Consider the following 56094-nt stretch of genomic DNA (forward strand, 5'->3'; position numbering starts at 1 on the left):
CGGACCGATTCGCATCCCACTCGGCCACTTCGTGCTGCAGTGGAGGTCCAGGATCGCTCCTTCGGCGGTGTCGACCAGAAGCGTCGCCTGAATCGTGCGTATCGAGCGTCCTGTCCGTTTGAGGTAGTGGGTTGATGCTTGGTGACGGTCGAAGTAGGTGGCATCGATCGCGGCGTGACCATTCTGGTCGAGCAGCTCCGCCGAGCGGCGGAGCAGCTCTCGCCAGACGCTCATCGGAGCCCGCTTGAACGCCTTACACAGGGTCGAAGGCGCGGGAAACTTCCCGCGCCGAAGACCCAATAGAAACCGGATACGCTCCATTTCCTCGGCCCAATCGATGATCTCCTCGTACTCGGCGTCCATGTGCTCGCGCAGGTAGAGCAACACGGCGTGTTTCCAGCCGGCAAACCCGTTACCGGCTGGATCGCTGAGCTGAATCAGTGCCGCGTCAGTAAGCTTTTGAGCGAGTGAAGCCACCTGCTTCACGAAGCGGAAGAGTGTCTTCTCCACAACTGCACTCTCCCGCTTCAACGTCGTGATTCTGGCGACCTATCCTGCTGCCGTCTGCGGATTCAACTGAGCCGATCAGACACTACCTGCCTAGCTTCAGAGTCCACCTACCACCACCGACCGAAGCTCTTTAACCAACTAGACAGTTAGTTTGGCCAAGGACTGACTGGCCAGTCAGACACCAACGATCATGACCGACACCACGACCGACGAGACCATAGAAGAGATCATGGACGCGACGTATCGCGCGCTGTGCAAGCACGGCTACGCCGCGCTCCGGATGCAGGACATCGCCGACGAGACCACCAAGAGCAAGGCCGCCCTCCACTACCACTACGACAGCAAGCACGACCTGCTATTGTCGTTCCTGGATTACATAGCCCGTTGCACGGTTTCGAAATCAGTTCGGTAATGTCGTACAGTAGTCACTAATTGCAGGAATAGTCACATTCACTAGACTAGAAGTCGGAGTAGTGCTATGAGTACCAGCACCTCCGACGCTTGCGACAACACCGCCTATTCGCATAAGATCACCGTTCGTGAATACCTCCGAACCCACGGCGAGGTCGCCTCCAAGGACGATCTCCGCGCCGGCACCGACGTGCCGGCGTGGTACATCACTAACATCGCCTCCCAACCCCCCTTCTACACCTCCTTGAACCACAACAACGAGTACGTCGCCAGCAAGAACATCGTCGGCCACCGATCCACTCACGACGGGTTCTGGCGGCCCGAGGTGGATGACGGCGTCGCCGTCTTCCACCGCAAGGAAGACGCCAAGCCGACGCTCAAACACCTCGCGTTCCGCCGTCCATCCGGGCTGACCGCATCCGAAGCAAACGACCTTCTCGGTCGTCGCTCCTACCGCCCACTCCAGAAGCTCGCTGACCAACAGGAAGTACACGCCACGGAGTGGCTAGACACCACCGTCTACACCCACAGCTGGCCGTCCCGCAGGGACGACCAGCTGGCTCAGCGTGAAACCGACCAGCCAGCCGATGTCACTCCCGACGATCCTGCTGACGACGGCTACCTCTACCGTGACGAACTCGTTGCAACCTTCCTCTCGGTCGCTGTCTCGGAACTTCAGTCAATCTCTCCCGAACGAGCTGCCGCACTCGTTTTGCGGCAGTTCGAGGGCGACTCCTTCGACGCCCTCGAACGCCGTCTTCAGCGCAATCACTCATTTCGAGAGGCTCTCGACTACACCGAGCCAGAGGACGTCCCGGATGGGACGTCGCTCTGGCGGGCCTTCGACGAACTTCATCCCGATGAACTCCGAGACTGCCTCCAGTCGATGTGTGGCGAGTTGCTTGCCGATCACGAACATGGCGGTGAGTTCGTCGTGATCGATGGAACGCACATCGCGGCGTGGGCGAATACGCGTGATGAGATCGAAAATGGCGAAGTTGAAGGTGCGAGCTGGGGGAAACACGAAGGATCGTTCTACGGGTACAAGGTGTTTCTCGTGGTGGATGCGGCAACGGAGTTGCCGGTCGCCATCACGATGGAGACCGGCAAGAGGAACGACAGTGCGGCGTTCGAACCGCTCGTTGAGGAGTTCAACGAGCGGTACGACACTGACGATCTCCAGGCAGCCCTCGCCGATGCCGGGTTTGACAGTCAGGATAACCGCGACTTCTGTCAGGATCAGCTCGATTGTCCGTTGCTGACGGCGATCAATCCTCGCCGATCGTCGCCGTTAGCGACGATCAAGGACGAAATCAAGGAACTGTTCAAGGAACACGGTGAGGAGATCGACAGTCCATACGATGCCTTGGAACGGCTGCCACAGGAGCAACTTTCAGAGTACGGCGTTTCCGTCGGAAACGTCGAGGAGACGTACATTTTTCAGGCAATCAAAGAACGGATGCATCGACACCTGCGGGCAGGTGTCGAGCGTGTATTCTCGCGTCTGAAGTCCTTTACCGGCCTTGATCGCGTCCGCGCACGCAAGAAGAACAACGTTGAGACTCACGTCGTTCTCTCGGCAGTAGCGCTGGTTGCAGCGTCTCTCACTGCACAACGGCAGAACAAACCAGGGCTGATACGGTCACCGAGTCGGCTCATCTGACGGTCGCGCCATCTGTCCAAAAAACAGGTGTCGCCGCCTGAGAGGCATCGCTCTCAGGCGGCTGTTTTTTCTGAAAGAAGCTCGACCAATCAGGCTAATCTACCGGCCGATTCAGCCATTTCTATCAAAATCGTTCCATCGTTTCACCAACTCTACTGATGGAGTCCGGATTCAGGCCCGATCGTTCCGTCTGGCGATTTGATTTTGAACGTGCAACAAGGTATCACACTTTCCGCGGGAAGCAGTGGCTGATTCTTCGTCGGGGCTGAGTCCGCGACCGATACGTGCACGGTCAACACTCTGGTGGGCAGTGCGAAGGGTACCGATGAGACTGGTCGTGTCCGACACTACGGGATAGGTCACGGAGAGTGATCCGTACAGGTACTCGTTGAACTCGTGATCAGTACGATGGGTACTGGGAACGCGCTGTTCGCTGAGAGTGGCTTGTCGATCAGTGAGTAGCTGCTTGCACTCGTGTTTGCGCGAGCGCAGGCGTTCATTAGCACCAGCGAGTTCCCTGTCGGTCCAGTTCTCGAACGAGCACGTCCCCACGATCCCGTCGAGATCAGACCCCAAGCGCGTCAGCTTCTCATTGGCAGTCTCGAGAGCACTATATTCGCTTTTGAGACCTTGCAGCAGCAAGTGGCGGCTCTCACGCGCCTGTTGGCTGCATGCAACAAGCCGATCGCGGAGTTGTGGTGTGAGCTGGTCGCTGGTTAGCACGATAGTAGCAACCGCTGATCCGAACTCCTGAGCAAGGCTTTCCTCGAGCGTATCGTCGTAGATATCGGTGTAATGATCGACAGCCATGACCGTCTCGCGGTAGATGTCACACACTTCCTCAAGCGAGGTAGCTGCATTCGATGGGTGAGCCGATGGGACCAACAGCTGTGTCGATGGCTGCTGGAACTCGTCGGTTGGCGGGTCGACTGCCACTGCGTTGAGGTCGGTGATGCGATCGGTGAATGACGCGAATGCATCGCGCTCGTCGGTCGTCCATTCACGATCGCTCTTGACGACCTCTGTTGCGGACCGCGTCTTGGTCGGGACGAAACGAGTGGTCATTATTGGCAATACGGAACGGGCTACTATAGTTCTATTCGCCGAGTACAACACTAACGAAACCCGCATATATTGTCGATCAGTCTCGCTCTTAGCCGGAGTGTAGAACAGTTGGCCGAAGGTTTTCGCGGTGGGTACGGCTTAGAATTCTTCGGGTGACCAGTGCTGGTCGATCGGGTGGGGCGATGTCACATGAGATCGACGATATCGTCTCCGTCCGGCGGCTGATGGGAGTGGCTAATCAACTGCTTCCAACAACGTCTTCGAGACCGCTCGCATACGCGGTTGGAGACACCGTTTCGCTGAGCTGGTCGGTGTCGTCATTGTCCGTCTCAACATCAGTGAGTGCCTGCTTGAACCGAGATTGGTACTCGTGGCTGGCTTGTTCGGCTTCGGCTTCAGCGGCGAGTACGCGCGCGTAGGCGCGAACGGTGCTCTTGCTCGCCGAGAGAGTGTCAGCGATCTCTTCGTTCGATGCATCTTGATCGAGGAGTTCGCGCAGTTGCGACAGCTCGAACGGCGCGTCGAAATCAGTGTCTCGGAAGAGGTGGAGACTAACGCGGGCGCGAGTGATGGTCTTGTCGCGGTTGGGCGTGCCGAGTGTCCGAGCGATCTCTCTGCCTCCCTCTCCAGCGTGGTAGCGCTGGACGACCATGACGAGTTCGTCCTCGTCGAGGGAGGTCTGAATTCCGTACTCGTCGGTCATCTCACGGATAATGCTCCGGATCGTGTCGTTGCCGTCTGAGCTGTCCGCAGAGACTGATGCCCAGCGATCTTCGTGTTGGCGTTCGGTGGTGGAAGATTTGCCGGTGATATCGTGAAAAATGTCTGTGAGCTGTTCGACTTTCTTGCTATCAGTGTTCGTCCCGTCCATGAATCGTCTCGTCTTCAACTGTAGAGTTGTTCACTCTACTACTTGAATGTTTGTTCCAGTTGATGGAGCGGAGTGTTCCCGATTCGGAACCAGGCTGGACACACCACATTTCCGTTGTTATCTGACCTCGGCTAGGTTAATTCGTCATGCATCGGAGCTTGTGAAATTTAGGTTGTCGGTGAATTTCGTCACTTACTGTACATTAGAAATCCATCTGCCTTCAGTTATTACGTAGACCACTCCGGGCCGTGAGGTGGCCCTCAGTGGCCCGTAACCTCTAGCCCGACAACGCCAGCGATGATGAGGCCGATAAATCCGAATCGGGCAATGCTTGAAGTCTCGTCGAACAAGACGACGCCTAAGATGGCTGTTGAGGCCGCTCCAATTCCTGTCCAGACGGCGTAGGCTGTTCCAATCGGGAGCGATTGAACGGCTTTCGCCAGCAACAGGACACTGATAGCCATTGAAATAGCGGTAGCAACGCTGGGAGCGAGTTTCGTGAACCCATCTGACAATTCAAGGCCGATTGCCCAGCCGGTTTCAAAGATCGCTGCGACGATGAGATACAGCCATGCTGAGACCATCTAGAAACGAGCCAATCTGGGTGTATAGTGATTGCTGATTCAGTTGAATCATGGACCTACAAATCTAAGTGCCCTGTAGAGAAATCCCGGTATGGAAAACCGACCTTGCCGAAAGCGTGTGACATCCCGTGAACGGGTTCCACGGTGATTCGCCTATGACACGACACGGTGATCGGTTCCACGGAAACCGATTCGAGACACTCGCCGTCGGGGCAGCCGAGAACGCGACGCGTCCCGGTGAGAGAGGAACAAACGACGTCATTCCTCCGATTCACCTCTCAAGCACCTTCGAGTGGGCCGGCGGGGATGATGTCAACGAACACGACTACTCGCGCGAGAGCAACCCGACGCGGGCGGCCCTCGAAGAGCAGTTGGCCCGCCTCGAAGGCGGCGAACACGGGCTGGCGTTCGCCTCCGGGATGGCTGCCATCTCGACGACGATGCTATCGCTGGTCCCGCCGGGGGGCCACCTCGTCACCTCAGACTCCGTCTATAGTGGGACCGAGAGACTACTCACGGAGTTAGTTGCCGGTCACCTTGGCGTCGATGTCGAGTTCGTCGACGCCCGCGAGCCCGAAAACGTCGCCGCAGCAGTCGATTCGGAAACTACCCTGATCTGGGCAGAAACACCGACGAACCCGCTGATGCGCCTATGTGATATCCGCTCGATAGCCGACATCGCCCACGACCACGGCGTCCCATTCGGGGTTGACAGTACCTTCGCGAGCCCGTACTTCCAAGCGCCGCTCGAACTGGGTGCTGACATCGCCGTCCACAGCACCACCAAATACCTTAATGGGCACTCCGACTCAATCGGCGGTGCCGTCATCACCGACGACGATGAGATCTTCGAGAAACTGGCGTTTTCTCAGCGGATTGGGCTCGGCAACATGCTCTCGCCGTTCGACTGCTACCTCGTCGCGAGAGGCATCAAGACGCTGCCAGCACGGATGGACCATCATCAGGAGAACGCGATGGCGGTCGCTCGTCTCCTCGAGGCCCACGACCGGGCCGCTCACGTCCACTACCCGGGCCTTGAGAGTCACCCACAACACGATCTCGCGGCCGAACAGATGTCGGGGTACAGTGGGATGCTTTCCTTCGAGTTCGACGGCACGCCTGTCGAACTCGAGGCGTTCATCGATGGTCTCGAGCTGTTCACCCCAGGGGCCAGCCTCGGTGGCGTCGAGAGCCTCATCGAGGTGCCGTCGCTGATGATCCCCGACGAGGTCAGCCACGGGTCTGCCACCGCGGAGATTCCTGAGACGTTGGTCCGAATTTCGGTCGGCATCGAAGACGGTGACGACCTCTGCGAGGACCTCCGGATGGCGCTGCCGTAGGCGGGCGTTCCCCTTTTCTCCCAACCGACCCAATCGGCAAGCAGATCGACTGTCCACCAGTCGTAGCAGCCGCAAGCGGGAATACGAACGTTTCCAATCGAATGGGTGCGGATTATTCGAGCGGTTCGACAGCGTCTCCGGGGCGAATCATTCCATCTTCAAGAATGTCCGCTCGGAGGCCTCCTCGGTGAGTGAGTGCCTGCAATACACCATCGTGGGTGATGCGCTGAAGGTGACTACACGGTTCACACAGCCGATCTCCTCGGCAGATGGCGTCACCGACTCGGAATCGTTGTCCGACGAGATGGTTGAGTGCGACATCACGAGTTTCGATGTTCCGTCGGTGTTCTCCGGGTGCGAGTTCGATTCCCGCATCACGTTCGATTGCTGTAACAGCCTCCTGCTCGATCAACGTGAGGTCGTACCCATCGTGGCGTTGCTCATCTGATTCCCACTCAACGAAGGTCCCCGTCTCGATCTCGCTAAAGTACCGATCACCTCGTAACCCCTTTCCGGCGATCGCTTCAACGTCGGCCTGTTCCTCCATCTGAGCTTCGGCTTCATGTGCGATAAACGCCCGTTTGACGGTGCCAGACCCGGTCATGCGTGCTATACCATTTGACAGAGGTATAAACACTCGGAAGTCCTACCTTACGGGTGACCGATACGCGCCATGTAGTCAGCGCTGTCGTTCAGAACTGCTGTATCCTTGCCAGCTCTCGCCTGACCGATTCAGAGGCTATAATCAGCAATCATCGGGTGAATCCTTCGGCACCCATGCGGCCACACTGAATGATGAAATTCTAATGGTCGTCTATACTGTGTCACGTATGGAATTGCCCCCTTTTGAACTCGAACGGTGGCTCGACAAATACGAATCAGACGCTGATCTGATGCTCGCCGAAAGCGGCGTTCGAAGTCTCCCTGCCGACCGGTTCGATCTCGACGTAGATGAACTCGGATACGTCATTCCGACTGACGGAACTCCGGAATTTCGAACGGAAATCGCTGAGCGCTATGACCGTGATACTGAGGAAGTCGTTCTCACCTGTGGAACGCAAGAGGCAGATTTTCTCACGTTCATGTCGCTTCTGAGTGAAGGGGACCATACTGTCGTCGTCTCGCCGACCTACCAGTCGCTTGTGAGCGTCCCCGAGTCGGTTGGAGAGGTTAGTGAAGTTCGAACCGAACCGCCAGAATGGGACCTCTCTGTCGACGCTGTCGCAGAAGCGATGCAGCCGGAAACTCGACTCGTCGTCCTCACGAACCCGAGCAATCCGACGGGGAAGTATCTCGGCCCGGAGACGATGCAAGCACTCTACGATCTCGTCGACGAGAACGATGCGCATCTCCTCGTCGACGAGGTATACCGGATGCTGGCCGGCGATCCTCACACTCCAGCCGCTGCACTCGGTCCACGAGCGATTTCGACTGCTGGTGTCTCGAAGTCATATGGTCTGGCAGGGGCGCGGCTCGGGTGGGTCGTCGCAGACACAGAGATTGCGAACGCAGTACGGAAATGGAAGGATTACACGACGATTTCACCGCCGATTGTTGGGAACAACATCGCTCGACAAGCGCTTGGAGAGCAGGAGAATGACATTCTGAAGGCGAATCGCACTCACACGAAAGCGAACCGAAAACGTGTCGCCGAATTCCTCGAGCGCTATGACCTCGACTGGTTTGAGCCAACGGGTGTAAACGGGTTCCCGACGATTCCCGGTGGGTTCGAGAACGGCAAGGAATTCTGCCGGTCTGTGTTCGAGGCCGAGAGCGTCGTTCTCGCGCCCGGAGATGTCTTCGGGTATCCCAACCGATTCCGTATCGGTTTCGGCCTCCATACTGAGGAACTCGAAGAAGGCCTTGAGCGAATCGCTCGCCACATTGAGGACAACTGCTGATACTATCCACCAAATTTGCTGCTATCAGAAATCGGCTAGATGGATTCGTCATGCACAAAAGCCTGTGAAATTTATACTGGCGACGTTGATTTCGCGCCCAGTCGTGCATGAGCAATCCACCTTCCTGACTTCAGTGACGGACAAGGGCAAAGGTCAGGTGGCGAGAGCGGTAGCTATCGAGAAGATGCGAGTCAAGAGTTCGATCGGTTCGTCGATTTCCTTTCCAACCACGAGGACAGTCCGACATCATTCGGCGAGTTGGACTCGGGCCATCTCTGTGAGTACGCGCGCCGCCTTATCCGACAGAGATGGACCACAGGTACGGTACGCACGTACTACGCGTACGTCTCAGCACTCTGCGGCTGGGCCGTCCGTGAAGGTCACCTCGCCGAAAACGTCGTCCAGTCGCAACCGACGGCGAGGGGTTCCTGCAGTAATGGAGCCGTTCGTCCAATGAGGTTCGTCTTGGTCGCCGGCACCACTGAAACCGCACACATCGAGGGGATCAGCGCCGCCGGAGCGGACCCCGCTCTGATGGCACACACTCCGAGCGCGGACCTCGAAATCGTTGAATATGGGCAGCCAGTACAGGCACCAGTCATGCCAGTGAGTCCGACTGGCTGTCCGACCCCTGCGGTCATTACACGCGCCGTCCACGAACTGACCGAGTTCGAGATCCTGGCCCTCGATGCGGGTCTCGTTCGTCCAACCAGTGCACCGACTGTCGCCCTCGAAGCGATGCCCGGAAGAGATATCCGCCATCCTCGGCCCGTCGATTCCGCAGCGGACACGTTCGAGGCTGCCCGTCAACTCGGACGGAGCCTGCCGGACGACGAACTCGTGATCGGCGAGACGATTCCTGGCGGCACGACCACTGCACTCGGAGTCCTCACCGCGCTCGGCGAACGCGCCGTAGTGTCGTCCTCGCTCCCCGAGAACCCGCTCGCGCTCAAGCGAGAGGTAGTGGACGAGGCGTTGGCGGCGAGTAATCTCTCAGCAGGTGAGACCGCGGACGAGCCGGTGAAAACGGTACGCCACGTCGGCGACCCGGTACTCGCTGCCGTGGCCGGGATGACTATCGGAGCGACGACCACTGATACGTCAGTGACGCTCGCCGGAGGGACACAACTCGTCGCCGCTGCCGCCCTCGCTCGGCATGCAGGCGTGGACACGGCACTCTCGGTCGCGACGACCTCCTTCATTGCCGACGACGAGACGGTACGTATGAACGAACTGGCGAACGACCTCTCGTTGGACGTGACCGTCACCGACCCGGGCTTCCATCATCGTAACCATTCGGCGATGAACCCGTACATTGCCGGTGAGGCCAAGGAAGGCGTCGGGATGGGCGGCGCATTGGCGCTGGCCGACCGCGCTGGTATATCGATGGCGGACGTACGCGAGCAGGTCGTTGCCGTGTATGATCGACTTGTGGTCGACGAGTCCCTGTAGTGTCCGCCAAAGATTTCGTCGGCGCTATCTGCCTGACGATCAACTAGGTGAGATGAAACTTGCTCAGTGTAGCTTCAATCGTACTCTCACTAGTCCACCTCAAGCGGAACGGGATAGAGCTGGCGTAGTTTGATTCGGGCGTCATCAGTGGTGAACTGCCAGTCAATCAGCCCATCAGCAGCGTTACGACGATCTTGCCACGCAGCGACCTCCGACCGGAGGGTCGCTGCGTGATAGATTCGCCGGTCGAGACACTGGCGTTTGAGTGTGCCAATCTCGATTTCGGCCATATTCAGCCAGCTGCCGTGCTTTGGCGTGTAGTGAAACTCGAATCGATCGAGATAGGCGTGTGCTTCATCCGGTGGGAAGAACCGATAGAACGCTGCAGGATTGTGTGTATTGAGGTTATCGAGCACCACCCGGATGCAGTCCCCATCCGGGTAGTGCTCATCGGCGAGTTCGACCATTCGATCGATCCACTCGCAGGTTCGCCGTTTTTCGGTGATCTCGACGTTGACCCAGCCAGTTAGTGGTTCGGTGGCGAGATGGAGCTTTTTCTTGCCGTTGCGTTTGTAGTGAGTATCGACACGTGCGACCGCTCCCGGTTCTGCCGGGAGCGGGTCGCGTTTGTGGCCGCGAAGCGCCTTGCTGGTTTCGTCAAAGCAGACAACTGGCCGCTTCTCATCGTATGGCTCATGATAGATATCGAGAACGTCCTCCATGTGGTAAACGAACTGACCGTCGTCTTCAGCGGGAATCGCCCAGTAATCGTAGAGATGTGGTTTGAGGGTGTTTTTTTAGACGCCGTCTCACGGTTTCGTGAGAGATCGACTCAAAGTCGATCTCGTCGAGGGTAACGAGTTCGTCGGCGAGAAGGTGAAGCGTCCAACGAGCGCACCCTTCTGGTGGGTCGCTACAGGCGAGTTTGATGAGGCGTGCTTCAGCATCCCGTCGAGTTTGCGCTCGTATTCGCGATCGGGCTTGCGGCGATGAATCGCCGCAATCCCTCGTTCGGAGTAGTTTTTGCGCGCCTTGTATGGGGTTCCGATACTACAGCCGACGTGCTCACAGATCTCCGCATCTGTGAGCCCGTCGTCAGCTTTCAGAAGAATTCGCGCCCGCGTATTCTCCTCTGCCTTGCGTTCACCAGTCGAGATGAACCACTCGAGTGTTCTGCGTTCTTCGTCAGAGAGATCAACGACGTGCTTCTTTCTGCTCATTCCTCTACATACGCGGTCAGAGACGATAAACTAGCGAGTACAAATGTGAAGCTACACTGAGGCGTTCGAGCGGTTGGTGCCATCGCCAACGACGGGCGGTGGCGACCTGCTCGCAACCGAGGTGACCGTCGATGGATGACCGACGAAATCTTTACCGGACAGCACAGTAATCTCCCTTCACACATTCAGTCAAATAGACTGTCTCTCTGTCTCTATTGTCATCAGGTATCTGGGAAATCGTGGCGTTCGATCGGAAGGCCGAGTTCTTCGATAGCTGCTTCGAGGTGTTCTTCCTTGGCGTACTCTGCACCCGCCTCGACGCGCTTTTGCTGGGCGAGCGCGAGTGCTTCGCCACGCTTGTCCTCGGGGATCTCGAACTTATCGGCGGCGATTTCGATAGTAAGCCCGTTGTGGTCGTACGTGTATATCGATTTGAAGATGCCACGGTCGACCACACTGTATCGATGATCGTGTTCTTCGAGTGCCTCGCTGATCTCGGCGAGACGGTCAGGTTCGTACCGGAATGCGATGTGATGAACCGCACCGATGCCCGGTCGTTGCGGGCCTTGATGCGACTGGCGGCCTTCCTTGACGAAAAACGAGAGCATACGGCCGTCACCTGTATCGAAAAACAGGTGGGTCACCTCGGGCTGATCGAGGTTCGGCTGGCGTAGCACGAGCGGCATTCCGAGGACATCACGATAGAACCCGACCGTGTCCTCGATGTTGCTTCCGACGAGGGTGATGTGATCTACCCCGGCGAGTTGAGTCGCACTATGGGGAGGCTCGGCTGTCACGGGCACTTCGTCAGTAGTAGTCGATTGATCGTCCGTCATGATTGGGCTCTGTTAGTAGGTTCGTTCCCGAACCGCTAAAACTCTCGGCGACTCCGCTGTTATCAGATAACATTGGCGTCAGTACTGGATGGAGACACGGACGCAATACTTCCATCATCAGGACGGAGAGATGGTGGCAAAGTTGCGTACTTTGGCTCATTCTGACTCGTTTCGGGCGAGACTATCGAGAAGCTCGGACACCACTCGAAGTTCGTCCTCGTTGATGCCGTGACCCATTCCCTCGTAGATACGCGTCGTCACGTCGGCGTCCAACCGTTCGAAGACATCTGCGGTCTCGTGGATGCGTTCTTCGGGGATGTGTGGATCCACATCGCTACAACCGAGGAACACGGGTGCGTTCTCAAGATCACCATCGTAGTCATCTGGATCGATCTCTTCACCGATGAGACCACCGCTCAAAACTGCAAGCCCGCCGTAGCGTGTCGGGGTGCGCGCGACGAACTCGCTCGCCAGACACGCACCCTGTGAGAAGCCGAGGACCATCACGCGGTCCGTTGGAATATCTGCCTCGTTGGCCTTGTTCACGGCGTCAACGATGGCTTGCAACCCCGACGTACGCCCGGGTTCGTTTGATTCGACGGGTGCGGTAAACGCGCTCGGGTACCACGTGTTGCGGGCGGCTTGTGGTGCGAGATACGCGATTTCGTTTCGGTCGAATTCCTCGGTCATTTGGACGATACTCTGGGCGGTCGCTCCGCGGCCGTGAACGAGAACGACAGCGGCCTCCGCAGTATCAAACGAGGCACCAGCTGTTACAAGGGGTTGGTCTTGGTGAGGTCCAGACACGTTAGTTTGCCTCCGTTATGCTGGCGGGTTCGATCTCGGGAAGACGTTCTTCGAGCATCGCTCTATCGTTCTCCAACCATGGCGGCAACTTCAATTCCGTACCGAGCTCCGAGATGGACTCATCACGGGTGAAGCCCGGTCCGTCAGTCGCAATCTCGAACAGGGTGCCGCCGGGCTCTCGGAAGTACATCGACATGAAGTACTGGCGGTCCTTCTGAGCCGTCACCTGAAGTCCAGTTTCCGAAAGCGGCTCACGCCATTCCGCTTGGGTCTGCGTATTGGGCGTTCGGAATGCGACGTGATGAACAGTGCCGACACCCTGCTGGCCTCGTGGAGTGTCCGGCCGCGCGAGAACATCGATGAATGAGGCGCGATTACCGTTGCCGGATGCCCGATATCGCATCCGCTCTCCGTCCTGTGCAGTTGACTCATATCCCAACGTCTCAAGCACCGCTCTCGTCTTCTCGGGGTTGAGAGAATCCAGCGTCACACTATGGAACCCGCGGATAGCGTTGTCTGCGGGGACCGGCCCGTCAGCCCATGGTTCGATATCGCTCGTGCCAGTCACAAGCTCCAACGGCTGGACGTCGTGATCGCGGAACGGGACGACCGTCTCGCCGAACCGGGTATGCGGTGTGTCGACGTCGACATCTCTCGATTCGAGCCGGTCGATCCAGTAGTCGACTGACCCCTCGGGAATGACGAACGCGGTCGCGCTCGTCTGACCGCGGCCGACGCGACCTTGTCGACCGTCCTCGAACGGGAAGAACGTCAACACAGTTCCTGGGTTGCCAACTTCGTCGCCGTAGTAGAGGTGGTAGGTGTATTTGTCGTCGAAGTTGACAGTCCGTTTGACAAGGCGCAAACCGAGGACTTCCGTATAGAAGTCCACATTCTGCTGGGGATTACTCGCGATCGATGTTACGTGATGGAGTCCGGGTATTTCGATAGTCATGTATTGTTTGGGTATCTCGTTTGAAAATCTATTCTTGGAAATCAAGCGCTTCGCGGCCGATTAGAGCCCGAGACCGCCCAGTGCGTACGCCCAGGGTTGACTGCTGAGGGCGAGGAGGACCACCGATGCGCCGAGGAGTTCGACGTTCTTGATGAAACTCGTCATCTCATCCTGCTGCTGGTCTTCAGGCACTGCCCAGAAGTCGTGCATCATCGGCGTGGCAACGAGGAGGAAGACTGCGATTGCCCCCGCGGCAATCGCAGGGAACACTCCGAGTACGATGCCGAGCCCGCCGAAGATGAGCATTCCACCGGAAAACAGGACGCCCGCCCGGGCTGCGGGGACACCCTTCGATTGAGCGTATCCGCTCATCGCGTCGGCGTTCTGGAAGTGATTGAGGCCCTGAAACGCAAGGAGGCCCCCGAAGAGTATCCTCGCAATGAGGAAGCCGATTGCGCCGAGTCCAGCATCGATTGCCATTATTGGCTCACCTCCTGCGTCTGCGACTGGTTAGTGTGCGGTGCGATTAGTGGTGCGACCGTAGCTGCTATCACAACGATATCTAGTTCGTTCTGGAACCTACTTATATCCAATCTGACATTGATGTTATCAGGGTACGTCGGTGTTAGCCGGTGACAGCGGTGTTACTTCAGGTTTCATAATGCTACCAGGTTCGGAAGCGAACCTATTTGAGAATTCAGTGCCTACGGATATCCACGGAACAAACCGTGGCCCAAGCAAACAGATTGTCCGAAGCTGACGAACGGTACGACGAGACGGCATGCTCGATTATCGATTCGCTGAACCAGATCGGCTCCCAGTGGCGACTCATCGTCCTCCACGACCTCCAAAACAACGAAAAACGTTTCAACGAACTCAAACGCTCGACCGGGGCAAGTTCACGAACGCTCTCCCGTGTCCTTGACGATTTACAAGAGACCGACCTTGTCACACGTCGGCTTGAAGAAGACGCACCCGTCGCCACGTACTATTCACTCACGGAGAAGGGACAGTCGCTCCGCCCCGTCTTCGAAGAAATCGAAGCCTGGTCTGAGGAGTGGCTGTAGGTCCAGAGCCAGCATCAACTGTCTGGAAAACAAGTGATGCAGTGACCCTGTTCGGTAATACCAGAAGTCGGCTAGGCCAATTCATCATGCATAGCTCTCCGTGAAATTTATGCTGATAAAATAAATTTCAAGCCCAGTAAGGTATGAGCAATCTACTTGTTGTCTTCAGGTGGTTCTCGGGCTACATCGCCACAAATTCGCGAAGAATTTCGGACTCCGCTAGCGGAGGAAGTCCAGCAGTTCGTAGTCATGGTCGGGAGTGTACCGGCGGAACAGCAGGCTGTTCGAGAGCACCGATACCGATGAGAACGCCATCGCGGCCGCCGCCAGCACTGGTTGGAGCAGACCCAGCGAGGCCAGCGGGATCATCGCGGTGTTGTACCCAAGCGCCCAGAAGAGATTCTGTTTGATCTTCTGGAGCGTTCCATCGCTGATGCGGATCGCCTTCACTACGTCGAGCGGGTCGTCGCGCATCAGGGTGACGTCGGCGGCCTCGATAGCAACGTCGGTACCAGAGCCAATCGCGGTTCCGACGTAGGCGGTCGCAAGCGCCGGTGCGTCGTTCACGCCGTCGCCGACCATCATCGCCTTTCGGCCACCCTGTTGGATGTCATTGAGGGCATCGGATTTGTCCTCGGGGAGGACCCCTGCTCGGACGCTCGTGGGATCAATGCCGACCTCTTCAGCGACCGCTTCGGCCGTCCGCTCGTTGTCGCCGGTGATCATGTGGACCGAGACGTCCCGCTCACGGAGGGCCGCAACGGCCTCCTTGGCGCTCTCTTTGACCGTATCGGCGTCGGCGATGAGGCCAAGCAGGGTGTCTCCGCGTGCAACCAACATCGCAGTCTTCCCCTCGCCTTCGAGTCGTTCGAGTTCCTCGGTAGCGACCGAGGGGTCGATGCCGTTGTCGCGCATGAGCTTGCGGTTGCCGACGAGCACCTCCTCGTCGTCGACCGTTGCGCGCACGCCGTGGCCGGGAACATTCTCGAAGTTTTCGGGAGCGTCGAGGTCGATGCCGCGCTCTTCGGCTCCTTCGACGATCGCCTGCGCGAGCGGGTGCTCGCTGCCGGATTCGGCGCTCGCGGCGGCCCGGAGCACGGTCTCCTCGTCGATCGTGTCGGTGGTAGGTTCCGCGCCACCACTGACTGCCTGCGTGCCGCCATCAGCCACCGTCTCGGAGCCACCGTCGGTGGCGTGATGACCGTCGAGCGGAACGACGTTGGTCAGTTCCATCTCGCCCTCGGTGAGCGTCCCAGTCTTGTCGAAGACCACCGTGTCAACGTCCTTGGCGCGTTCGAGCACGTCGCCACCTTTGAACAGGACGCCGTTTTTCGCCCCGATCGAGGTGCCGACCATCGTTGCCGCCGGGGTCGCCAGTCCGAGCGCACACGGACAGGCGATCAGGACCGCCGAAGCGAACACGACCACCGCGAACTCGAAGACCGAGACCGTGCCGCCGGCGACCGCCGGCCCGCCCGCGACGAGCCCCCACAGCGGGAGCCAGTTGACGAAGCCCGCGAACGTTTCGGGGAACAGATACCAGACGACGCCCCACAGCAGTGCGTTCGCGATCACGATGGGCACGAAGTACGACGAAATCCGGTCGGCAAGATTCTGGATGTCGGGTTGGCGCGATTGGGCCTCCTTCACAGTCTGGACGATCTGCTGGAGCGCCGTATCGGACCCGACCTTGGTGGCTTCGACAGTGAGGACGCCGTTTTCGTTGATAGTCGAACCCACCACCTCGTCGCCTTCCTCCTTCTCGACGGGCACCGACTCGCCGGTAACCATCGACTCGTCGACCGCTGACTGCCCGTCAACGACGGTGCCGTCGGTCGGGATCTGTTCGCCCGGTCGGACCTTCATCCGGTCGCCGACGGCGACGTCTTCGAGCGGGATCTCCTCTTCGTTGCCCGCCTCGTCAACGACGGTCGCGGTGTCGGCCTCCATTTCGAGCAGTTGCTGGAGTGCCTCACCAGCCTGCCCTTTCGAGCGGGCTTCGAGGTAGTTGCCGAGCGTGATGAACACGAGGATCAACGCAGCGGTATCGAAGTACAGACTCCCCGCGAGCAGGCCCAGCAGCACGACGACCGAGTAGAGATAGGCCGTCGAGGAGCCGAGCGCTATCAACACGTCCATGTTCGCCGTCCGATTCTTGACAAGCGCCTTGTAGGCGTTCTCGTAGAACGGCTTCCCGAGCACGATTTGCACGGGCGTCGCAAGCAGGAACTCCACCCAGCCGAACTCGACGCCGAAAATCGTCTCGGGGAGCGCGCCACCACCCAACAGCAGCTTCTCGACCATGAACGCGATCAGCGGCAGCGACAACGCCGCGCCGAACAGCGTGAGTCGAAGTTGATGGCGAATTTCGCCCTCGCGTGCGGCATCACGCTGGTCCTGCTCGGAATCCTCACTCCCGTCGTCGCGCACGGGCGAGTAGCCCGCGTTCTCGATTGCGCCATAGAGCTGTTCGTGGTCGGTCTCGGCGGGGTTGTACTCGACGTTCGCCTCGTCGGTCGCGTAGTTGACCTCCGCCGAAATCACGCCCGGCACGTCTTCGAGCGCCTGCTGGTTGGTTTCGGCGCAGTTCGAACACGTCATGTCTGTGATGCCGATGGATGTCGATGCGCTCACCGCTTCGTAGCCGGCGTCATCGACCGCGGCGTAGATGGCCGAAAGCGACACCTCGTCGGGGTCGTATTCGACGGTGCCCTCGTCGGTGGCGTAGTTGATGCTCGCATCGCTCACCCCCGCAAGCCCCTCCACGGATTCCGTTATCGACTGGGAGCATGTCGCACAACTCATGCCCCGTATGTCGAGTTGTGTTTTCCGGTGACTCATCAGTAGTACCTACGGGGTCCTCGTTCAATGCGGTTTTTCTATTGATGTGCAGGGTCCGAATCCGTGTGAATTTGTGATTCGAAAGCCAAATTGGGCACGTCCGGGTTAACTCGTTGCCTCCTCCAACCGGTCGTATTGCTCTTCGAAGCTGGTTTCACACGATGGACAACAGAACTGGTAGAGGTCGCCGCCGATTCGGCTGGCGACACCCTCGCTCGTGACGGTATTGCCGCACTCAGCACACGTCAGTGCGAACTCCGTCCCGCCGATGCTGGGCGTCCACTCGGCACCCGTCAGAAGCGTCACATCGTAGTCGTCCACGCTTTCCTTGTTGAGCGTTTCCGAAAGCCACGCTGGGACATCTCCACCGGGGACGCGCGCATAACACAGAAGGTCGTTCTCCGCGGTCGTGAAGGCGTACTCGACTGCCTCGGCGTCCAGAAGCGTCTCACGAACGGGTTCGAATCGATCCGCGTGGACGGTCACTGTCAGGAGAACGGGCACGCCCTCGCGGAGTTGGGACCGGTCCACGTCGAGCGTAAACCGGCGAATGATACCCATCTCTTGGAGCCTTGCGACGCGATCCGACACCGCGGGCGGGGTGAGGTCAACGATCTCGGCGATATCGCTCCACGGCCGGCGCGCGTCGCTCATCAGTAGTTCGAGAATTTCGAGGTCGGTTTCGTCGAGGTCGCGCATGCGAGACTGAACGCACTCGGTGAATAAATGAGCTTCCGAATATGCACTTTCGAATCAATAGTGGTCGCCTCATCACACCACCAGTATCAAAACACAAAGAAGAATGAAATAGGCGGGCGTAGAAGTACTCGGCTGAGCACGACCATCACCGTCGAGGGCTATACTGCCCACGCATGGTCTCAACCGGCTGGAAGAGGAATACATACCATGTCCAATACGAACGACACCGATAGCAGCGAAGAACAGCACCACAGCGATCACCCTCGCATGGGAGACAATCGTCGTCACGCCGAGCACGCGACCCGCGAGGGAAGCGGAGGAGCTCGCCCCGACAGTGAACACGGGGAGCACGATGGTCAGGACGACGGCCACGGTGGCGGCATGCACGCCGGCCACGAACAGATGTTCAAACGTCGGTTCTTCGTGAACCTCGTCCTCTCGATTCCGGTACTCCTCTATAGCGAGGGCTTCCAGGCGCTGGTCGGCTTTTCGGTGCCGTCGTTCCCGGGAAGCGAGTGGGTCAGCCCGCTGTTCGCCGTGGTCGTCTTCTGGTACGGCGGTGTGCCGTTCCTCAGAATGGCCGTGCCCGAACTCCGCGACCGCTCGCCGGGCATGATGACACTCATTTCATTAGCGATCGTCGTCGCGTTCATCTACAGTGTGGGGACGGTTCTGTTTCTCCCCGGAATGGACTTCTTCTGGGAACTGGCGACGCTGATCGATATCATGCTGCTCGGTCACTGGATCGAGATGCGGAGCGTTCGTCGGGCTTCGAGTGCGCTCGACGAACTAGCGAAGTTGATGCCCGACACGGCTGAGCGTCTTACCGAGAACGGGAACACGGAAGAAGTGCCCGTCTCCGAGCTTGCAGAGAATGATCTCGTGTTGGTTCGGCCCGGTGCGAGCATCCCCGCCGACGGTGTTGTCGAAGAAGGCGATTCGAACGTGAGCGAGGCGATGATCACCGGGGAATCGCAACCCGTCTCGAAGGAACCCGACGACGAGGTCATCGGCGGAACCGTCAACGGCGATGGCAGTCTCCGAGTGCGTGTGAGCGCGACTGGTGATGATACGACGCTTTCGGGAATCATGCGTCTCGTCGACGAGGCGCAATCCGGCAAATCGAACACGCAGATGCTCGCCGACCGCGCGGCGGGCTGGCTATTCTACGTCGCGCTCGCCGCTGCGGGAGTGACTGCCGTCGCATGGGTGGTTGCAATCGGGTTCGATGTCAGCGTCATCGAACGTGCCGTGACCGTGCTCGTGATCGCCTGTCCCCACGCGCTCGGGTTGGCGATTCCGCTCGTCGTCGCAATCAATACCTCACTCGCCGCGCGCAACGGGATGCTCGTGCGCGACCGGATCGCTATGGAGCAGGCCCGCGAGCTCGATACCGTCGTCTTCGACAAGACCGGGACGCTCACTGAGGGCGAACAGGGCGTCGTCGGCATCGAAACTGTCGAGGGGGTGGATGAAGACGAGGCGCTCGCGCTCACCGCAGCTATCGAGGGTGATTCCGAGCACATGATCGCTCGTGCGATCCGCGAAGCCGCGGATGAACGCGAACTCTCGCGTTCAGCCACGAGCGACTTCGAGGCAATCAAAGGCCGCGGTGTGCAGGCGACCGTCGACGGAGACACCGTTCACGTTGGCGGCCCGAATCTACTCAGACAGTTGGAGATCGAGCCAGCTCCGACGCTCGCTGCATTCGCCGAGGAAGCAGGTACGAACGCCCAATCGGTCGTCTATCTCGTGCGTGGAGACGAGGCGGTTGCAGCGTTCGCACTTGCGGACGTGATCCGTAAGGACAGCCATCAGGTCGTCAACGCGCTCCACGATCTCGGTGTCGAGGTGGCGATGCTTACTGGCGACAGCGAAGACGTTGCCAGCGCGGTCGCCGACGAGCTGGGAATCGACACGTACTTCGCGGAAGTTCTTCCAGAAGCCAAAGACGAGAAGATCGCAGAACTCCAGTCGGGCGGGGAGCTCGTAGCGATGGTCGGCGATGGCGTCAATGATGCCCCAGCACTGACTCGTGCGGACGTCGGGATAGCCATCGGTAGCGGCACGGACGTAGCCGTCGAATCGGCTGATGTGATCCTTGTCCAGAACAACCCGGCCGATGTGGTTCGACTGATCAAGCTCAGTCGGAAAAGCTACCGGAAGATGCAGGAGAATCTCGTCTGGGCGGCGGGCTACAATATCTTCGCCTTACCACTAGCAGCGGGCGTGCTCGCACCGATTGGCATCGTGCTCTCGCCGGCAGTTGGTGCCGTATTGATGTCGCTTTCGACGATAATCGTAGCGATCAACGCGCAGTTCCTTCGGCGAGCTGATCTCAGCCTGCCGAACCTGCCCGGAACTGAAACGGCTGCCCCATCACCGGAATCGGCCTCAGCCACCTATAGTGATTAGTACTGATTTCAGAGTTCTCACATCGGAGGTTGTTGTCTTATTAAAATCGGCGTGCGAGATGCAGAGCGTGTAGTCAGCAGGTGGTCGTTGTTCGTCTCACATCCGTGGTTGTGAAACAGCCGTTCGGTAGGTGTGCTTATTGACCCGTCTATGATTCTCGCAGTAATTGTCACAAAATCGAAACCATTCCATCTGGTTATACGCGGCGAGCAAATACGAACCATATCATGCGCGAGGTCGTCTTCACTGTCGAATACGAGAAGGGTGTTGATGAGGTGATGGACCTCTTCATCGAATATCCAGACCTCCACGCCCGATCAATGGAGGTTCACGCGACCAGCGAGTCGGTGTGGGGCATCGATAAGGTCGTGGGGCCGGATGAGATCCTCACCGAATTCGATGATCGCTTAGAACGCGTCACCAGCGACTCGAATGCGACCGGAGTGTGCGGTGCTCCCATCTCCGAGTGGCACTACGACGTCCTCTCATCGAACCCGGAGTCGCGAAAAATATACTCGCTCCGCAGAGAAGGCGACGGCCCGCGGTCGATCCCACTCGTCGCTGCAAAGCACGTCGGCGAGGGGTTGATACTGCGCTCGGAACGCCGGGGTGCCCAGTCCCGCTGGAGCTTGCTCGTCGACGACACGGTGGCCGAAATCCATGACGAAATCCGTGAGAATCTTCGAGACGGGTTGTCACTCACCGTCGAACGACTTGGACAGCCGCCATGTTTGCTTGAAGACGGTCGGGTACAACGGAATCTCACACCCGAACAGAAGTCGGCGCTCGAAGCCGCTGTCGAACACGGGTACTATGACGTTCCGCGCCAGCAGTCGGTCACCGAGATTGCGACCGAGATCAATGTATCGAGTTCGACGCTCCAGTACCGACTCAATCGGGCCGAAGCGTGGTTAGCCCACCAGTTTGCGGGCGATTCGGTCGGTGTCGACATCGACACCGAGCTCGATCCCGAGGACATCGAGTTCATACGGTGAGCGTGCCCTCCGGTCGAACCCGCGGCAGTTGGAATATTTCAACGTAAGCCCCAATCTGTCGTATCCCGAAGGGAATCGTGTATGACTACTGATTCGAGGATTAGTGTTCAGCTCGTACGGAACGCTACCGTCCTTGCGACCATTGATGAGACGACGTTCCTCATCGATCCGATGTTCGCGTCCCCCGGTGAGATACCGCCGATACCGGACACGCCGAATGACCGCGAGAATCCGCTCGTCCCGATGCCCAATATCGAACTGTCCTACGACGCCGTGGTCGTCACCCATCGACATCCTGACCACTTCGACGAGGCAGCCATCGAAGAACTCGACGCGGATGTTCCCCTTTTCTGTCAGCCGGAGGAGGCGGGGGCCTTCACTGACGAGGGGTTCACCGACGTGCGGCCTGTCGACGACGAGATGACCTTCGACAGCGTCACGATCCACCGGACACCGGGCCGTCACGGACATGGCGAACTAGCTGAAGGAATGGGGCCCGTCTCCGGGTTCGTCTTCGAAGCCGACGAAACGCTGTACATCGCTGGGGATACGATCTGGTACGACCCGGTCGAAGAGACGCTTGGCCAGTTTAACCCCGATATGGTCGTCCTCAACGGTGGCGAAGCACAGTTCGAGCAAGGCGAACCTATCACGATGGGTGTCGAGGACATCAACGCCGTTCGCAATGCGACCGATGCGGCGGTCGTTGTCGATCACATGGAGGCCATCAACCACTGTCTTCTTTCGCGGGACGAATTGCGCTCGGAGACAGAGGACGTTCTCGTTCCTGAGGACGGAGAGCAGATCGCCCTGTAAAGCGACCTGATCCGAGGACGAGTATGCAGTAATCCATTTTCCGGGCCGACACAGTGCTGCGATCTTCGATACCAGCGTAACACGTCAAGCTGCGCTCGCTGTTATCTCTCTGATCGATATGTAGCGCTGAACCTGAGCGCATTCCGTGACCGATACGCGCCCTGTATGTATGTATCTAGCACGGTGGATCTCCCAACTGCTAAGGAAGATTCGCCCAAAACTATGGAATGCTTCGACAATCACTATCTGAAGTCAGGCAGATGGATTTCTCATGCACAGCGAATGATGAAATCAACTAAGATATGAAATTTAACTCATTATATGTGGTGGGCGGCCTAGCCACTCTCAGATATGTGTTTCAGTCGTCTGGGGTCGTCTCCGAGCTAATTCCCCGAGCGGTCTCGGGAACAAGCCACGTTGGCACGACTCGGGTAAGGACGACCATTCCAATCAATTCGACGAGTGTCTGTGTGACGACGACCGCCGGAGCGAGTGCGTATCCCGACGGTAGCGCGAGTGCCAGCGGCAGAATGACCAGTGAGTTCCGCGTCACCGACGTAAACACGAGAGCACGGCTCTCGCCCACATCCATTCCAAAGAGTCCGGCCCCGAACCGTCCGAGTAGTGGCATTATGATGAGGAACGCGACATACACGGGGATGACAGCAGTGATCTGTCCGATTGAGTTCTGAACACGCGGGAGTTGGGACGCAATAACCACGAACAGCGTCACACTCATCATTGGGGCTGGCAACCACCCCATCGCGTCTTTCCATCGCTTTCCAGTCTCAGAACGTTCTGCACCCACCTCGGTAAGCCATGCGAGCGTCAGCGGAAGTGCGATGATGAGAACGAACGCCTCAATGAAGGGTCCTGCCTGAATGAACTCTGCTACTCGCTCTCCCATGAACACCCAGAGATACCCCGGGAGGAGCAGTAACTGAATGAGCAACAACACTGGCGTCGCCGCAGTGATCTGTTCCGCATCGCCGTTCGCAAGCTCCGTGAACGAAATCACGTAGTCGATACACGGCGTGAGCAATACCATGAATACCCCGACGAGAACGACCGGGTCCTGCGAGAGAAATCGGGTGAGAGCGAAGACGACGACCGGAACCACGAGGAAGTTCATCCCGAGCGCAGCCAGCATGAATCGGCCGTTCGTGAACGCCCGGCGAAGTTTGACGAACGGGATTTCAAGGAACGTCACGTACAGAAGCACTGCCAAGACGGGGTTGATGAGCTGTTCCAGAGGAGAACTTAGCCCCGGCTGAGCAAAACTCACGACAACTGCGAGAAGGACGCCAGTTGCGTAGATGAGTATCTGATTGTGCTGAATCCAGTCTTTCGTAAGCTGTACCATTGTAGAATCTTGTGACGCCGGAGCACCTTACGAAGACTGATTTCAGCAGTTTCCCGTGGTTAGGGTGTCACAGAACAGTTCACATACTTCGACGAACGGTACGCATAGGAGGAGCGTATCACTGGAAGCTCTATCAGTAGACGGTCGGAATGCTTTCGGTTGGTCGTGAAGAACCACGAAACATGGCCACAACCGTCGAGATTCCCGATACAGACGAGACGTGTGCATACTGTGGTTCGCATATCTTCGACCACGATCCCATCTGTGTACGCGACTGCACCGCCGATTGTGGCTCACCTCTCCACTTCTGTAACTACGCGTGCCTATCGGCGTATATCACCGAGAACGAACTGACCTACGGCGACGCCTGCGAGTGGTCGCCCGAGTAACACTCGTTTCCTCCGGGTCGTCAACCCTCTCAGTCCTCGGGGCCGCTCAGTCGCGAGAGGCGCATCGCGTTACCTGTCACACCCAGACTCATTCCCATATCACCCACCACGACCGCGAGCGCAACACTCACGTATCCCAGCGGGACGCCGACAGCGAGTAACGCCTTCACACCGAGACTCCCCCAGATATTCTGCCGGATCACTCCATTTGCCGTGTGCGACAGTCTGTATAGGTATGGCAGTTTCCCGATGTCATCGCCCATCAGTGCGATATCCGCGGTTTCAAGCGCCGTATCCGTCCCTGCTGCGCCCATCGCAATGCCGATGTCAGCGGTGGCGAGTGCAGGTGCGTCATTGATTCCGTCGCCGACCATTGCGACATCTCCGTGCTCGGCCTGCAACTCCTCGATGGCATCCACCTTTTCGTCCGGCAGCAGTTCTGCACGGTACTCGTCGACACCGACCTGCTCGGCGATAGCCCGCGCTGTCCCCTCGTTGTCGCCAGTCAACATCACCACGTGGCCGACACCACGGTCATGGAGACGCTCGACTGCACGCTGCGAGGTCGAACGTACTTCATCAGCGATTGCGATCCCACCGACCAACTCGGCTTCCGTTCCAACGAGGACGACTGTTCGTCCGTCTTGTTGAAGCTCGGTGAATACGCTCCCGGTGAATTCTTCCTGCTCTGGCGAAGGGTTTCGAGAAACACCGTCTGAGACAGTCCCTCCGTCGGTCACACCACGAGTTTGTGAGAGATCGAAGCCGAGTTCCTCGAACAGCGCTGGCTTGCCTGCATAGTATGTCTCGCCGTCGATTTCGGCTCGAATGCCCTTTCCAGTCAAACTTTCGAAATCAGACGGGGAAGGGAGATCGGTCACGGTAGCCTCGTCCGTGCGAGTGAGAATCGCCTCAGCAATCGGATGTTCACTACGCTGTTCCAACCCTGCGCCATATCGAAGGACATCCGTCTCGCTGTGCTCTCCGAGCGGAACGATGTCGGTGACCGTCAGTTCGCCCTTGGTGAGAGTCCCGGTTTTGTCCATCGCGACGACGTCGACCTCACCCATCGTTTCGAGGTGGTTGCCGCCTTTGATCAGTACGCCGTTTTTCGCAGCGCTCGTGATCCCGGAAACGACCGAGACAGGTGTCGAGATAACGAACGCGCACGGACACGCGATGACGAGCAAGGTAAGCCCGCGGATGAACCACGTCTCCCACGGCAACCCAAGCGCGAGTGGCGGCACCGCTGCCGTGAGGATCGCCAGCACGACGACTGCGGGTGTGTAGTAGCCAGAGAATCGGTCGACGAACTGCTCCTGTTCGGTTTTCTTCTCCTGAGCGCCCTGCACCATCTCGATGATCTGCGAGAGCGTCGAATCACCCGCCGTCGAAGTGACTTCCACTTCGAGATAGCCTTCCTCATTGATGCTCCCGGCGTAGACTTCCTCGCCTAGAGACTTGTCGACGGGGACGCTCTCGCCGGTGATCGGAGATTCATCAACTGCGCTCTCACCTTCGACAACCGATCCATCGAGCGGAATCTTGTCACCGGGACGGACGATGACGGTCTCACCCACTTCTACGTCTTCAGCCGGCACGGTCACCTCATCGCCATCCCGACGGACCGTGGCATCGTCCGGCGAGAGCTCCATCAATTCACGCAGCGAGTTCCGTGCCCTGTCCATCGCGTAATCTTCGAGGAGTTCTGCGATACTGAACAGGACGGCAAGCGTCGCGGCTTCGACGAAATAGCCGATGCCTGTGGCTGCGATGATCGCCGTTCCCATCAGAAGGTCGATGTCGAGACTCAGATTCCGTGCGGAGTAATACCCACCACGAACGACGGGATAGCCGCTGACAGCAATTGCGACGAGAAACAGCCCATCCGCAAGCGTCAGTGAGTAGCCGAGAAGGGACGCTACCTCCGGGTTCTGTCCGGCAAGAACGAACTCAAAGAGAAGGCCGAGGACGACGAAGCCTGCGCCAATCCATGTTTTGATCGCGCGAGGACTCGTCCAGATCTCCGACGGCGGCGCAATGTCCATTTCACTACCTGATTTCCCAGTAGAATCAGATTCATCGCCAGCAACCTCGTAACCCGCTCCCTCGACAGCTGCAACCACGTCAGCTTCGGCAGTACGGTCTGGATCATAGGTTACCGTGGCTGTGCCGGTAGTCGGTTGGAGTGTCGTCTCAGTGATTCCGTTGACGCGCTGGAGACTCTTGTCGACTTTCTGTGCACAGGAGGGGCAGTCCATCTCTGGGACAGCAAGACGGACAGATAACTGTCGTCCCTGCCCCGAGTTGCTCGCCTGCCCCGCTGCGTCCAGACCTTCAGTCATCGTCGTAAGATAGGGTGGACAGCTCGATAAGCCTTAGTTGGAATATTCCAAATCCGGACTTCGCATCAAAGCGGCGGCGATGGGTCGTCTGGTAGCTGCTCACGGGTAATGTACTGCTTCGCCAAGTGTTCTTCTGCTCGCCTGAGTCGGTAGGTGAGCGTCGACCGTGGTATAGTGAGATGCTCAGCTAGCTCACCGACATCGATTTCTCTGGGAGATTCGTAGTAACCATGTTCAACAGCGGCTTGAACCGCTGCCTGCTGTTCAGGTGCCAATTCAGTGTTGCTGTTGGAGGTGTCGTTTGTGGATGGTGAGGCGACCGCCGTTCGAAGCATCTCCATCTGGGCGCAATCGCCGACTGTCGTTTCAAGCTCATCGAAGAATTCGCTCACATTGCCCTCGCCGGAATGGATGATGCGCCACGTGTAGTGGCGGCTCTCGTGGCGTGTATCGAACAGTAGCCCGTCACCGAGATGATCGCGGGCAATGTGAGGGATAGAGGCACAGAGAGGGGTACGCTCCCAGTACGAGTAGAGAACGAGCGTCTCAGTGGTATGGTCAAGAACCTGTGTGGTCTGAGTCGCGTTACAGTCCTCGGTCGCGAGACAGTCCGCGTAATAGTCGCTGTTGAGAAAGGCGTCTTCGATGGCAGTGAGAGCATCGGGCGTCCCCGTAGCATGGTCAACGCGCCAGAGTCGGTCATCAGTAGCGTGCAGGGAGAGTGAGCGAACCGAAGCATCTGGATGGTTAGCGAGAGTATCAGCCACCCGATTGCACCCGGGTTCGTATTCGAGGGCAAAGACGAGTTCGCGCATAGGTTGCAATAGGTGCTACAGTGCCATAACAGGTGGTTTCAGCCTGTTAGATTCGGCTGGTCGGGTCAGATCACATCGTCGGGGTCGTGCGTTTCCTGCATCCGCTGTGCCTCGGCGGCGTACCGCTCTTGGAGGTCGGGATCATCGACAGTGCCGAGATTATCCGATTCAGCATCGGCGGCCGCGGTGGTGTCGCGCACGTCGGTGAAGGAGGTGAGTGCCCGCTCCTTCCGGTAGTATTGCTCACCGTTAGTGGTCGCGTAAGTGAGGATGATCAAATTCTGCTCGTCGTCAGAGTAGGTGCGTTCAACCAGCCAGACACGCACATCGTCGTCCAGTTGATCCGGCATATTCGTCTGGTTATCGCTCCTAGGGATTAAGTGGTAGAAATCACGCAGTGGACTACTCACACAGATAGTACGGAAAACAGCAGTTTTCCATACCGATACGAAAACTCCCGCTCGGTATGGTTAGGTTGTCCGAGCACGCCATACAAATCGTCGCCTACGTCCGCGTTTCGACTGTCGGTTCTGTATCGGGATAATCAATCTTCACCAACGAGCGTCGGAAGCTTTTCCTCGAACAATCGATCTCCGGCTTCCCAGAGGATCTCTGTCGGGACAGTCTTGGAGAACTGCACACGCTCGTGATTGTGCTCGCCCGTCGTTGGGTTCTCGTACTGAAAATGAACCGGTCCGAGATCAGGGTGGTCATCATCGCGGTGCCATCCGCAGTTGAAGCCCGTATTCGGGTCGTAATAATGAATCTGGTAGTAGACTGCATCACCGTGGAAGCGCCACTCGACGCGGAGTTCTGGAGCCTCGGGTCCAGTTGGAGGACGTACTCGATCTGGATCAATGGTCGCCCGTAGCCACGCTTTGATGATGCTATCGGGTTCATACTGGACGGCCGTAATCTCCGGCTGACGGTCGAGTACTCCCCTCAATCCACGGTAAACACTCGGATCGGTTGTGCCTGGAAGCCCCATCAAACGGATCTCAGGCAGTGATGGTTTCGCGTTCGGTCGCCCAGTCGTACTCGCGGAGGGCCGCTTGCACGAGCGGGAGGCGGGTTTCGAGTTGCTCCCACTCGCTGGCAGCCTCACGGCGGGACTCCCTCTCCTGTTTGTCATCGAGAGCAGCGAGACTCGACCGGAGTTCGCCCGGTTGGTCAACATCGTAGGTTGCCTTCCAGTCGGTGATGCAGTCGCGCATCGATTCGAGCGCGCTAGTGAGCTCCTCTCGGGTGTGCTCGCGCTGAAGGGTGGCCACTTCGCGGTAGGACGCCATGAGCTGATCGAGAGCGTAGAGCGTCTGTTCACCTTGCTCGACTCGTAGAAGTACGTTGTCCTCGACGAGTTGGTTGAGGTATTTCTGGGCGGTCTTAACTGAGACCTCCGTCTCTTCGGCGATCCACGAGGCGGTACGAGGCTCCCGAAGCGTCCAAGCAGCCGCTCGGACGCGCTCGCCGCGGGTTCGCGATGAACGGGTGCCGCGATCGGCTCGTTCGGAACTCTCGGAAGGAGCAGTCGGTTGCTCCTGCTCATCCGAATGCTGAGCTGTTCCAGAATCGGATTTTTCAGACATATCCTGTCTACAGCCTGCCGAAACATATATCCAACGGCTTGTGTATATATTCTCACCCGCCGCGCAGAAGTTGAGACTGGCGCTCTCAATGCATAGCCCGCTGTCTAGAGATGGCGGTCAGCAATCTATCAGAGATTGGGTGATTTGTAGCTATTCAAACGCCGAACCGCTGATCCTTGTTCAAGCCAGAGAGTGGTTACGAACATCTAATGTGGGTCAAGCAGACCTCATGAAAACCTCGTGCCTTCCAAACACCTCGATGACCGGCGCTTCCAAGGTCTCTGTGGCCTCAGTTATTTGAATTGATAGTTGCGATAGACTCAATCTCTACATCTGCTCCGAGTGGGAGGTTGCCAACCTCGAAGACTGTTCGTGCTGGTGGTTCGTCAGCGAAATACGTCTCGTAGACGGTGTTCATTTCCTCGTACATCTCCACATCCGTTAGGAAAATCTTCATCTTTAGTATCGTCTCAGGATTCGCGCCAGCCTCCTCAAGTATCGCCATGACATTGTCCAGACATTGGCGGGTCTGTACCGTGATTGATTCATCGGTAATGGACTCGCCGTCCGATTGGAGTGCGATTTGTCCTGAAGTGAATACAACTTGTCCGTTTGTGGTCCCCTGACTGTAGTGACCAACCGCTGCCGGTGCATCTGGAGTTTCAAGAATACGCTTCTGATTCATAGTAACTCCCCCATGGAAACGGGAAGGATTTGTCCACCAACCGATACCGAGACGCTGTTACCTGTTGCGTCTGCGCGAAGCCGAAGCAATGATGGGCGCTCGATCTCGTAGCCCTGCTCGACACTATGTTCGACAGATGGCGCTTCGAAGTAGTGATGTTGAGCCAAGTAACCAGCGAGACACCCATTCGCTGAACCAGTTGCAGGATCTTCTGGAACGCCCAAAGCTGGAGCGAACATTCGTGCGTGAATATCATTCTCCGAATCAACAGTCTCTGACGAGAAGACGAATACTTCTTTGGCACCGTACTCTGCAACTAGATTTTCGTATTGCGTTCCATTTATTTCGGCTTCTCGCACTGCTTCGATCGAGGTCATTGGAATAATAAGGGTGGGGATGCCCGTCGAAACAACTTGTGGCTCGTAGGCTGGATCGATTTGATTAGTGTCGAGGGTAACAATTCGGGCAGCACGTTCCGAGTCGATGGTAGTATCGAACGTTGGGGGTTGCTGTTCCATCCAATAAATGTCCTGTCCCATGTCGTTTTGTTCGATAGTCACTCGAATCGACCCCACATCGAGATTCAGGACGATTTCATTCGGTTCGCCATCTATGACGTATTCGCGGATCACGAAAGCAGTTCCAAGCGTGGGATGCCCCGCGAACGGGAGTTCGGTTTGTGGGGTGAAGATACGGACGCGGTGTCCGGCTTCAGACGGTTTCGGGTCAGTAATGAACGTCGTCTCCGAATAGTTCATTTCTTGCGCAATCTGCTGCATGACGTCAGGTGATAGTCGATGGGCCTCGTCTACAACTGCAAGTTGGTTCCCTGTGTACTTCCGTTGGGAAAACACATCTACGGTATAGAGTGGGTGGCTGGTCATGTTCTTGACAGCTGCAGTGGAGTTGGTTGTTCGGCCATCTGATTGGTTAATCGGCATATCTCGGTATATAGATTTTGACTGCGAGAAATGCTATAGAGACTAAGCGGAGAAATTGTTATAGTTCGTTGTGAACGTATTCTGCAAAGGCCTCAATAATCTCCTCGTTACGTTAACAATACGTTCATTGGCCAATACGCTGTGATTTTACGAGATTTGCATCCTCAAGCTTTGAGAGATATTGTGAAGTAGTAGATTGTGATACATCTACTTTTATTCCGAATAGAATCAATACATGTGCCGACGCTTTGATATCTTCTTGAAGAGAGAAATTTTGTGCTGGCTCGGCGAGCCATTGCAGAATCTGTAACCGGTTCTAACACGAACTGGGTGGTTGAGACTAATTTGGTGGTAAACGGAATCTACTATTCTTCCAAAGTCGTGCATCGTAGGCCCTCTCTACCTGCTGTAGTCTCATCTTCCACCAGAACTTCGGAGTATAGCGAATATACAAGCCGATTCGACGATTGCCAGTAGTCTCAGATCGTGATACCACGGTCATTGCGTCAGTTTCTATGCACGTCCTGTCGTGAATACCAATTTCATATCGAAAATCAGTAAGATTAGATAATATAAAAGACAGCTGTCGCTACTGAGCCGTCCACAACTGACGTGATGTGGACGGCTACCCACCCGGCGCGAGGCAGAACCCAATGAGTTCCACGACCTCGCCGGCACGAAGTGGCGGCGTGTCACCGAGATCGACATCAACTGCCTCACGGAGCAGGAGGTTCGTGAGCCTCCAAACGTTATACATCACCACTCCAAGCACGAAATACAGCAATCGAACGCGGTAGTCTGTTGACGCAGTTGTTGGGAGGAAATATTTCTTGATTGTCTTGTACTCGTTTTCAATTACCCACCGCTGGCGATACTGCGAGGTGAAACCTATCGCCTCGTCCGGCGATAGGTCGCGGTTTGTTGTGAATACTGCATACTGTCCCTCTTCTTCTGTCGATGGAACATATATGATGCTTACTTTGTGTTTTCGGCCATCTACCCAGAGTGGTACCTCACGTTCAACAGCGACATCCACGGCTGAATGCTCGTCAATCTGCTCGATTCCACGCCAATCTGCTGCGTATTTTTTCTTCGGGATGAGGTAGGTGACGCCGTGTCGGTCGAGTTCGTCGCGCACTCCGTGCGCGTCGAACTCACGGTCGGCAAACACTTTGTGGATGTCGACATGTTGCTCGGCTTGCTCCATCAATCGGTTTACGAACGCCGTTTTCGGTGTAGATTCACCGGCGTCGGCCTCCCAGGCCGACGTCTCCCGAACGGGTTCGATGGCTAGGACGATCGGTGTGTCCTCGCCAACAATCGTGAGCGTGGCGAACTTGTAGCTGCGGCGGTGATCTGGATCACCGCTCACCATTTCGGGAAAATCGTCTTTAGGAACCTTCTCGTCGCCGTTGACGATGATTGGCTCGTCGTCCCACTCAATATCCTCGTCGTCCTTGTAGGGCGACGGATAGAACTCCCAGTGAGTGACATCAATGGCAGCGATGACCGGCTGACGCACACCACCGCGTTCTGTAACATCGTCGAGGAGACACTCGATGCCCTCGTGGAATGGTTCGAGGATCGCCTCGCGGAGGCGATCCCAATCCGGTGGCGGGTCTCCGTCTGCGAAATCATCAAGCGTGGTCTGTTCGTCCGCCGCTCCGACCTTCTTCATCGTGCGGAGGTGCGTATCGCCGTGAGGCGTCTTCGCCCGGTCGCTCAGCCGATCGAAACGACGACGTGGCGTCGTCGTTCCAATATCCGCCAAATTGAGGTAGGCTTGGCGTTCGAAGAATACCTCATCTGGATACGTTGTATTGGCCGCTCGGTCGGTATCGAACGCGGAGAGGCCACGATCGCGGGCGATCCGGATCGCCCGCATGATCTGGTCGTCGGTGACGCCTGCATCGTCGATCTCGCCGGGGTCGAGCCGTGGCTCGCCCGGCGAGATGAGGTCGTGATTAGCGGCTATCTCACGGATCGCACAGGCAGTGGCCTTGATCTGGCGGCGGTCGGCGAGCGACAGCCGACGCCGCCAGATGTAGTTGACGGCCTGTTGAGTGGGAGATCGAGAGAGGCGAAATCGGATGAAGACGTAGGCTGTACCGGTGAGACGGCGCGTGAGTTCACTGTCGTTGAACTCACGCGCGTGCTGGTAGAGAAACATACGGATGACTGGTTCGAAGTCGAACTGAGCCTGACCAGGGTGGGAGTACTGATCGGAGAAACTGTCTGGTGGAATGTCGAGGTCCGCGATAATTCGCGTGATATGGTCGTGGACGTCGCACAGTTCTTCAGCCTGCTCAACGAGACCGTCTACCGCGGTCGGAAAGTCTGAAGTCGACACGATTGAATTATAGTGCTCCAGACTTGTGATTGAAATGGTGGTTTGTAATTTTCCATGCTCCGAAGTTCTGGGGGACTGACCGCTGCGCAAATATTATAGCAGTATATAGTTTATAGACGCAGATATGCGCCTCTGTAGTCTTGAAGAGGTTGTAATCGGCGGAATTAGCGATTTTGTTGTTTACTCGTGCTTAGTCCAATAAGGACATGTAGATTTATCCGAAGCCCCGCCCTCCCCCACAGCACACCAGATGCCACAACCCAGAACCACGGTTACTCGCCCTGAGAACAGTGTTCGAGCCAGCGAACGCTCCGGAGGCGCATAGCGTGGTGTCGATTGATGCGGTCATCGGGGATTTCCTGACGGACAAAGGCAAGGGCCAGGGTGGCGAGAGCGGTAACTACCGCCAGGACGCAGGCCGAGAGCTCAATCGGTTCGTCGACTTCCTCACTAGTCACGAAGAGAGCCCAACGACATTCGACGAGTTGGATTCGAGCCATCTCCGCGAATACGCCCGTCACCTCACTCGTCAGGGTTGGACTGCAGGTACAGTGCGTACCTACTACGCGTACGTCTCTGCGTTCTGCGGCTGGGCCGTCCGTGAAGGACACCTCGCCGAGAACGTCGCTCAGCGACGTAACGCCACCGAACCGATTCCCGATGACGGCGGTCACAAGAGCGGCGAGCAGCAAGCGTGGTCCGCCGAGGATCGCCAGCAACTCACTTCCTTCGTCGACGAGCAGGCCAGCGCTGCGATCGACGATGTTGGTGAAGACCAAGAGGCCGCGATCAAAGCCTGCCGTGACCGCGCTCTGGTCTACCTGTTGTCGTACTCTGGCGTTCGAGGTGCGGAGATCCTTCGAGACCGGAGCGACGAACGACGCCAAGGACTCCGGTGGGAAGACGTCCATCTCGAGGACCGCTACGCGACGGTGTTCGCGAAAAAGCAGCGCCTTGACGATCGAGGCCTCCCCAAGCCGGTGATCCACCCGCTGCAGATGTACCGGAAGGTACTGGATGCACCGAACGAGAGTTGGCCGGTGTTCCCCTCGTTTCATCGCCCGACGCTCTCTCAGCAGGTGACAGATACGCTGGACCGTCAGGGATACACCGACACAGAGATCGAGGAAATGCACACCGACCGCTCGTTGATCGAACTCTGCATCGAGCACGATATCGAACCACCGTCGATAACGACCGACGCTGGCCGGCACGTCCTCAAACGTCTCTGCGAGGAAGCAGGTATCGAACTCGATGACAGCGAGGAATATCTGATGCCTCACGGTGCCCGGCGCGGTGCTGGTGAGGTTCTCGTACGCACGTCAGGCCATGCAGCTGCCGCCCGAGCGCTAGATAACTCCGAAGAAGTGGTTCGCGAGCACTACTCGCATATCGAAGCCGGCGAGCTCGCTGATCAGATGTCCAGTGCCTTCGAGGAGGCTGATCAGCAAGGTGGATCCGGCAGCGAGTGAGGACATACGCACGGGTTAGTCTCGAGATTCGCTATGAATCACGAGGAGAATCAACCATACCTATCGCATGCTCATCCAGCCGGTGGAGTCAACTCCTCCTTCTGAATCGCAACTACCCTAATCCGTTTTATCAGGAAGCCGGAGAGTGAGTAGCGTGACAACCCCCATAAGAAGAGCCAGCGAGAGATAGCCCTCGTCGAAGAAACCACGCTCGGCGATCGCGCCGAAGAGCACCGGCCCCGTAGAGGCCAACAACGAGGCGCTTGACCGGACAGCTCCTAGTCCAGTGCCCTCTATCTCCGACGGAATCGTCTCCGAAAGGTACGATTGGGTGATTGCACCCGAACCGAGCATCGAGCTGATCAGAACCGTATCCCCTGCGAGTAACCAGAAATCGGTGAGAAACGGCAGCAGAGCAAACCCGAGGATGGCTCCACCGAGGACGAGTGGCAGTGAGCGCCGAATACCGATTACATCGTACGCAACGCCAGCAAGCGGCTTGGCAGCGATCCCGAAAGCGAAAAACAGACTGAACAACGCGCTTGCTGCCGTCGAGGAAAATCCCTTTTCGTGGATCAGATAGGTGGGATAAAACGCCGAGAACGTCTGTAGAACACCGATATACAAAAACAGAATAATCGCCATGATCACCAGTGTCGGATGGTAGAGCTCCCGAAGAACAGTCTTCGCCCGCTGGAGAGACAGTTCCGTGCGTGCTGTGTCCGACGAGACTGTTGATGGAAGAACTCGCCAGACAGAGATCGCAACAACGACGAGGAGGGGTACGACAAAGACAAGACCCACCTGCCATGTGAGACCGATGAGGACACCAGCAACCAACGGGAGGACTGTCTGTCCAGTGTCACCCGCTGCCATCGTTATTCCCAGCACACGACCGATGCGATCAGGGTAGAGATCCGAGAGAGCAGTAATCCGTGCGACCGGATACAGAGACAATCCGACACCGATCAGTCCGGTTGCAGCGAACAGGCTCCACGTCGACGGAGCAAGAACCACCAACGACACGGCACCAGCGACGATCAGCAGCCCTGTTGTCAATATCGTCCGCTCACCGTATCGATCAGCCAGAACGCCACTTGGGACCTGACCGATCGCGTAGGTGACCCAGATAATCGTTACTAACAGGCCAGCAGTGGTGAGCGTGAGACCGAAGCTCTCGCTCAATGATGGCAACAACACCGGATAGATCATCCGAGTTCCGTTCAAGAGCCCCCATCCGAGAGCAATCGCGATTAGCTTCTTTCCTTTTCCATCGGCCCACAGTGCGCCTATTTCCTGCCGGAGAGAAGACAACGCATCCATCAATTCCGCTCGTTCGCTCGTAGCCGCGCTGGTTGCAAAACGCTTGCAGTGCCAGCACAAACATCCGGTTGTCGGATCGCGCGTAATCAGTGTCGCCAGTAGTGGGTGAGAGTGCTCTGTTGATCCCGGTTCCGCCTGACGATTCCTTCGGTGAGTTCAGCCCACTTTCGACACCCCTTCGGTTCAATTCTATCCTTTTTCCGTCGGGCGGTTTCGATAAGCAGTAGTATGTGTGATGTTTCAGACACCCATGTATCAGAAGGAGTTCTACCGTGTCGGTGAGCGTGGTGAGCACTGACTGAAACGGTGCGAGACCGGCACCTACAGCAGTTTATGGACGAATGAAGATCGCCGCTCATGGAGAGCGACGATCTGCACCCGATCAAGTCAAATATTCGATTATAAACAGTGAAATCGCCCGAAGGAAAAAGGATTAGATTACCAGTCAGGGGTGTCGAAAGTGGGGTTACTGGATGAATTCGATGAACGCTCATCTCGACTATCCATCACCTAAAGACTGAGCGCGGGAACGAGTCATACCTCCCGGTGAGACCGACACGCTCTCAATTAAGTTACGGTTCGTCGGGATGAGCGAAGCCACCAATCAGTCGCCAGGCTCTCGCACCGTCGACGAGCGCCCGACGCCGAACGAGACGTTCCCGGCGGCGATACGGAGAATTTCGACGGTCAGCGCGCCGAGTACGCCAACGACGACTACCTGGACGGCGACGGAGGCAATTTGGATGGGTGACGCGGTACCGAGCCACGCTGGATTGAGAAGTTTTGTCCCCAGATTCGAAATAGCGAGGTAGCCCAGCGCCGAGAGGCTCGTTGCGAGGACGAACGCGGCACCGGCGAGCAGACTGCGCACCTCCTTGCCCGCGTCCCAGTTGCGAACCCACACGACGACGGTAACGATTGAGAGGCCGGCGAACACCTGGACGGCGCCGCCGAAAAGAGGCCAGATGGCCGCCCAGCTCCCGCTCGCGACCAACAGGTACGCGAGTGCCGTCTGCGCAGCAGAATTAGCAAACCGGTTTCCCGCAAAGCTCGTCTCGGAATCAGTGACGACATCCTCGACGAAGTATCGGCCGAGTCGAATCGATGTGTCGACTGTCGTCAGCGCGAACGCCGAGAGGACGAGGGCCATGAACGTCGCACCGAGGCGGGTCGGGACGCCCAGCGCCGAGAGGATGATGGCCCCGCCCTCGGCGAAGCTCGGGAGTGCGAGCCCGATCCCAGAGCCGGAGGGGATCGAAGGGATCACCGCAACGGTTCCGATGGCGACGACCGCCAACAGTCCCTCAACGAGGGTCGTCCCGTATCCGATGGCGTTCGCGTCGGTCTCGCGGTTCAGCTGTTTCGGCGTCGTCCCGGAGCAGACCATCGAGTGCAGCCCGCAGACCGCGCCGCAGAAGATCGTGGGGAACAGCATCGGCACCGCGGGGCCGATTCCGGCGAACGCGTCGCTCATAAACCCGGTGAACGGGTCGAGGCTCATCGTCAGCGGTTGGTTCGCGGTCCCGAACAGCGTCCCGACGACGATCGCGAGGACCGCCCCGCCAAGTCCTGCGTACAGCAGGAACGACGAGAGATAATCGCGGGGCTGCAACAGCGTCTGCACCGGGAGGACACTCGCGAAGAACGCATACAGCAGGATCACGACCAGCCAGACGGACACGTTGGCGTTCACGACCGTCGGCAGGACCGTAGCGCCGCCGTCCGACACCAGCACCAGCGGGTACTGCAGGCCGACCCAGACGCCCCCGAAGACAGCGGGGACAAAGAGCAGCGTGCCGAGCCGGAAGGGGAGCCCGTATCGCTTGTAAAGACCGAAGAGCAGCGCGAGCACGACGTAACAGACGCTGGCTGTCGCCGTGCTCGGGTACGCGTCGAACACGATCGCAACGACGAGCGAGAGAACGCCGATGACGAGCAGGTTCGCCGTGAACGCGAGAGAGAGCATCAGCGACTTCCCGCGCTCGCCGACGTACTGTCCGAAGATGTGACCGACCGACCGGCCGTCGTGACGGACGCTCATCGTGAGGACCGCGAAGTCGTTCATCGCCCCGTAGACGATGGTTCCGACGACGATCCAGGCGAGCGCAGGCGCCCAGCCCCACGCGAGCGCGGCGGTAATCGGTCCGATGATCGGGGCACCGCCGGCGACGCTCGAGAAGTGGTGGCCGAATAGCTCGAGCTTCCGCGAGGGGACGTAATCGACGCCATCATACCGATCGTGCGCGGGCGTCGGCCTGTCCTCGTCGAGGTCGAACATGCGGCTCATGTACCGCCCGTAGGTCAGGTACGCGACGGTGAAGATCAACGCGACGCCGCCGACGACCGTCAGGAGGCTAACCATGTGTCGGTGTAAGGAGTGATAATCGGGTTACTGTCGTACCGCAAGCAAATTGACCTCCGCCCTCGTGAGGACTGTCGTAGTCTCTTACCGGTGATGACGTCCGACGGGGTAGCGGTCACCGGCACATAGCTACGACAGTCTGTATCAATCGGCGGATTCCGACTGGGCTTCGATGACGTCCTCGGTCGTCTCGATCTCCGCGTCCTCCTCGACGAAGCCGTGTTCGCGCATCCACTCGGCGGTCCGTTCGACCCGCTTGGAGTCGGGCTCACGGACCGGCAGGAAGTTCCGTAGCTCGAACTCCTCGCGGAGCCGATCGAAGTCGACGTCCTCGAAGGTATCGAGGTTCTCATCGGCGGCCTCTTCGAGCATATCGACATACCTGTCGCGGTACACCTCGAGGTCGTCGTTGATTTCCTCGACGGCTCGGTTGAGCGCGGTCCGGAACTTCGCAGCGGTTTCGGGGTCGACGTCCTCCTTCGTCGTGATCGCCGCCCGGCACGGCCCGACGTATACTTCCGATAGTTCGTCGTCGTAGCGGCCGAGCGTGACGTACGGCTCGAGGACGCCGATGGCGTCGACCTCGCCCTCCTTGACGGCCTCGAAGCGTTCCTCCGCAGACCCGACGTGCTCGAGGACGATTTCCTCCTCATCGAATCCGTTGCCCTCCAGGATCTCCGGGAGCGAGTAGAAGGAGGTCGCGTACTCGTTGATCCCGATCGAGCGTCCGCGTACGTCTTCGATGTCCTCGATGTCGGAGTCGGCCCGCGCGAAGATGACGCGGTCCCACTCACTGTAAGAGCCGATGATCTCGCGGTCGGTCTCCGCGGCTGCGTCGACAGCGTTCCACTCGCAGACGCCATGCGTCCCGCCCTGTTCGTCAAGATCATCCCACCAGTCAGACTCGAACGCGTTGTCGCCGTCGTCGAAGTCCTGTGTCCCCGGAGCGAAGTACGACAGGTCGGGATCGATGCCCTCCGCTTCGAAGTAGCTGTTCTCCTCGGCGACCTCCTGGACGAGACGCCAGGTGAAGTACTCGTGTGCGACGTTCAGATCTGCCATAGCGTTCCCTCGTTGAGCCCCTAGCGGGTTAATAAATTCCAATGTAGCGATAATCCCCACGATCTCGGAGGCAATTTACCAGTATTCTCGACAAATGCTTGAAAATCTTGGATATGACAAGCGAAAGGTTCAGAAGCAGATAAGAATTCCCAATCCAAACGACATTCGTTCAATGAATAGACGGATCGTGTAACGGTTTATGTGAAATCCTCGATACCAAGATAGAAGTAAAAATTGCTGAGAGCTACTACGGCGGTTACATGCGCTGCCATGCTATAATCACACATGACGGCGGTTGTGTGAGCGGTGCGGTCGGTAGGTGCAATGCTGTTCATACTTATCAACTGGTTTATCGGCTTTAGGACCGATATCTGGGATGATGAGTGCTGATCAGAAACTTCTCGATCTCCCGCCAAGTGCGAAGCTCGTTTTCATAGTTCTTGAACATGAAGAACCACTCACACAGAAGCAGATCGGTGCGGAAACGCTGCTTCCACCACGGACAGTTCGGTATGCGCTCGCTCAGCTGAAAGAGATTGAGAAAATCTCTGAGAAAATCCATTTTGCTGATGCTCGACAGAAGATCTATGAAATCGCTTAATTCCAGACGCTCTTGTGTAGCGTAGCGGAATCAAGCCATCGGGAGCGTGACTCCATGAGAATCCCGGTGAAGTCACTGGAGCGTGAAGTACGTCAGGAAGTCACAAAGATCGACGCTCTTGTCTGTACTTCTGCGGTTAAACTGTGATGCTATCTCCTTGTCTAACCTAGATAAGTTATGAGTGGCATTTCCTACCGAAATCACACGCCGAAGATCGATATCCGTCGGTTTCTTGCGCCCCTCAGGGACGCGTTCACGACGCGTCCCGGTGGGCTTTCTTGGCCACGGGCAGCAAACACCTGGCGTATCGCGCCCGCTTACGTTGAGGGGTTGATTCGTCCGGGCAGTCACAAGACGCTCCGTGGCATCGGCAAACGTCTCGACATCAATGAGCATCGAGTCCGCCGATTCATCAGTGAGAGTCCTTGGGAACACAACGCTGTCCAAGATCATCTCAACGAGCACATCCCTGAGACGATCGCATCGCCCGAGGCGATGCTGATCGTCGACGATGTCGATATCCTCAAACACGGTTATGACAGTGTCGGCGTCAAATCACAGTACGCTGGCTCGATTGGCAAAATTTCCTCTTGCCAGGTTGGCGTCGATTGCGTTCTTGCCGTCCCAGGTGACCACTACAACGCCGATCAACTCACCTGGCCACTTGGCTGTGAACTCTACCTCCCACAAAACTGGGCAACAAGTGATGAATTCGAGGAACGCCGCCACGACTGCGGCGTTCCTCATGACCTCTCATTCCGGACGAAACCACAGATCGCACTCGAGCTTCTCGCCCGTGCACGAGAGACGTCGGTCCCCCACGCCTGCGTGGGGGCCGACTCCGGTTATGGTGAACTCCGGTCCTTTCGCAAACAGCTCCGTGACTGGAGCGAACCGTACATTCTCGGTGTCGGACCCAAGGATATGCACGTCATCCCTGAGTCAACGCCGATCGAGCACCCTGAAGACGCATCAGGCATCGGGCGTCCCCCCAGTGAACCGCGATATCCGTCGGATGTGACTCCGCAATCTCCGGAGGAGATTGCTGAGAGCCTCACAGACGACGATTGGACCAGAGTGACGTGGGCAGAAGGCACGAAAGAATCGCTCTCCGGGCGGTTCTTTCGGACGCGGGTACGCGTGGTTAAGCGTGTCCGAAAGCGCCGCATTTCCGAAGAGATCGGCTGGCTCCTCATCGAAGACGCCGAAGAGAAGCTCCGTGCTTGGCTCTGTTGGGGACTAGACGAGTGGTCAATAGAGGAATTGGCTGCCTACGCCCACCTTCGGTGGGCGATCGAGCAGTTCCACAAAGAAGCCAAGCAAGTACTGGGACTTGATCAGTTCGAAGGCCGGTCATGGAAGGGATGGCATCACCATGTGACGATCGTGCTGCTGACGTATGCGTTCATTGCGACCGAGCGAGCCGCGCAGGGCGCGGCCGCTCGGCCGCCACCATTTCCCGAAATCGCCCGAGCTCTCGTCTACGAAATGGCGACACAGATCGCGGAATCTGAAGGGTTGGAACGGCTGAAAGCCGAAGAAGTTGGAAAAGCCATGGTCAGAGGGTTGACCGACTGGTGATTAAACCGCAGAAGTACAGGCAAGAGCGTCGGATATTAAATGGCTGTGGATGAGCGGCAATATGTTTATTTGATATTCGACGTGTGTATTACATAGGATCAATGGCGATTAAACTACCAAGTGAGGCCGACGACTGGATTGGGACATGGCACGAGCAGTTGAACGACAACGAGGATTTCGAGCGGGCGGCGTCGGGGTGGGGTGTCGAGTTCAATGGTGCGTTCCTATTCGAAATCCAGCCCGACAACGCCTACGACGGCGAACCGCTGTACTTCTTTGTCGACCTCATCGACGGGAAGTGTACGCGGGCACGGCAGATCGATACGCCGACCTCGGAGAACTTCGGTTTCAGGTACTACGGTCCAGCAACCCACTGGAAGCACCTCATCCGAGGCGACGTCAACGCTGCCGAGGGGCGGCGCAAGGAGAAATTCGAACTCGACGGCGACATCCAGAAAGTCCTCCAGTACAGCGAAGCGATCCAGGTCATGACTGAAAACGCACGGTACATCGATACCAAGTTCGAGTACTGACCGAGGTCGACTAGATTGTTTTACTACCCGACCTATTTGTGAAATTTAGGGCATTGAATTGATTTCGCCATTTGTAGTACCTGAGAAATGCGCACTCCATACATTATGTCTGAACTCAGACAGGTAGATTGCTCATGCACGACTAGACTTGAAATCTATACTGATGGTCTAAATTTCGCAAACGCCTGTGCATGACGAATATAGCTAGCCGACCTCTGATTGGTGAGGATTGATCATCCGGATACAGAACCGACAGTCGAAACGCGGACGTAGGCGACTATTTGCATGGGTGCTCGGACGTCCTAATCGTACCGCGATTCAGCATATCAAGAACGGTGGTTTTCGCATCGCTATGGAAAACTGGTGTTTTTGAACCCGAAATTGAGTATCAACCGGGATCAATCTACGATAGAGGATGATGACTCGACTAACACTCTCGCCCCCGTCTCATCGTAGGAGTGATTCCCTGTAAGTGGGAAAGTATTAGTTACAGAAAAAGTTACTACTACTATCCTGTAGACTCCTCCTGTTCTTTGACATATTCATTGTGCTCTTCAACGGCGTCCTCATGTGCTTGCGTATCGCTTTGGTCACGGTCTGCGAGTTCTTGTAGTCTATTTTCCTGTCCGTAGAACACAGCCGTATCACCCGATTGTATCTCGCTATCAGACCCCGGAGCACCGATATATGACCCATCTTGCCTCTCGATAGCTAATACGCGAACTCCCTCGTCAGGGAGATCCAATTCAGCCAGTGGGCTTCCAGTGATCCAATCCCCTTCATCAGCATCGATTTCTGCAATGCGATACTCGTCACGAAGCCCGAGGACCTTTGCATAATCACGGATTTCGAGGTCAGTCCTCCGGTTGAGTATCCGCTTGATGATTGGCGTGACGACACTATTGAGCCACGAACTCCTCGCAACGAGGAATAGGATGACAGATCCCGCGACGATATACACAATACTGAGGAAATCATCACCGCCGCTCCGAGTGAACGACAGGACAAGCGAGGCAATCGCACTGACGAGACCGAGACTCCCGAGTCGGAAGAGTTGCGTGACGATGGTTCGTCTACCGGGTGTTTCTGTCGCCGCTTCGGCCTCGTCAGTCGTATATCCTGCTCCGGTAAACGCCGTTGCGGCTTGGAACTGAGCGACATCCGGCGAGAGGCCAGACATTTCCAATGCGACTGCCCCGATTCGTGTGATGAGCGTCGCTAACGCGAACACGAGCAGTAGCGATAGGATGGGGTTTAGCGCGACCATAGTGGGGATACACCAACTACGCATAAAACACTCCGCACCCGCTGACCACACTGCAAACGCTCACGCTGTCGTGTGACCAATGGCTCCGGTGCTCGCCCCCGCACCCCGGCTCGTGGCGCTGGCAGGATAAGATTTGTTTGTGAGATTTTCATACGAGCATGAGCGTGAAGCCCGTGGAAGGGCGTTCTCACGCAACTACACCCGGTTGCACGAATCGAGACCACCGATCTTCAGTTTGCACATATGACAGTCGGGACCGAACGACGATGTCCTGTTGTGTGAGTTCTCCGTCAGCGTATTCGAGCGTCTTGAACACGAGTTTCGCACTTGGAGGCAGGTCACGAAATTGCTTCGCTCCGCTTTCAGTCATGAGTGCAGTCACCCCCGTGGCGGTCAGTCGATTTTTCTTGCTGTGTGTCGTTGATAAATAGGTTGTTTTCGACCAGTCGCTTGTGTGCGCGGCGGAACCGCTCGGAGAGCGCTTGATGGGAGATATCGAGTTCCTCCGCGAGGTCAGTCGCTCTTACGTTCCGCGGGATGTTATAGTACCCCATCTCGAAGGCCTTCACGAGCGCCGTATACTCAGTACCTCACAAAGCTCGTCGGTTGACTGCTTCTGAGTGTGAATTCGGTGGAGAAATCGGTGCCGAGTAACTGCTGAGGAGGGTTGTTCGACACCGAGAGCATCAAACCTGTCGCAGTCGGCGGCGGAACGCCGCCGACGCAACGGTGTTGCCACTCGCTGAGTAGGCGTTCCCGGTCGGTGGATTACCGCTCGAAGCGGTCGTCCGGTGGCTTGTTTGCGGGGACGGCGCGACGCACCGCGAGCGCCGTCTCCGCTGCTCTCCGCACCATTCCGAGGAATTCATCGAATCGCCACGGCCAGAGGCGTCGCGCGCCTCGGCGCGGCGACGCCACGTACTCCCAGTGGAGATACCGCCACGCATTCTGGAGGAGGTAGCTGATCAGCACGTACAGAAACCTCACCGCCGGATTCTGTGTCGTCGTCATCGCAATACTTCGTTCGGACAACCGGTAGGTCGATTCGATCCCGAAGCGTCGGCTGTAGTACTTCCGAGCCTGACGCGGTGTGTCGATGAACGGCGCGTCAACGGCGTAGCCGTGACGCGCCACACCTTCCTCGTCGTACTTTCCTTGTTGGTACGTACAGTCGATGTAGACCGGGAAATCGACGGTCCACGTGTGACCGTCGATTTCCCCTCGGAGGTCGTGGTCGATCACGCGGCTCCAGCCTTCACTCAGTTCGGTCTGAATCTTCTCGCCCCACTTCACGATCGGCATGACGAAAGCGTAGTTGTGGGCAGCGAGCAGCGTCAGACAGTACGTATCGTAGAATTCCCGATCGAGGTAGACGGCCTTGACTTCAAGGTTAAGGCCGTTGAGCACGCCGAGCAGTTCCGCGAGGATCGAGCTGGCGGTGTCGCCGTCGGTGAGACGGCGCACCGCCAGCGTGTAGCGTTTGTTGCGTACGCGGGCGTAGAGTGTGGCATAGCCGTGGAACGTGGTCGTTCCAGCTTTGGCGAGTGACTCGTAGAGTTCTTCCTTGGAGTCGTACTCCTCGCCGTAGTACGGACGGAGGTGGAGGTCGGCGACGACCTCCACCGGCCGATCCGGAAGGAGTTCGAGGGTATCCTGTTGGATGAGCGTCTTGCCGACTCGTTCGAGCTCTGCGAGCTCGAACTTCGTCCGGAGGTGATGGAGAATCGTATTGCCGTGGGGTGAGTCCTCTGAAATCTCACAGAGGTGACTGACCGAGTCCTCGTCGGCTGTTGCGCCGACGAGGACGTCCCAGATGTCCTTGGAGTCGATATCGGCGTTCTCGCCGAGTCCGATATCGATCTCCTCGTTGAGCGTGTTGACGAGAAAGTTAAGCACCTGGTCCTCTGTGAGTTCACTGGCTGCTTGGTTGGCCTCCATCAATCCACCAAGCAGCCCGTTCACCTAACCCGCTTTGTGAGGTACTGATACTGTCTCTCGGTCAACGTGCGTTGCGCCGACGGTTCCCCTTCGAAGGTCGAGATACGTCTGCATTCTACTTCACAACCCGACTCCTCTAGTATTTCGTGTGCGCGGGCAAGCATGTCCCGGTCGGGAGTCACGAGGCGAAAACGCCACTGGCCCGCGCGTCCCCGTACCGACAGGAGCGTGACGCCGCCGGCGACGAGCCGGTCCACGAGCCGACGGGGGTGACCGTCCCACGTCACCCGATACATCCACCCGTTCGGTTGCTCGCAGAAGCGTTCGATCGCCACGATATCCGAATCGGCTCGGAGCGCGTCCTCGACTGCGGTGCGCTCGCGCTCATCCGCCCGAACGACGACGACAGCGCGGTCGGTCGGACCGGCGACCGTGGGTTCAAGTTCGGCGCGTGCGTCGGGAACCCGCTCGAACAACTCCCCGAGGACGAACCCCGCTGCTGGGAGTTCGAACCGGGCGGTGCTCGCATCACTGGATACCGGACGGCCGCGTTTTGCGCCGACCGACTGTGCGCTCTCAGGCATTGTTGACGTGGCGGGGAGACTGTGCTTCACGGACGCCAGCCCCATCCCGAAGCTTCTCCTCGCAGTTGGGACAGACGCGCACGGTATCTATCCGGGCGGTGCGAACACGCGGACGTACTCGGCTCACGAACGTGCCGCAGTTGTTGCAGTGAGGCATGGCGACTCACCGTTCCCTTTCATGTCTGCCGGAGAGGACGCTCGTCCGCAATCCCAGAGCAGGATTCCCCCATTCGCTCGACGCCGGACGGTTGTATTGTTCGTCCGGCGAGCGCTGGTCTGCATGGCGATTCCCCGTTTCACTCCCGGCTTGGTTTTTCGGTTGCACCACACGCGTCCGTCTCAGGGGGTCCCATTAGCAATTCTCGGTGATACACGCAACTCGGTGGGATGGATGTTACATGGGGTGTTCTGAGTTGTCGGTGGTGAACACATCTACATCGAGGCGTTCGGCGGCACGTTTGTGCTGTTCGAACGTCTCCTCGGCCCACGCGAAGACCGCCTCGTCCTCGATGACGAACATTCCGAGGACGTTCCCGCGGTCGTTGACGACGAAGTACAGTACGGACTCGTCGGCGAGGACGATGGTGTGGGGCATCTCCCCATCGTAGCGATACACGCGATCGCCGGCTTCGAGCCACCGCCGGAAATACTCGGACAAGCGATGATTGTTGCGGCCTACTTCCACAACGCCGGCCGAAAGCACGGCTTCTGCCGTGTCAGCGCCCGCTTCCGCCCGTTCGGCGGTCGTGCGAGGTCCCGCCTCCATGACGATGGAGAAGAGAATGCGAAGGTGGTCCGCATTTCCCATCAGGTCGCTCATGCGGCGTATCGGAGCGTCGGTATCGGCGGGGTCCCCGCAGACGAATTCGGCTTCGCCGAGGCGGCGGAGGTCGATGGGGAGGTCTTCGGTCGGAACGTGCGAGATGAGGTCGCGTAGTTTTTGAGCCAGCCAAATCGTGTCGAGGAACACGTCCAAGTCCTCGAAGACGATGCGGCCAAGCGGCGTGATGTGGTAGTCGTGGCTGCGGCGTTCAACCCACCCGTGGTCTTCGAGGTCGCCGAGCAGACGTCCCATCGTCACGCGCGTGACGTCGATATCGTCCTGCATGTCGCGGCGCTCGTGTGGCCCTTCGACGAGGAGTTCGAGGAGTCTCACCCGGTTTGCCGAGCGAATCAGGAACTCGGCGTCGTCGAGAGGTCCATCCATGCCATCCGTTACCGCATGTGGCCTCAAATCGTTTCCCCGTGTACGACGACGGACGAGACAACACACTATCTTTCCAAAAACCGACCGTACATTGCTGGTTGCTTATGCCGACCACGTGGATACGTAGCGACCCTGGTGTCGAAAGTTCCATTCGCGGATAAAAGTTCCCGACGGCATACCCACGACGCCGACCAATATCGAACGCCGCCTGATCGACATGATTCCGTGGCTGGCGTTTCGTACCGGTTTAGATGTTCATCCCGCTTTACACCGAACAGGAGACAGTATCACGTACTCTCATGCCCAAGCACGGTACATAATGGTCTCCGAACCGCTCGACGGTCTCGACAGGCAAATTCTCCACCTGCTCCAACAGGACGCCCGGCACAACACCGGCCACGATATCGGATCGAAACACGCATTCGACCGAACCAAGAACGCGTCGGAAGGCGTTGCGCCCCGATGACCGCTGACAACCCTCCCCTGGAAGTCCCATCGCTGTGCGACCGGCAGGAGATCGTTGACACGACGACTCGACTGTGTATGCACGCGGACTTTCACGACTGGACGGGTCTCCGTTCGTGTTTTGCCGACGACCTCACTGTGCACTTTCCGGGCGTGACCGGCGGAGAATCCCGAGAGATAGCAGCCGACGACTTCGTGGCGCGCTGGAAGCGCTATCTCTCCCGATTCGAATCAACCCAGCATCTCTCGACGAATCATCTCGTGGCCGGTGACGACAACGGAGCGACCTGCCAGACGTACTTCCAGACGCAATATTACCGTCCGGCGACGAATGGCGGGGGCTTCTGGACCGTCGGCGGTCACTACGAGTTCGACTTCCGACGGACGGAGGACAGGTGGAACATCACCGCGTTCGTCGTAACGCCGCTCTGGACGAGCGGAAACAAGCACCTCCACGAACTCGCCGTCGAACAGGCTGACACTAACGAGGGGCGATAGCGTTCGATCACCCCTTTGGGCCGGTCGGTTTCGAACGAAACGGACCATAGGGAGGTACCTGTCCGTGCTGGATGGTGCAAAGGACACTGTACGGTGTACGCGGCACGTTGCACCGTACACCAAGAATATTTAATCGCTTGCCAAGCGTGGTGGACCCCGATGACGGACACAGCCGACAACTACCGGGTGTCTCGCTCGGGAATCGACCGCCGCTCATCACCTATCGAGAGAACGAGTCGTACCACGACTGCTGACCACCTGACGACGATCAGTGAATCATATGCTCCCGTCGCCAATCACCGATGTCGAACGATACTCGATTGTGTGACCGACGCCCCCGATGGAACCGTTTCGTTCGATGCCCTCGTCGGCGAAGTGTCCGCACACGAATTGGAAAGACGACGCGAGAGTGACTCGGAACCATCACGAGAAACGCTCGAACCCGAGAAGCACCGCGAGGCGGTCGCCGTCGGACTGCACTACAGAGACCTGCCGACGCTCGCGGATGCGGGTCTCGTTGAGTACGACCACTGGCGCGCGACGATACGGGACACGTCGAACGGGCCGATGGAGAAATCGTTCGGAAACGTTGCAGGAGACGCTGAATCGGGAGCGACTGTGGGGCGAACGGAGTCGGCGACTTATCGTCACGAAGTCACTCATCCGAGAGACGGCCGTGGTGGCCAACAATGAGTGAGACGGAATCGTACGACATTTCACAACCGCCGGAGACGATGGTCGAACAGGCCGGGAACAACCGAGTTACCCAGTGGTTGCTCATCACGGGCGACCGCCGCGCCGTCGCCGCCGCCATGCTCGTCGGGACGTTCGTGGCGTTCGTGATTTTCGGTCTGTACGGTCCACGCTCGATACAGAAGTTTCTCTCAACCGGCACCATTGGAACGCTGTTCTATGCGCTGATGACCGGCATCATCACGACTGTAACATTGGTGCTCACGCTCTCGCAGTTCGGTCTCTCACAGCAACTCTCGGACCTCGGGACTTTCCGCGACCACATGAACCACTCGATGGAGTTCCGCCGCGACACGGAGAACCACATCGATGTCGGCGTCAGCCCCGGACAGCCCACGGAGTTCTTTCAGGCGCTCGCCAGAGCAGTCGAAGAGGAACTCGACGACTTGGATGGGGTGATGGCCGATGGCGACAATCCCTCCGGGACCGGGGAGGTCGCCGAGTACATCGATGCCGTCCGCGCGTACAGCGAGGACGAACGTGAGCAGTTGGAAAACCCGACGTTCGGCTCCTTCGGCGCATTGTTGCCGGTACTCAACCACAACTACTCGTGGAAAATCTATCTTGGGCGACAGCTGCGCGACGAACACGCGGACGAACTCTCAGAAGAAGCAATGGAACAGTTCGACGAACTCATCGAGACGCTGTTGTTCTTCGGCCCGACGCGTGAGTATTTCAAGTCGCTCTATTTTCAGCGCGAACTCGTGGGCGTCGGGCGCGCCGTGTTGTATGCCGCGTTGCCCGCAATCGCGCTCACGGGGTACATGATGGTCCTGTTCGACCCGACCGCTGTGTCCGACTGGCTGTTCGGGGTCACCAATGTGGTCGGCATCAGTACGGGCTTTCTGTTCGTGGGCGTCGTGTTCGCGTTCTCACTGCTCCCGTTCGCGCTCCTGTTGGCCTACCTGCTCCGGCTGCTCACTGTCATGAATCGAACGCTGACGATTGGACCGTTCTTTCTCAACGATCACAACTCCCCGAGCGCGAATAACTCCCAGGAAGCAATTCAAGAGACGGTACAGAAACGGTGGCGACACGCTGACCGTTCTCGCCCTCGATGGCACTCTCTTCATCGTGAAACTGTTAGGACAGACCGGAAAAAACGCCGACTAGCTCACTTCGGTTGTCTTTGCCATTTATTCTATGACATCCTCGTTGGTTCCGAACGATGTTTTTCCGGCGTTGTCGGATTGCCCTCCCCTTCGGGAGCCGACTCGAACCGACGAGGGAAATTCGGGAACAAGTGGACCACGTCTTTGCGAGGGCAGGCTCTCGCTTTATTTGAAACGCGGATGTCATTAGGGACGGAGACAAAACACCATGGCAGAATCACTCACCGATACGAACGTCGCTGTCTTCCTCGCACAGAGAGGCACCGAGGAAGTCGAGTTCACCGAACCGAAGGGAGCCGTCGAGGACGCCGGGGCGAGCACCGATGTCGTCGGTGCCGAAACCGGCGAGGTCCAAACCGTCAACAACGACCTCGACCCGGGTGACACGTTCGAGGTGGAGAAAACCTTCTCCGAGGTCTCCCCCGACGATTACGATGCGCTCGTCGTTCCGGGTGGCTCCGTCGGAGCGGACCAACTCCGCGCGGACGGCGACGCAGTGGATTTCGTCAGGGAGCTCATCGAGGCAGAAAAGCCCGCAGGAGTCATCTGCCACGGCCCTTGGACGCTGGTCGAGGCCGACGTGGTCGAGGGTCGGACGCTGACTTCCTTCCCCAGTTTACAGACCGACATCCGCAACGCGGGCGGCGAGTGGGTTAACAAGGAAGTCGTCGTCGACGAGGGACTGGTGACCAGCCGCAAGCCCGACGACTTGGACGCCTTTTGTAATAAAATCATCGAGGAGTTCGAGGAGGGTCGCCACTAACGGCGCGATAGCGTGAAAGTGTCCATCGCCACGTCCGGCGTTCGTGAACGAGATGTGAGATTCGTCTTTGCTGCTTCTGTCTGTTCAATTTCAGATGTTAGGGGAGTTTGGCCTCCAGTACGTCGACTTCTTCTATCTCCGGCGGTTCTGCAAACAGCTCGTCCGCGTTTTCCTCCAAGGCAGCAGCGATTTCGCCCGAGAGATGCGCTTCCCGACCGGATTCATCCGGAAAGGTGTCGAAGATGCCGAACGTCGAATCGTCCATACGGAGCGCGAACCACGTGGTGGTGTCCGGTTCTTCCTCGGCCATCGGCAGTGCCGAACGGAGGAATTCCTCGACATCGGATTCTTTGCCGGACTGTGCTTGGAGTCGAACGAGGAGCGCGACGTTTGCGTCGGTCATACTCAGTCCGTAGGTGTGTGCGCAACCACATAACTATTCATGCTAGACACTCATCCCGATACATCGCAACACCGCAATTTCTCGAATCAGTCGTCCGGTGAGTTGAGTTTCAGTCCGAGGAATCCGAGGTATTTCTGGAGGTGGTGCTTCGAGACGCCCCTGAACTTCGCCAGCCACTGACAAAGGAAGCTATGACGGTTCTCGAAACAGTTACAGGAATACCACAGGGCACCTACCGGAAATCTCGCTCTGCGGGGGTTCCAAGACGACGAGTTCGTCGAGGGCGGAGCGACGGGTCGTCGATCAGTCGGTTTCGGGCTCGTTCTCCTCGACGTACGGGCGGGGCGTGGTGTGCGATCGGCCGCCCTTCCAGCTGAAGAGCACCTCGCGCGCGGAGAGCTCGCGGACCTCCGGGAAGCGCCGTTGTTCGGTCTGACCGTAGTTCACGAGCGCGACTAAGAACACGCCGCCAACGGTGTTCCCGAGCAACACCGGCAGCCAGAACTCGTAGAAAACGACGAACAACCCAGGGCTGGGGACGTCGAGAAACACGAAAAAGAGCGCGTCCGCCGCCGTCGTGACGACGTGATAGAGTTCCGCTGCAGCGATCATGTAGAAGACACTGTAGATGAGCAACAGGCGGGCGATCGTGTCCTGCGCAGCAATACTGAGCCACACCACCCCGGCGACGAGCCAGCCCGCGAACAGGGCCTTGAAGAACACGTCCCACCACGCGTGTTCGAGCCCACTCCTGGTGAACTCCGCGCCGGCGTGCATCGCTGTCGTCGAGAGGACGTGGCTGTTGGCGAGAATGAACGCTCCGAGGCCCGCCCCGATGACGTTCGCGAACAGCACGATCCCCCAGACGCGCAACAGCAACGGGAGGCTGGCCAACCTGGCCAACACGAGCGCTACTGGAGGAAGGGTGTTCTCGGTGTAGAGCTGATAGCGACCGAGGATGATGTAGACGAACCCGAGCGGATAGAGAATCGCAGCCAGGAACCCGTTGTTCGGGAAGAGCGCACTGCCCACCGCGTGGCCGACGAACGTCAGCACGATCGCGAAGCCCGCAGCGACCCCACTGAAGAGCAGTTCCGTCGTGCCGGTGGCGACCTCCTCGTCGGCGCTTGCGAGGAGTCGCTGGAAGATCTCGGTCGTCGAGAAGCGGTCGCCGATCGCCCAGCCGGCGGCCGGCGCGCCCGAGGCGGCGCGGTCCGGCTCACGGATCTGACCTTCTTGATCGGTCCCTTCGTCGCTCATCCCGGTCCTCCTACGGAGTCGTCGAGCGGCGTGTTCATGCTGCTCAGTGGCACGGCCAGTAGTAAAGTCGTATGCCCTGGCGCAACGACACACGCTTATATGAACGACGAGCATCGCCGCTGACCGCATCCACAACGAGACCACAGACGACACCCTGACGAATCTCAGGACGATACTAGAGCAATCGGTATTCACTCAGGCAACTTTAGCGCACACCAGCCACAATATGAGGTGGATTCGTTTTCGTACGCTGTCATGGATGGGGTTTTCCGACGGACAATCGCGGAACCCTCGGTGGCGAGGATTCAATACCGCCCCGACCCCATGGTAGGACATGGGGACATCAGAGCCGGAGGTGAGCGACGAAGAAATTCTGACGGTGTTCGCCCGGCGCGACGAGTCCGGGCTGGAGGCACGCGAAGTGACCGAGGACCTGCCGATGGACCTCGACATCCTGAACGACCGCCTCGACGACCTCTACGAGCGCGGCCTGCTCGATAGCGAGAACGTGCTGGGTGGAACGGAGTGGTCCATCCCGCCCGGCGTCGAGGACGACCTCTCGCCCTCGGACACTGACATCGAGACGAACGTCGAGATGCAGGCCGAAGACGCCTCGGACCTCGAAACGTCGCCACGCCGGACCGACGCTCGGTCCACGGGCGTGGAGATGCCCGAGGACGAACCAGTCGGAGATACGGAGGAACCGACCACGGACCGCATCGGCGCGATGGACCTGCCGGGGACGCCCGACCAACAGGACGAGCGGCGCGAGGCCCTCCGGGCGGCGTACCGCTACCTCCGCGACGGCATCAACGCCGGAAAGGACGACTTCACGGACGACGTGTTCCCCGACCACCCTGCCGGGTACGACGACCCGAACGACGGCTGGTGGGAACAGGTCGTCCAACCAGGGTAGCGCTACCGGACGTGGAGCGCCGGGACGACAAGTGGCGGTACGTGGGCGAAGAGTCGAGAGAGGACACCGCTCGCCGGATCTGACCGACACGGTGGTTACTGGTTTTCGCTTCCCCGAACGAGAAACGCGATGGCCGCGCCGAGAAGGGCGGTGTTTTTCAGGAACGTGATCGTCTCCTCTTGCTGTTGGTCGTCCTCCGCGTTCCAGAAGTCGTGCATCTGTGATGTGACGCCGACGAGGAAAGTCGACAGAGAGTGCAGCCGGGAGCGTGAATACGAGGACGATTCAGAACTGTGAACGTGGCCCCAGTTGCCGGGTTTCCCACCGCGATCCTCTCGCGGTCGTCGGCCGAACGCTCGCCGTCGATGTAGAGTCGATTCCAGTCGGTCTGATTGCGAACGACGCCTGCTTGGGTTCGGCTGTGCGTGACATGGCACACGAGCTATGGCCAGTACGGATAAGCGAAGCAGGAACGCGGCAATCGCTCACCAGTACCGAGGGACATATGCCGAACACCATCGAACCTATGGAGTATGCGAGTCGTTCGCTATCACGAACACGGCGGGCCGGACGTGTTGCAGGTGGACGAGATGGACCGACCGACCCCGGCGTCGGACGAGGTCCTCGTGGAGGTGCGGGCCGCGAGCGTCAACGCGGTCGATGCGCGGTTCCGGTCGGGGGAGTATGGGAACGTATCGCTGCCGGCGATTCCCGGCGGCGACGCAGCGGGCGTCGTCGCGGAAGTAGGCGAAAGAGTCGAGGATTTCACGGCTGGCGACCGGGTTTTCGCCGGCGGGTTGGGACACGGCGACGGTGGGACCTTCGCCGAGTACGCGACAATTCCCGAAATGAAGGTGGCGCATCTCCCCGAGAGCGTGTCGTTCGAGGACGGGGCTGCGCTCTCGAACGTGGGCGTGACCGCGTGGATGGCGTTCGTCGAAAACGCCGGTCTCCGTCCGACCGAATACTGTCTCGTCCACGGCGGAAACGGTGGCGTCGGCCACGCTGCCGTCCAGTTGGGGACCGCGATGGGTGCTAACGTCCTCGCAACCGCCGGCTCCGCGGAACTGTGCGAGCGGGTCCGCGACCTCGGTGCGGCCGCGGCGTTCGATTACGACAGCGAGACGCTCGCCGAGGAAATTCAAGAAGCAACCGACAACGAGGGCGTTGACGTGATTTTGGACCACCGCCTCGACGACTATCTCGGACTCGATTTGACCGTGGCCGCACAGAACGGGCGCGTCGTCACCATCACGGGCGGCATTCCAGCGGTCACGGACACGCCGCTCCAAGCGAAGGAACTCACCATCCGAGGAATGGCCATTGCCAATACGTCCGAACGCCAGCCAATCCTCCGTCGGGTCGCACGTCTCATGGAGCGCGGCGATCTCACCGCCGTGGTCGCCGAGACGTACGACTTCGAGGAAACCGGCGAGGCTCATCGCGCCGTCACCGGGGGCGGCTACGTCGGCAAACTCATTATCCATCCGTAGCGTGGTCTCGTCATTCACCGTGTCGTCCCGCGTTCGACCGGACTGCGATCCCATCGAGCCGAATCGACGACGGAAATTCGACGTTGTGAGCAGGATTGAATTGCTCTTTGCAGAATCAAGCCCTATCTTTAGTTGGAATCCGGTTGTCGGTCAATACGGGAGAAGAAACCAATGAGAGCACTGACATGGCAGGGAGAGGGGAACGTTCGCATCGACGACGTTCCCGACCCCGAAATCGAAGAGCCGACTGACGCGATAATCGACATCACGGCCACCGCCATCTGTGGCTCCGACCTCCACCTCTACGACGGCTATATGCCGTCGATGCAGGAGGGTGACGTACTGGGTCACGAGCCGATGGGCGAAGTAATCGAAGTTGGCGACGAGGTCGAGACTTTGGAGGAGGGCGACCGCGTGGTCGTGCCGTTTACGATTAGCTGTGGCTCGTGTTGGTTCTGCGAGAACGGTCTCTACTCGCTGTGTGACACCTCGAACCCGAACGCGGAGATGGCCCAAGAGGCGATGGGCCACTCGCCAGCCGCCCTGTTCGGCTACTCGCACATGCTGGGCGGCGTCGCGGGCGGGCAGGCCGAACAGTTGCGCGTGCCCTACGCCGATGTCGGCCCGGTCAAGGTCGATTCCGACCTGCCGGACGAGCAGGTACTCTTCCTCTCGGACATCTTCCCGACAGGGTACATGGGCGCGGAAAACGCGGACATCACGGAGGGCGATACGGTCGCAATCTGGGGCTGTGGACCGGTCGGCCAGTTCGCCATCCAAAGCGCCCAGATGCTCGGTGCTGACAGGGTAGTGGCCATCGATCGAGTGCCCGAACGGCTCGACATGGCGAGAGAACACGGCGAGGCCGAAACCATCGACTACGAGGACGAGGACGTCTACGACCGCCTGATGGACATGACTAGCGGCCGCGGACCGGATGGGTGTATCGACGCGGTCGGGTCGGAGGCCCACGGTCTCCACGGCATCTCCGATGAGGCCGACCGGCCGTACGTGCTTCAGCAGGCGGTCAGGTGTTGTCGCAAGGGTGGTACCCTCTCGATGCCGGGCGTCTATATCGACACCATGGACGATTTCCCAATTGGTCCGTTGATGAATAAAGCCCTGACCGTGAAGACGGGCCAAACCCACGTCCAACGCTACCTCGACCCGCTGCTGGAGCGAATCGAGAATGGCGACATCGACCCGTCGTTCGTCATCACTCACGAAGAGCCACTGGAGAACGGTCCGGATCTGTACCAGACCTTCCGAGACAAAGAAGACGACTGCATCAAGGTAGTGCTGACGCCCTGAACGCGAACGACACGTATTTTAGATCGTTGTTATGACCCTCCCGAACGGTAGCTTTAGGAAGTGTTAGCACGAACCCTGTTATCATGAGTCAGTCGGCCGACCTCGAATTGCCCCCGTCCGACGAAGCGACCATGGACCGCGAAACCGGCTCGATATTCTTCGTCGGGACGGCGACGGTGATTCTTCGCTACGCCGGATTCACCATCCTGACCGACCCGAACTTTCTCCACGCCGGAGACCACGCCCATCTCGGCTACGGAATCACCGC

At 58.2% G+C, this 56094-nt stretch carries 57 protein-coding genes and 4 pseudogenes (2 of these 61 running past the window's edge); 24 read left to right on the forward strand and 37 right to left on the reverse strand.

The genetic code is table 11. The features are described from left to right. Nucleotides 1-531, reverse strand: partial view of an IS5 family transposase gene (locus MUK72_RS18380; protein WP_244707074.1) — the 5' portion only. 321 nt of this gene lie to the left of the window's left edge; only the first 531 of its 852 coding nucleotides appear in the window; it begins with the start codon at nt 529-531; its stop codon lies beyond the left edge, outside the window. 169 nt (nt 532-700) lie between these two features. Here MUK72_RS18380 and MUK72_RS18385 point away from each other — a divergent pair. Next, nucleotides 701-889, forward strand: a pseudogene (locus MUK72_RS18385) (TetR/AcrR family transcriptional regulator); the annotation flags it as partial. Between the two features lie 99 nt (nt 890-988). Further along, the gene (locus MUK72_RS18390; protein WP_244707006.1) at nt 989-2584 is read left to right on the forward strand and encodes a transposase; all 1596 of its coding nucleotides are present in this window, start codon (nt 989-991) and stop codon (nt 2582-2584) included. A 171-nt stretch (nt 2585-2755) separates the two neighbouring features. On the opposite strand, the gene MUK72_RS18395 is transcribed toward MUK72_RS18390, so the two are convergent. From MUK72_RS18395 to MUK72_RS18405, 3 genes are all read right to left on the reverse strand, one after another. Beyond that, entirely contained in the window at nt 2756-3649 is an 894-nt protein-coding gene (locus MUK72_RS18395) for a DUF7260 family protein (protein WP_244707076.1), read from the reverse strand. A 238-nt stretch (nt 3650-3887) separates the two neighbouring features. Further along, nucleotides 3888-4538 (reverse strand): response regulator receiver protein, encoded by a 651-nt coding sequence (locus MUK72_RS18400; RefSeq protein ID WP_244707078.1) that lies wholly within the window; start codon nt 4536-4538, stop codon nt 3888-3890. A 242-nt stretch (nt 4539-4780) separates the two neighbouring features. After that, nucleotides 4781-5104 (reverse strand): DMT family transporter, encoded by a 324-nt coding sequence (locus tag MUK72_RS18405; RefSeq protein ID WP_244707080.1) that lies wholly within the window; start codon nt 5102-5104, stop codon nt 4781-4783. Between the two features lie 155 nt (nt 5105-5259). On the opposite strand from MUK72_RS18405, the gene MUK72_RS18410 reads away from it, so the two are divergent. Continuing rightward, entirely contained in the window at nt 5260-6444 is a 1185-nt protein-coding gene (locus tag MUK72_RS18410) for a trans-sulfuration enzyme family protein (RefSeq protein ID WP_244707081.1), read from the forward strand. A gap of 112 nt (nt 6445-6556) precedes the next feature. Here the strand turns inward: MUK72_RS18410 and MUK72_RS18415 are convergent, their stop codons facing one another. Beyond that, the gene (locus tag MUK72_RS18415) at nt 6557-7048 is read right to left on the reverse strand and encodes an MOSC domain-containing protein (protein ID WP_244707083.1); all 492 of its coding nucleotides are present in this window, start codon (nt 7046-7048) and stop codon (nt 6557-6559) included. Between the two features lie 226 nt (nt 7049-7274). Here MUK72_RS18415 and MUK72_RS18420 point away from each other — a divergent pair, with 226 nt between their 5' ends. Continuing rightward, nucleotides 7275-8345: an aminotransferase class I/II-fold pyridoxal phosphate-dependent enzyme gene (locus tag MUK72_RS18420; protein ID WP_244707085.1), complete on the forward strand. Its 1071-nt coding sequence runs from the start codon at nt 7275-7277 to the stop codon at nt 8343-8345. Nucleotides 8346-8798: 453 nt separating this feature from the next. Next, a complete protein-coding gene (cobT, locus tag MUK72_RS18425; RefSeq protein ID WP_244707087.1) occupies nt 8799-9797 on the forward strand; it encodes a nicotinate mononucleotide-dependent phosphoribosyltransferase CobT in 999 nt (332 codons plus the stop codon). A gap of 89 nt (nt 9798-9886) precedes the next feature. Here cobT and MUK72_RS18430 read toward each other — a convergent pair whose 3' ends face one another. The 7 genes and pseudogenes from MUK72_RS18430 to MUK72_RS18460 all read right to left on the reverse strand — a co-directional run bounded on the left by MUK72_RS18430 (nt 9887) and on the right by MUK72_RS18460 (nt 14095). Continuing rightward, a complete protein-coding gene (locus MUK72_RS18430) occupies nt 9887-10555 on the reverse strand; it encodes an IS630 family transposase (RefSeq protein ID WP_244707226.1) in 669 nt (222 codons plus the stop codon). Beyond that, entirely contained in the window at nt 10545-10835 is a 291-nt protein-coding gene (locus tag MUK72_RS20345) for a helix-turn-helix domain-containing protein (protein ID WP_342346261.1), read from the reverse strand. Before MUK72_RS20345 ends, MUK72_RS18430 begins: the two co-directional genes overlap by 11 nt. A 2-nt stretch (nt 10836-10837) precedes the next feature. Then, nucleotides 10838-11017, reverse strand: a pseudogene (locus MUK72_RS18440) (helix-turn-helix domain-containing protein); the annotation flags it as partial. Between the two features lie 221 nt (nt 11018-11238). Next, nucleotides 11239-11853, reverse strand: a complete 615-nt coding sequence (locus MUK72_RS18445) for a VOC family protein (RefSeq protein WP_244707089.1) — start codon at nt 11851-11853, stop codon at nt 11239-11241. A 156-nt stretch (nt 11854-12009) separates the two neighbouring features. Continuing rightward, nucleotides 12010-12660: an alpha/beta hydrolase gene (locus MUK72_RS18450; RefSeq protein WP_244707091.1), complete on the reverse strand. Its 651-nt coding sequence runs from the start codon at nt 12658-12660 to the stop codon at nt 12010-12012. Nucleotide 12661: 1 nt separating this feature from the next. Then, a complete protein-coding gene (locus tag MUK72_RS18455) occupies nt 12662-13615 on the reverse strand; it encodes a ring-cleaving dioxygenase (protein WP_244707093.1) in 954 nt (317 codons plus the stop codon). Between the two features lie 60 nt (nt 13616-13675). Continuing rightward, a complete protein-coding gene (locus tag MUK72_RS18460; RefSeq protein WP_004051525.1) occupies nt 13676-14095 on the reverse strand; it encodes a DoxX family protein in 420 nt (139 codons plus the stop codon). A 266-nt stretch (nt 14096-14361) separates the two neighbouring features. Between MUK72_RS18460 and MUK72_RS18465 the strand changes: the two genes are divergently transcribed. Further along, nucleotides 14362-14682, forward strand: coding sequence for a winged helix-turn-helix transcriptional regulator (locus MUK72_RS18465; RefSeq protein WP_244707095.1), 321 nt, complete (start codon nt 14362-14364; stop codon nt 14680-14682). Nucleotides 14683-14901: 219 nt separating this feature from the next. Here the strand turns inward: MUK72_RS18465 and MUK72_RS18470 are convergent, their stop codons facing one another. Both MUK72_RS18470 and MUK72_RS18475 read right to left on the reverse strand, forming a co-directional pair. Then, a complete protein-coding gene (locus MUK72_RS18470) occupies nt 14902-17523 on the reverse strand; it encodes a heavy metal translocating P-type ATPase (RefSeq protein WP_244707097.1) in 2622 nt (873 codons plus the stop codon). 105 nt (nt 17524-17628) lie between these two features. Then, the gene (locus tag MUK72_RS18475; protein WP_244707099.1) at nt 17629-18222 is read right to left on the reverse strand and encodes a winged helix-turn-helix transcriptional regulator; all 594 of its coding nucleotides are present in this window, start codon (nt 18220-18222) and stop codon (nt 17629-17631) included. 267 nt (nt 18223-18489) lie between these two features. On the opposite strand from MUK72_RS18475, the gene MUK72_RS18480 reads away from it, so the two are divergent. The 3 genes from MUK72_RS18480 (at nt 18490) to MUK72_RS18490 (ending at nt 22448) form a co-directional block, all read left to right on the forward strand. After that, nucleotides 18490-20637: a copper-translocating P-type ATPase gene (locus tag MUK72_RS18480; RefSeq protein ID WP_244707101.1), complete on the forward strand. Its 2148-nt coding sequence runs from the start codon at nt 18490-18492 to the stop codon at nt 20635-20637. 227 nt (nt 20638-20864) lie between these two features. Then, on the forward strand, nt 20865-21632 hold the full coding sequence (locus MUK72_RS18485; RefSeq protein WP_244707103.1) for a helix-turn-helix domain-containing protein: 768 nt from the start codon (nt 20865-20867) through the stop codon (nt 21630-21632). Between the two features lie 81 nt (nt 21633-21713). Beyond that, on the forward strand, nt 21714-22448 hold the full coding sequence (locus tag MUK72_RS18490; RefSeq protein ID WP_244707105.1) for an MBL fold metallo-hydrolase: 735 nt from the start codon (nt 21714-21716) through the stop codon (nt 22446-22448). 358 nt (nt 22449-22806) lie between these two features. Here MUK72_RS18490 and MUK72_RS18495 read toward each other — a convergent pair whose 3' ends face one another. Next, entirely contained in the window at nt 22807-23811 is a 1005-nt protein-coding gene (locus MUK72_RS18495) for an arsenic resistance protein (RefSeq protein ID WP_244707107.1), read from the reverse strand. 182 nt (nt 23812-23993) lie between these two features. Between MUK72_RS18495 and MUK72_RS18500 the strand changes: the two genes are divergently transcribed. Next, complete coding sequence (locus MUK72_RS18500; protein WP_244707109.1) at nt 23994-24200, forward strand: hypothetical protein; 207 nt, start codon at nt 23994-23996, stop codon at nt 24198-24200. 29 nt (nt 24201-24229) lie between these two features. Here the strand turns inward: MUK72_RS18500 and MUK72_RS18505 are convergent, their stop codons facing one another. From MUK72_RS18505 to MUK72_RS18540, 9 genes are all read right to left on the reverse strand, one after another. After that, the gene (locus MUK72_RS18505) at nt 24230-26545 is read right to left on the reverse strand and encodes a heavy metal translocating P-type ATPase (protein ID WP_244707111.1); all 2316 of its coding nucleotides are present in this window, start codon (nt 26543-26545) and stop codon (nt 24230-24232) included. Between the two features lie 65 nt (nt 26546-26610). Continuing rightward, nucleotides 26611-27360 (reverse strand): helix-turn-helix domain-containing protein, encoded by a 750-nt coding sequence (locus MUK72_RS18510; protein ID WP_244707113.1) that lies wholly within the window; start codon nt 27358-27360, stop codon nt 26611-26613. Nucleotides 27361-27425: 65 nt separating this feature from the next. After that, nucleotides 27426-27710 (reverse strand): DUF7967 family protein, encoded by a 285-nt coding sequence (locus tag MUK72_RS18515; protein WP_005040668.1) that lies wholly within the window; start codon nt 27708-27710, stop codon nt 27426-27428. Nucleotides 27711-27904: 194 nt separating this feature from the next. Continuing rightward, nucleotides 27905-28348 (reverse strand): hypothetical protein, encoded by a 444-nt coding sequence (locus tag MUK72_RS18520; protein ID WP_244707116.1) that lies wholly within the window; start codon nt 28346-28348, stop codon nt 27905-27907. Nucleotides 28349-28358: 10 nt separating this feature from the next. Beyond that, nucleotides 28359-28946 carry a DUF7342 family protein gene (locus MUK72_RS18525; RefSeq protein ID WP_244707118.1) on the reverse strand — a complete coding sequence of 196 codons (588 nt, stop codon included), beginning with the start codon at nt 28944-28946 and terminating at the stop codon, nt 28359-28361. A gap of 289 nt (nt 28947-29235) precedes the next feature. Further along, the gene (locus MUK72_RS18530; protein WP_244707120.1) at nt 29236-29631 is read right to left on the reverse strand and encodes a RidA family protein; all 396 of its coding nucleotides are present in this window, start codon (nt 29629-29631) and stop codon (nt 29236-29238) included. Next, nucleotides 29628-30572 (reverse strand): PhzF family phenazine biosynthesis protein, encoded by a 945-nt coding sequence (locus MUK72_RS18535; protein ID WP_244707122.1) that lies wholly within the window; start codon nt 30570-30572, stop codon nt 29628-29630. The genes MUK72_RS18530 and MUK72_RS18535 overlap by 4 nt, the downstream gene beginning before the upstream one ends. 124 nt (nt 30573-30696) lie before the next feature. Beyond that, a complete protein-coding gene (locus MUK72_RS20515; RefSeq protein WP_343750001.1) occupies nt 30697-30804 on the reverse strand; it encodes an ArsR/SmtB family transcription factor in 108 nt (35 codons plus the stop codon). A gap of 393 nt (nt 30805-31197) precedes the next feature. Further along, on the reverse strand, nt 31198-32094 hold the full coding sequence (locus tag MUK72_RS18540) for a transposase (RefSeq protein ID WP_244707124.1): 897 nt from the start codon (nt 32092-32094) through the stop codon (nt 31198-31200). Between MUK72_RS18540 and MUK72_RS18545 the strand changes: the two genes are divergently transcribed. Together MUK72_RS18545 and MUK72_RS18550 are read left to right on the forward strand one after the other, a co-directional pair. Further along, on the forward strand, nt 32056-32913 hold the full coding sequence (locus MUK72_RS18545; protein WP_244707126.1) for a hypothetical protein: 858 nt from the start codon (nt 32056-32058) through the stop codon (nt 32911-32913). The two genes, MUK72_RS18540 and MUK72_RS18545, sit on opposite strands and share 39 nt — an antisense overlap. A 335-nt stretch (nt 32914-33248) precedes the next feature. Further along, nucleotides 33249-34394, forward strand: coding sequence for a tyrosine-type recombinase/integrase (locus tag MUK72_RS18550; RefSeq protein WP_004055259.1), 1146 nt, complete (start codon nt 33249-33251; stop codon nt 34392-34394). Nucleotides 34395-34511: 117 nt separating this feature from the next. Here the strand turns inward: MUK72_RS18550 and MUK72_RS18555 are convergent, their stop codons facing one another. The 3 genes from MUK72_RS18555 to MUK72_RS18565 all read right to left on the reverse strand — a co-directional run bounded on the left by MUK72_RS18555 (nt 34512) and on the right by MUK72_RS18565 (nt 39141). Then, entirely contained in the window at nt 34512-35606 is a 1095-nt protein-coding gene (locus MUK72_RS18555) for an MFS transporter (RefSeq protein ID WP_049916326.1), read from the reverse strand. Between the two features lie 715 nt (nt 35607-36321). Next, the gene (locus MUK72_RS18560; protein WP_244707128.1) at nt 36322-38079 is read right to left on the reverse strand and encodes a carbon starvation CstA family protein; all 1758 of its coding nucleotides are present in this window, start codon (nt 38077-38079) and stop codon (nt 36322-36324) included. Between the two features lie 144 nt (nt 38080-38223). Next, entirely contained in the window at nt 38224-39141 is a 918-nt protein-coding gene (locus tag MUK72_RS18565; RefSeq protein WP_004054139.1) for an ABC transporter substrate-binding protein, read from the reverse strand. A gap of 379 nt (nt 39142-39520) precedes the next feature. Here MUK72_RS18565 and MUK72_RS18570 point away from each other — a divergent pair, with 379 nt between their 5' ends. The 3 genes from MUK72_RS18570 to MUK72_RS18580 all read left to right on the forward strand — a co-directional run bounded on the left by MUK72_RS18570 (nt 39521) and on the right by MUK72_RS18580 (nt 41856). Then, complete coding sequence (locus MUK72_RS18570) at nt 39521-39742, forward strand: helix-turn-helix domain-containing protein (RefSeq protein WP_342346258.1); 222 nt, start codon at nt 39521-39523, stop codon at nt 39740-39742. Nucleotides 39743-39919: 177 nt separating this feature from the next. Next, entirely contained in the window at nt 39920-41323 is a 1404-nt protein-coding gene (locus MUK72_RS18575; protein ID WP_244707130.1) for an IS701 family transposase, read from the forward strand. 101 nt (nt 41324-41424) lie between these two features. Continuing rightward, nucleotides 41425-41856: an SCP2 sterol-binding domain-containing protein gene (locus tag MUK72_RS18580; RefSeq protein WP_004054147.1), complete on the forward strand. Its 432-nt coding sequence runs from the start codon at nt 41425-41427 to the stop codon at nt 41854-41856. 508 nt (nt 41857-42364) lie between these two features. Here the strand turns inward: MUK72_RS18580 and MUK72_RS18585 are convergent. The 6 genes from MUK72_RS18585 to MUK72_RS18610 form a co-directional block, all read right to left on the reverse strand. Then, complete coding sequence (locus MUK72_RS18585) at nt 42365-43123, reverse strand: TrkA C-terminal domain-containing protein (protein ID WP_244707132.1); 759 nt, start codon at nt 43121-43123, stop codon at nt 42365-42367. Between the two features lie 362 nt (nt 43124-43485). After that, nucleotides 43486-43692: a helix-turn-helix domain-containing protein gene (locus MUK72_RS18595; RefSeq protein WP_004054145.1), complete on the reverse strand. Its 207-nt coding sequence runs from the start codon at nt 43690-43692 to the stop codon at nt 43486-43488. A gap of 199 nt (nt 43693-43891) precedes the next feature. After that, a complete protein-coding gene (locus tag MUK72_RS18600) occupies nt 43892-45061 on the reverse strand; it encodes an ISH3 family transposase (protein ID WP_244698896.1) in 1170 nt (389 codons plus the stop codon). 20 nt (nt 45062-45081) lie between these two features. Next, a complete protein-coding gene (locus MUK72_RS18605; protein ID WP_160162774.1) occupies nt 45082-45645 on the reverse strand; it encodes a bacterio-opsin activator domain-containing protein in 564 nt (187 codons plus the stop codon). Further along, entirely contained in the window at nt 45638-45802 is a 165-nt protein-coding gene (locus MUK72_RS20520; protein WP_425311115.1) for a DUF7563 family protein, read from the reverse strand. The genes MUK72_RS18605 and MUK72_RS20520 overlap by 8 nt, the downstream gene beginning before the upstream one ends. A 237-nt stretch (nt 45803-46039) precedes the next feature. Next, nucleotides 46040-46852, reverse strand: coding sequence for a helix-turn-helix transcriptional regulator (locus tag MUK72_RS18610; protein WP_244707133.1), 813 nt, complete (start codon nt 46850-46852; stop codon nt 46040-46042). A gap of 319 nt (nt 46853-47171) precedes the next feature. Between MUK72_RS18610 and MUK72_RS18615 the strand changes: the two genes are divergently transcribed. The 5 genes and pseudogenes from MUK72_RS18615 to MUK72_RS18635 all read left to right on the forward strand — a co-directional run bounded on the left by MUK72_RS18615 (nt 47172) and on the right by MUK72_RS18635 (nt 50443). Beyond that, nucleotides 47172-47318 (forward strand): Lrp/AsnC family transcriptional regulator, encoded by a 147-nt coding sequence (locus MUK72_RS18615; RefSeq protein ID WP_004051857.1) that lies wholly within the window; start codon nt 47172-47174, stop codon nt 47316-47318. 77 nt (nt 47319-47395) lie between these two features. After that, a complete protein-coding gene (locus MUK72_RS18620) occupies nt 47396-47815 on the forward strand; it encodes a nuclear transport factor 2 family protein (protein ID WP_244707135.1) in 420 nt (139 codons plus the stop codon). A gap of 159 nt (nt 47816-47974) precedes the next feature. Beyond that, a complete protein-coding gene (locus tag MUK72_RS18625; protein WP_244707137.1) occupies nt 47975-48508 on the forward strand; it encodes a DUF7344 domain-containing protein in 534 nt (177 codons plus the stop codon). A 41-nt stretch (nt 48509-48549) separates the two neighbouring features. Beyond that, nucleotides 48550-49485: pseudogene (locus MUK72_RS20590) on the forward strand (DUF7972 family membrane protein); the annotation flags it as partial. Between the two features lie 403 nt (nt 49486-49888). Then, nucleotides 49889-50443, forward strand: coding sequence for a type 1 glutamine amidotransferase domain-containing protein (locus MUK72_RS18635; protein ID WP_004054297.1), 555 nt, complete (start codon nt 49889-49891; stop codon nt 50441-50443). Between the two features lie 97 nt (nt 50444-50540). Here MUK72_RS18635 and MUK72_RS18640 read toward each other — a convergent pair whose 3' ends face one another. The 3 genes and pseudogenes from MUK72_RS18640 to MUK72_RS18650 all read right to left on the reverse strand — a co-directional run bounded on the left by MUK72_RS18640 (nt 50541) and on the right by MUK72_RS18650 (nt 52106). Continuing rightward, nucleotides 50541-50846 (reverse strand): putative quinol monooxygenase, encoded by a 306-nt coding sequence (locus MUK72_RS18640; RefSeq protein ID WP_004054295.1) that lies wholly within the window; start codon nt 50844-50846, stop codon nt 50541-50543. 86 nt (nt 50847-50932) lie between these two features. Then, nucleotides 50933-51058: pseudogene (locus MUK72_RS18645) on the reverse strand (IS1595 family transposase); the annotation flags it as partial. Between the two features lie 91 nt (nt 51059-51149). Continuing rightward, complete coding sequence (locus tag MUK72_RS18650; RefSeq protein WP_004054293.1) at nt 51150-52106, reverse strand: formate/nitrite transporter family protein; 957 nt, start codon at nt 52104-52106, stop codon at nt 51150-51152. 334 nt (nt 52107-52440) lie between these two features. Here MUK72_RS18650 and MUK72_RS18655 point away from each other — a divergent pair, with 334 nt between their 5' ends. Further along, complete coding sequence (locus MUK72_RS18655) at nt 52441-53022, forward strand: hypothetical protein (RefSeq protein WP_004054291.1); 582 nt, start codon at nt 52441-52443, stop codon at nt 53020-53022. A gap of 95 nt (nt 53023-53117) precedes the next feature. On the opposite strand, the gene MUK72_RS20290 is transcribed toward MUK72_RS18655, so the two are convergent. Beyond that, nucleotides 53118-53240, reverse strand: a complete 123-nt coding sequence (locus MUK72_RS20290) for a hypothetical protein (protein ID WP_004054289.1) — start codon at nt 53238-53240, stop codon at nt 53118-53120. A 315-nt stretch (nt 53241-53555) separates the two neighbouring features. On the opposite strand from MUK72_RS20290, the gene MUK72_RS18660 reads away from it, so the two are divergent. The 3 genes from MUK72_RS18660 to MUK72_RS18670 all read left to right on the forward strand — a co-directional run. Further along, nucleotides 53556-54515 (forward strand): NADPH:quinone reductase, encoded by a 960-nt coding sequence (locus MUK72_RS18660; RefSeq protein WP_004054287.1) that lies wholly within the window; start codon nt 53556-53558, stop codon nt 54513-54515. A gap of 171 nt (nt 54516-54686) precedes the next feature. After that, nucleotides 54687-55826 (forward strand): zinc-dependent alcohol dehydrogenase, encoded by a 1140-nt coding sequence (locus tag MUK72_RS18665; protein WP_004054285.1) that lies wholly within the window; start codon nt 54687-54689, stop codon nt 55824-55826. A gap of 131 nt (nt 55827-55957) precedes the next feature. Further along, nucleotides 55958-56094: the start of an MBL fold metallo-hydrolase gene (locus MUK72_RS18670; protein ID WP_342346259.1), read on the forward strand. The gene runs 394 nt beyond the window's last position; only the first 137 of its 531 coding nucleotides appear in the window; the start codon lies at nt 55958-55960; the stop codon falls past the right edge of the window.

The organism is Halococcus dombrowskii (assembly GCF_022870485.1).
GTDB classification, from domain to species: Archaea; Halobacteriota; Halobacteria; order Halobacteriales; family Halococcaceae; genus Halococcus; species Halococcus morrhuae.

What these genes read in the sequence shown, in the direction of transcription:
- MUK72_RS18390 (WP_244707006.1), top strand. Translation starts at nt 989, where the DNA reads ATGAGTACCAGCACCTCCGACGCTTGCGACAACACCGCCTATTCGCAT.
- MUK72_RS18395 (WP_244707076.1), bottom strand. Translation starts at nt 3,649, where the DNA reads ATGACCACTCGTTTCGTCCCGACCAAGACGCGGTCCGCAACAGAGGTC.
- MUK72_RS18405 (WP_244707080.1), bottom strand. Translation starts at nt 5,104, where the DNA reads ATGGTCTCAGCATGGCTGTATCTCATCGTCGCAGCGATCTTTGAAACC.
- MUK72_RS18410 (WP_244707081.1), top strand. Translation starts at nt 5,260, where the DNA reads ATGACACGACACGGTGATCGGTTCCACGGAAACCGATTCGAGACACTC.
- MUK72_RS18415 (WP_244707083.1), bottom strand. Translation starts at nt 7,048, where the DNA reads ATGACCGGGTCTGGCACCGTCAAACGGGCGTTTATCGCACATGAAGCC.
- MUK72_RS18420 (WP_244707085.1), top strand. Translation starts at nt 7,275, where the DNA reads ATGGAATTGCCCCCTTTTGAACTCGAACGGTGGCTCGACAAATACGAA.
- cobT (WP_244707087.1), top strand. Translation starts at nt 8,799, where the DNA reads ATGAGGTTCGTCTTGGTCGCCGGCACCACTGAAACCGCACACATCGAG.
- MUK72_RS18445 (WP_244707089.1), bottom strand. Translation starts at nt 11,853, where the DNA reads ATGACGGACGATCAATCGACTACTACTGACGAAGTGCCCGTGACAGCC.
- MUK72_RS18455 (WP_244707093.1), bottom strand. Translation starts at nt 13,615, where the DNA reads ATGACTATCGAAATACCCGGACTCCATCACGTAACATCGATCGCGAGT.
- MUK72_RS18460 (WP_004051525.1), bottom strand. Translation starts at nt 14,095, where the DNA reads ATGGCAATCGATGCTGGACTCGGCGCAATCGGCTTCCTCATTGCGAGG.
- MUK72_RS18470 (WP_244707097.1), bottom strand. Translation starts at nt 17,523, where the DNA reads ATGAGTCACCGGAAAACACAACTCGACATACGGGGCATGAGTTGTGCG.
- MUK72_RS18475 (WP_244707099.1), bottom strand. Translation starts at nt 18,222, where the DNA reads ATGCGCGACCTCGACGAAACCGACCTCGAAATTCTCGAACTACTGATG.
- MUK72_RS18480 (WP_244707101.1), top strand. Translation starts at nt 18,490, where the DNA reads ATGGGAGACAATCGTCGTCACGCCGAGCACGCGACCCGCGAGGGAAGC.
- MUK72_RS18485 (WP_244707103.1), top strand. Translation starts at nt 20,865, where the DNA reads ATGCGCGAGGTCGTCTTCACTGTCGAATACGAGAAGGGTGTTGATGAG.
- MUK72_RS18490 (WP_244707105.1), top strand. Translation starts at nt 21,714, where the DNA reads ATGACTACTGATTCGAGGATTAGTGTTCAGCTCGTACGGAACGCTACC.
- MUK72_RS18495 (WP_244707107.1), bottom strand. Translation starts at nt 23,811, where the DNA reads ATGGTACAGCTTACGAAAGACTGGATTCAGCACAATCAGATACTCATC.
- MUK72_RS18500 (WP_244707109.1), top strand. Translation starts at nt 23,994, where the DNA reads ATGGCCACAACCGTCGAGATTCCCGATACAGACGAGACGTGTGCATAC.
- MUK72_RS18505 (WP_244707111.1), bottom strand. Translation starts at nt 26,545, where the DNA reads ATGACTGAAGGTCTGGACGCAGCGGGGCAGGCGAGCAACTCGGGGCAG.
- MUK72_RS18510 (WP_244707113.1), bottom strand. Translation starts at nt 27,360, where the DNA reads ATGCGCGAACTCGTCTTTGCCCTCGAATACGAACCCGGGTGCAATCGG.
- MUK72_RS18515 (WP_005040668.1), bottom strand. Translation starts at nt 27,710, where the DNA reads ATGCCGGATCAACTGGACGACGATGTGCGTGTCTGGCTGGTTGAACGC.
- MUK72_RS18520 (WP_244707116.1), bottom strand. Translation starts at nt 28,348, where the DNA reads ATGGGGCTTCCAGGCACAACCGATCCGAGTGTTTACCGTGGATTGAGG.
- MUK72_RS18525 (WP_244707118.1), bottom strand. Translation starts at nt 28,946, where the DNA reads ATGTCTGAAAAATCCGATTCTGGAACAGCTCAGCATTCGGATGAGCAG.
- MUK72_RS18530 (WP_244707120.1), bottom strand. Translation starts at nt 29,631, where the DNA reads ATGAATCAGAAGCGTATTCTTGAAACTCCAGATGCACCGGCAGCGGTT.
- MUK72_RS18535 (WP_244707122.1), bottom strand. Translation starts at nt 30,572, where the DNA reads ATGCCGATTAACCAATCAGATGGCCGAACAACCAACTCCACTGCAGCT.
- MUK72_RS18555 (WP_049916326.1), bottom strand. Translation starts at nt 35,606, where the DNA reads ATGATCTATCCGGTGTTGTTGCCATCATTGAGCGAGAGCTTCGGTCTC.
- MUK72_RS18560 (WP_244707128.1), bottom strand. Translation starts at nt 38,079, where the DNA reads ATGGTTAGCCTCCTGACGGTCGTCGGCGGCGTCGCGTTGATCTTCACC.
- MUK72_RS18565 (WP_004054139.1), bottom strand. Translation starts at nt 39,141, where the DNA reads ATGGCAGATCTGAACGTCGCACACGAGTACTTCACCTGGCGTCTCGTC.
- MUK72_RS18570 (WP_342346258.1), top strand. Translation starts at nt 39,521, where the DNA reads ATGAGTGCTGATCAGAAACTTCTCGATCTCCCGCCAAGTGCGAAGCTC.
- MUK72_RS18575 (WP_244707130.1), top strand. Translation starts at nt 39,920, where the DNA reads ATGAGTGGCATTTCCTACCGAAATCACACGCCGAAGATCGATATCCGT.
- MUK72_RS18580 (WP_004054147.1), top strand. Translation starts at nt 41,425, where the DNA reads ATGGCGATTAAACTACCAAGTGAGGCCGACGACTGGATTGGGACATGG.
- MUK72_RS18585 (WP_244707132.1), bottom strand. Translation starts at nt 43,123, where the DNA reads ATGGTCGCGCTAAACCCCATCCTATCGCTACTGCTCGTGTTCGCGTTA.
- MUK72_RS18600 (WP_244698896.1), bottom strand. Translation starts at nt 45,061, where the DNA reads ATGGAGGCCAACCAAGCAGCCAGTGAACTCACAGAGGACCAGGTGCTT.
- MUK72_RS18605 (WP_160162774.1), bottom strand. Translation starts at nt 45,645, where the DNA reads ATGCCTGAGAGCGCACAGTCGGTCGGCGCAAAACGCGGCCGTCCGGTA.
- MUK72_RS20520 (WP_425311115.1), bottom strand. Translation starts at nt 45,802, where the DNA reads ATGCCTCACTGCAACAACTGCGGCACGTTCGTGAGCCGAGTACGTCCG.
- MUK72_RS18610 (WP_244707133.1), bottom strand. Translation starts at nt 46,852, where the DNA reads ATGGATGGACCTCTCGACGACGCCGAGTTCCTGATTCGCTCGGCAAAC.
- MUK72_RS18615 (WP_004051857.1), top strand. Translation starts at nt 47,172, where the DNA reads ATGGTCTCCGAACCGCTCGACGGTCTCGACAGGCAAATTCTCCACCTG.
- MUK72_RS18620 (WP_244707135.1), top strand. Translation starts at nt 47,396, where the DNA reads ATGCACGCGGACTTTCACGACTGGACGGGTCTCCGTTCGTGTTTTGCC.
- MUK72_RS18625 (WP_244707137.1), top strand. Translation starts at nt 47,975, where the DNA reads ATGACGGACACAGCCGACAACTACCGGGTGTCTCGCTCGGGAATCGAC.
- MUK72_RS18635 (WP_004054297.1), top strand. Translation starts at nt 49,889, where the DNA reads ATGGCAGAATCACTCACCGATACGAACGTCGCTGTCTTCCTCGCACAG.
- MUK72_RS18640 (WP_004054295.1), bottom strand. Translation starts at nt 50,846, where the DNA reads ATGACCGACGCAAACGTCGCGCTCCTCGTTCGACTCCAAGCACAGTCC.
- MUK72_RS18650 (WP_004054293.1), bottom strand. Translation starts at nt 52,106, where the DNA reads ATGAGCGACGAAGGGACCGATCAAGAAGGTCAGATCCGTGAGCCGGAC.
- MUK72_RS18655 (WP_004054291.1), top strand. Translation starts at nt 52,441, where the DNA reads ATGGGGACATCAGAGCCGGAGGTGAGCGACGAAGAAATTCTGACGGTG.
- MUK72_RS20290 (WP_004054289.1), bottom strand. Translation starts at nt 53,240, where the DNA reads ATGCACGACTTCTGGAACGCGGAGGACGACCAACAGCAAGAGGAGACG.
- MUK72_RS18660 (WP_004054287.1), top strand. Translation starts at nt 53,556, where the DNA reads ATGCGAGTCGTTCGCTATCACGAACACGGCGGGCCGGACGTGTTGCAG.
- MUK72_RS18665 (WP_004054285.1), top strand. Translation starts at nt 54,687, where the DNA reads ATGAGAGCACTGACATGGCAGGGAGAGGGGAACGTTCGCATCGACGAC.